This window comes from Micromonospora sp. NPDC000668, assembly GCF_042897975.1.
Classification (GTDB): domain Bacteria; phylum Actinomycetota; class Actinomycetes; order Mycobacteriales; family Micromonosporaceae; genus Micromonospora.
Window position 1 is genome coordinate 624841 of the sequence record NZ_JBIAYP010000001.1, and the last position, 57671, is coordinate 682511.

Genomic DNA, 57671 nt, shown 5'->3' on the forward strand with positions numbered 1-57671 from the left:
TCACCTCACGCTTGTAGCGACGCACCGTTCGCGGCGCCCAGGCGAACGCCCGCAGGTAGAAGGCGAGCTGTCCGCCCAGGTTGTCGAGGTACCGCAGCACCAGCACGTCAGCTTCCCTTCTGCGGTACGACCTGGAAGTACACGGCCGTGACGATGAAGTTCAGCGCGAACAGCAGCATGAAGGTGATCACCACGCTCTGGTTGACCGCGTCGCCGACCCCCTTCGGGCCGCCCTTGGCGGTCATCCCCTTGTACGAGGCGACCAGCGCGGCGGCAGCGCCGAACAGCAGCGCCTTGACCTCACCCACCAGCAGGTCGGGCAGTTGCCCCAGGGCCTGGAAGCTGGCCAGGTACGCGCCGGGTGTGCCGCCCTGCAGGACCACGTTGAACAGGTAGCCACCCGTCACCCCGACCACGCTGACCAGGCCGTTGAGCAGCACGGCGACCAGCATCGAGGCGAGCACCCGGGGCACCACGAGGCGGTGGATGGGATCGATGCCCAGCACCTGCATCGCGTCGAGCTCCTCGCGGATCTTCCGAGAGCCGAGATCGGCGCAGATCGCCGAGCCACCCGCGCCGGCGATGATCAGCGCGGTGACGATCGGCCCCGCCTCACGGACCACCGCGAGCACCGACGCCGCGCCGGTGAACGACTGCGCCCCGAGCTGACGGACCAGCGAGCCGAGCTGCAACGCGATGACCGCGCCAAAGGGGATGGAGACGAGCGCGGCGGGCAGGATCGACACCGAGCTGATGAACCAGGCCTGCTGGACGAACTCGCGGACCTGCACCGGTCGCCGGCCGAGGCCGCGCAGTGTGTCCAGGCAGAACGCGAAGAACTCCCCGGTGTGCCGTACGGCGGTGACGGGGCCGCTCATCCGGGGACCCCCGCTCCCTGCCGCCCGTCCCCGGCCGGCGGTCCGTTCAGCGCGACGGTGGGCTCTTCGGCGTCGCGTAGCCCGGCGAAGGAGCCGGGTGGCGGGGTGACGCCGTGCTCCCGGCACCACTGCCCCGGTGGCCGCTCGGCGGCGCGGGGCAGTCCGTCCGACGGCGGCAGCTGCAGCGGGATGGGCGGCAGCGGCGGCAGTTCCACGCCGGCGTCCGCCTCCGCTCGCAGCTCCTCGGCGTCCTTCTCCTCGGCCATGCCGATCGGTCCGATCCGCTGGGCGTTGAGGAACTGCCGCACCACCGGCTCGGTGCTGGACAGCAGCATCTCCCGCGACCCGAACATGGCCAGGTGCCCGTGGTAGATCAGGCCGATGTTGTCGGGCACCGTGCGCGCGGTGTTGATGTCGTGCGTGACGATCAGAAAGGTCGCCCCGGTCCGCTGGTTCAGATCGATGATCAGCTGGTTCAGGTACGCGGTGCGAACCGGGTCCAATCCGGAGTCGGGCTCGTCGAACAGGACGATGCGAGGGTCAAGCACGAGCGCGCGGGCCAGGCCGGCCCGCTTGCGCATCCCACCGGAGATCTCCCCCGGCAGTTTCTTCTCGGCGCCGACCAGGCCGACCATGTCGAGCTTCTCGGTGACCACCTCGCGGATCTGGGACTCGGACTTGCGGGTGTGCTCCCGCAGCGGGAAGGCCACGTTGTCGTAGATCGTCATCGAGCCGAACAGCGCGCCATCCTGGAACAGCACCCCGAACAGCTTGCGCACCTCGTACAACGCCCGCTCCGAGAGCCGGGGCAGGTCCTTGCCCTCGATCCAGATCGACCCGGCGTCGGGGCGTAGCAGCCCCACCAGGGTCTTGAGGAACACCGACTTGCCGGTGCCGGACGGGCCTAGCAGCACGGATATCTCGCCGGCCGGCAGGGTCAGGCTGACGTCCGACCAGACCGGCTGGCCACCGAAGGACTTGGTCAGCCCCTGCACCGCCACCTCGACGCCCATCCGCCCTCCCTTCCCGGGTCGCTACCTGAGACATCGCGGCGATCCGGCCGGACGCAACAACTTCTTTGCGCTACGCCACCAACACCGAAGGTGAACTAGGCAAAGTGGCGTACGTCTCGATAGCGTGCGGTTAACCGGCCGGTAACGAAGGTGTCTCGCGTCCCCATGACCACAACGATCGAGCCAGAGCTCGTCCACCTGGCCGCCCACGGTGACCGGGCGGCGCTCGCTGCCCTGCTCACCACCGTTCGGCCGGGGCTGGTCCGCTACTGCCGGGCCCGGCTGGGCCGCGTCGGTGGGGCGTACACCACCGCCGACGACGTCGCCCAGGAGGTCTGCCTGGCGGTGTTGAAGGCCCTTCCCCGCTATCGCGACCAGGGCAGGCCGTTCTCCGCGTTCGTCTTTGCCATCGCCGCGAACAAGGTCGCCGACGCCCTGCGCGCGGCGGTCCGCGGCGCCGCCATCGCCGTCCCCGACGCCCACCTTGAGCAGGCGGACACCACACCGGGTCCGGAGCAGCAGGCTGTCGCCACCGATCTGGCCCGCCGACTCTCGGTGCTGCTGCACCGCCTCCCCGACGTCCAACGGGAGATCATCACCCTCCGGGTGGCGGTCGGTCTCACCGCCGAGGAAGTCGGCTCGATCCTCGGCATGTCGGCGCCGGCCGTACGGGTGGCCCAGTCCCGTGCCCTGGCCCGGCTCCGTACGCTTGCCGGCGACGGACTTGACGAGGTGGCGGCATGAGCGAGCCCCGGCCGGACGGTGGCGAGGAGTTGGACCTCGCCGCGATCGACCATGACGACCTGCTCCTCGCCGCGCTCGGCCGCGGCGAGCAGGTGGCCGACACCGACGGCCTCACGGCGATGCTGGCCGCCTGGCGCGCCGACGTCACCGCCGACCTGCCGGACACCGTGGTCGACGGCGCAGTCCGCGCCGACCCGCCACCTCCCGACCGTCGGGTCCGGAAGCTCCGGGCCGGCGCCCCCACCGGCCCCGTCCCCGGCCCGCCCCGGTGGCAACCGCTCGGACGGCGAGCCCTGGGGTTGGCCGCCGCCGTGGTCACCGCCCTCATGCTGGCGACGGGGCTGGGGGTCGCCAGCCGCGACGCCGGGCCGACCAGTCCGCTGTGGTCGCTGACCAAGGTTCTCCATCCCGAACGGGCGGAGGTGCTCGGCGTCGAACACACCACCGGCCTCGCCCGCGAGGCCGTCGCGGCGGGACGGTACGACGAGGCCCGACAGCTGATCGACCAGGCCCAGCGGGACCTGGGCAGGATCACCGACCCGGCCGACGCCACCCGCCTGCGCGCCGACATCGATGCCGTCCTACGGGACCTGGCCGCGCACGGATGCCCCGACTGGCCCCGCTGCGCGACGTCCCCGCTGGCACCGACGCCGTCACCCGCGGCGTCGACGGCCGCCGCCCCCGAGCCCTCCGGCGCCGCGACACCGGGCGGGACGGCACCAGCGCCACCGCGTCCCGCGCCGACGGACTCGCCGACAGCCGGCGCCAACCCGACGCTGCCACGACTGCCGCTGCCGTCGGTGCCGCTCCCGTCGGTGTTGCCGTCGCTACCCGGACTGCCGCTGCCACTGCCGACCGGCGATCTGCTCGGCTGACCTCCCCGCCGTAGACGGCCACCGTGCTCCGGTAGACCCACGGCGCGAAGCGCTGCCCATTACAAGCAGCGATGGCGCTTTTGTGAACAACCAATACCGTCTCGCAGAAAAGACGTATAGACGACGTCATCTCGGACGGTAACGACCCAGACGGCCTGCCCGAACGCAATGCCCCGTCGCTGCGGCCGATGCCTTCGCCGGCGCCTTTGCCCAGGTCACCCCTCGCGCTTTCGCCAATCGGACCGCGCCAGCCTCGTTGACGATTACCGTTCGTTAACGTGACCGACTATCGGTTTACCGCAGTGGCGCTCAACGCCATCCTGGTCCTGCCCGCGGTGGCGGTCCTGCCACCAACACCGGCGGTGGCCGCGCCGTCCGTGCCGTGCCCGGCCGTGAAGCCGCCGGCGCCGCCGCCCGCCATACCGTCCCCACCACCGGTCGACCCCACCGACCGGGCGGTCGGCGGGCAGGCGCTGGCGACGGCAGGGCTGGCCATTCCCGCGGGTGCGCCGATGACGCCGGCACTGACCGCCACCTCATGGCTCGTGGCCGACCTCAACAGTGGTGAGGTCCTGGGTGGGTGCGGCCCCCACGAGCTCCGAACGCCGGCCAGCGTGCAGAAGCTGCTGCTGGCGGCGTCCCTGATGCCCCGCCTCGATCCGGCCCAGATGGTGGAGGTGACCAGGGCGGATCTGCGCGATCTCGACCCAGCCAGCTCGCTGATGGGGGTCGTCGAGGGTGGCCGGTACTCCGTCGAGAGCCTGTGGCTGGGGCTCCTGCTCAAATCGGGAAACGACGCGGCCAACGTGCTGGCTCGGGTCGGCGGCGGCGCCGCGGGTAGGCCGGGCGGGGTCGAGGCGATGAACGACGAAGCACGTCGACTGCGCGCGAACCAGACCCACGCCGCGACGCCTTCCGGCCTGGACGGCCCCGGCCAGTACACCAGCGCATACGACCTCGCGCTGATCGCGCGGGCCACCTTCGCCAGGGAGGACTTCCGGCGATACATCGCAACGAGGGTCGCGCAGATACCGGCACAGCCGAGAAACCCGGCATTCGCCATCACTCACGACAACACGCTGCTGGGCAACTATCCCGGGACACTCGGGGGGAAGACGGGCTTCACCGACCTGGCTCGTCAGACGTACGTCGGTGTGGCCGAACGCAACGGTCGACGGCTGGCGGTGACCCTGCTCGGAGCGGAGACCGCTCCGCTGGGGAGTCTCGGAGAGGCGGCGGCCCTGCTCAACTGGGGCTTCGCCCTGCCGCCCCACGCGTCCGTCGGACAACTGGTCACGCCCGAGGAGAAGAAGCACGACAGCCCAGTGGTCCCGGTCAAGGGCGAGCGTCATGCTCAGGCCGAGGAATCCTCGATCCCGCTGCTCACCGGGCTGAGCCTTGGCACTGCCGTCCTGCTGGCCGTCCTGATCCTGGCCGCCCCGTGGCGACGCAGAGCTGCGCGGCAGCAAGCCGCCCGACGGTAGCGAGCCGCCGCCTTGCCTTGACGCTGGCGACAAGGTTTAGCGTGCTTGCGACGGGCTGGTGGAGGAGGTCGGATGCTGATCGGCGAACTGGCTGAGCGTGCCGGCACGAGTACGCGCACCCTGCGCTACTACGAGGCACACGGGTTGGTACGGGCACAGCGCTCCGCCAACGGCTACCGGGTGTACGACGAGGCGGAGCTCCGGGTCGTCCGTGAGATCCGAGGGCTGCTCGCTGTCGGCTTCGGCCTCGACGACGTCCGTCCGTTCGTGGCCTGTCTTCGGGCCGGCAACACGTCCGGCGACGTCTGCCCGGACTCGGTGCTGGTCCTGCGACGCAAGCTCGTCGAGGTCGACGCCGTCATCGACCGGCTCGGCGCCGTACGCCAACAGCTACACACCCAGCTCGCCCATGCCATCGCGCACCGGGAGGAAACATGCCCCAAACGGAAATTGGCTCGCTAGTCACCGTCACCGACGACACGTTCACCGAACTGGTGCTGGCCAGCGACCGGCCGGTGGTGGTCGACTTCTGGGCGGAGTGGTGCCCGCCCTGCAAGGCGATTGAGAAGAGCCTCGCCGAGCTGGCCCAGGAGTTCGGCGACCGGATGGTCGTGGCCAAGCTCAACTCCGACGAGAACCCGACGGCCACGCGCAACTACGGCGTCATGTCCCTGCCGACGCTGCTGGTGTTCCGCCGGGGCGAGGTCGTCGGATCGACCGTGGGGTCGAGGCCGAAGAGCTACCTGCGACAGACCCTGACCGCACAGGCCGAGTTGTAACGCGGGCCTACCGCCGGTGCGGTTCAGCGGGGTACGAGCACCACGTGCAGGTGCCGGGGGCCGTGCACGCCCTCGACCCGGTTGAGTTCGATGTCGCTGGTGGCGGACGGCCCGCTGATCCAGGTGAGCGGGCGGTGCGGGTCGAGACGCGCGAGGGCGTCCGGGACACCCGCGACGACCTGATCGGTACGCAGGACGCAGATGTGCACGTCGGGCAGCAGTGTGATGACCCGCCGCCCCTGGTCGGGGGCCGCGTCGAGGATGACCGTCCCGGTCTCGGCGACGGCGACCGCCGCCGCGGTGACCACCCCGTCGGCCGCCGCGACCTGTTCCCTCGGGAGGTTGTCGTCGGTCAGCACGTCGACGGTGTCGGGCAACCAGTGCCGGGGCAGCCCGGGCGGGACGACGACGCGTCGGCCACCAAGGATCGTGTCGACGGCCTGCGCCACCTCGCCGTCGGCACACCGGTGCACGGTGGCCCGGTAGTCGGTGAGCCGGTGCACCAGCACGTCGAGGTCCACGGCACCGCCGGCTGGCCGGTAGCCCCGCGGCACGTCGCCGGAGGTGGTCGGCGTCGCGCCGAGAGCCGCACGGAGGCGGCCGAGGATCAACTCACGGGAGGTCATCGCTGCGCCCACCATTCGCGGAACGTCTGCGGCGGCGGCTGCGGCAGGTCGCGGCCGATGGTCCAGCCGGACAGCGGCGGGGGCAGGCCGCGGCCTCGCCGGCCGGCGAGACGGGCGGCCCGCGAGGCGCGCTGCGCGGCCTCGTACATCGCCGGGTGGTCCATGGTGTACGCGGCGGCGGCCATGGTGATCGCCTCGGCGCTCGGCAGGCGATGCTCACTCCGGTAGGCCGCCACGTGCTGGGCGCGGAGGTGCACCAGGATCGACGGGATATCGATCTTCACCGGGCAGGCGTCGAAGCACGCGCCGCAGAGCGAGGAGGCGTAGGGCAGGGAGGCGTTGTCCTCCACGCCAGTCAGCTGCGGTGACAGCACGGCACCGATCGGCCCGGGGTAGACGGAGCCGTACGCGTGCCCACCGGTGCGCTCGTAGACGGGACAGACGTTGAGGCAGGCGGAGCATCGGATGCAGTGCAGCGCCTGGCGACCGACCTCGTCGGCGAGAACCGCGCTCCGCCCGTTGTCCAGCAGCACGAGGTGAAAGTCCTGTGGCCCGTCGTCCGGCGTGACGCCGGTCCACATGGAGGTGTACGGGTTCATCCGCTCGCCGGTGGAGGCCCGGGGCAGCAGTTGCAGGAACACCTCAAGGTCGGCCCAGGTCGGGATGACCTTCTCGATGCCCATCACGGTGATCAGAGTGTCCGGCAGGGTGAGGCACATCCGGCCGTTGCCCTCGGACTCGACCACCGCGAGGGTGCCGGTCTCGGCCACCGCGAAGTTCGCCCCGGAGACCGCGACGCGGGTGCTGAGGAACGTACGACGCAGGTGACGGCGGGCCGCGGCCGCCAGGATCGCCGGGTCGTCGGTCAGCGCCGGGTCGACGCCGGGCATCTCGCGCAGGAAGATCTCACGGATCTCCGCGCGGTTGCGGTGGATCGCGGGTACCAGGATGTGGCTGGGCTTGTCCCGCCCGAGTTGGACGATCAGCTCGGCGAGGTCGGTTTCCACCGGTTCGATGCCGGCCGCCTCCAGTGCCTCGTTGAGGCCGATCTCCTGGGTGGCCATCGACTTGACCTTCATGACCCGGTCGCTGCCGGTGGCCCTGACCAGGTCGGTGACGATCCGGTTGGCCTCGACGGCGTCGGCGGCCCAGTGCACGGTGCCGCCGGCCGCGGTGACCGCCGCCTCCAACTGTTGGAGCAGCTCGGGCAGCCGGGCCATCGTGTCGGTCTTGATGGCCCGCCCGGCCTCCCGCAGCTCCTGCCAGTCGGGGACCTCGTCGATGACCGCTGCCGACTTGGCGCGGATGGTGGCGGTGGCGTGGCCGAGGTTGCGGCGCAGTTGGGCGTCGGCGAGGCTCCGCCGGGCCGCGACCGGGAAGGGCTCCTCGCCGCGCAGGTGTCCGACGCCGCGCGGCGCGGTGGCGGGCATACCGAGGAAGGTCCGGGTCACGCCCGCACCCCGCCGGTCTGCCGCTGCGCCTGCTCGACCGGGTTGCCGGTGGGCTCGGTGCTGGCCAGGATCTCCGCGAGGTGCACGGTCCGCACTCCGGCCCGGAGGCGGGACAGTCCACCGCCGATGTGCATCAAACAGGACGCGTCCCCGGCGGTGCAGACGTCAGCCCGGGTGGCCAGCACGTGGCGCATCTTGTCGGCCAGCATCGCCGTCGAGGTGTCCGCGTTCTTCACGGCGAACGTGCCGCCGAAGCCGCAGCACTCCTCGGCCTGCGGCAGCTCCACCAGGTCCAGGCCGCGGACCTGACGCAGCAGCCGCAGCGGCTTGTCTCCCACCCGGATCATCCGCAGGGAGTGGCAGGTCGGGTGGTACGTCACCCGGTGCGGATAGAAGGCGCCGACGTCGGTCACCCCGAGCACGTCGACGAGCAGCTCCGACAGCTCGTACGTGCGGCTGGCGACCTCCTCGGCTCGACTGGCCAACCGCTCGTCGCCGGCCCTGCGGGCCACCATCGCGTGCTGGTGCCGCACCGAACCGACGCACGAGCCGGAGGGGGCGACCACCACGTCGTACGGGGCGAAGGTCCGCACGTGCCGGCGTACCAGCCGCAGCGCGTCGTCCGGATACCCGGTGTTGATGTGCATCTGCCCGCAGCAGGTCTGGTCCTGCGGAAAGACGACCTCGTGACCGAGCCGTTCCAGGAGCCGCACCGTCGCCTTGGCCGCCTCGGGGAACATGGTGTCGGCCAGGCAGGTGACGAACAGCGCTATTCGCATCCTCAGTCCTCCCATCCGAGACGCTGGGCTGCCGCCCGCCACGTCGTCTCGGCGCCCCGTGGCTCGTAGCGCACGATCTGCTGGGTCTCGCGTAGCACGGCCCGCAGCGCCGACAGGTCGCCGCCGACGATGCCGAGAGCGCGGGCCTGCACGAGTACGTTGCCCAGCGCGGTGGCCTCGACCGGCCCGGCGAGCACCGGCAGGCCGCAGGCGTCGGCGGTGAGCTGGCACAGGAGTTCGTTGCGAGCCCCGCCGCCGACGACGTGCACGGCGTCGACGTGGCGACCGGCGAGCAGTTGCGCCTGACGGACGGCGCGCCGGTGCGCCAGCGCGAGGCTGTCGAGGATGCACCGGACCGTGGCCGCCCGGGTCACCGGCACCGGCTCGCCGGTACGGCGGCAGGCATCGGCGATGCGGGTGGGCATGTCGCCGGGTGGCAGGAACGCGGGGTCGTCCGGATCCACGACGGAGCGGAAGGCCGGCTCCCGGGCCGCCTGCCGGAGCAGGGCGGCCAGATCGGTGGTGCCCCAGGTGCGCAGCGACTCCTGTAGTGGCCACAGGCCCATCACGTTGCGCAGGTAGCGGATCGTGCCGTCGACGCCGGACTCGTTGGTGAAGTTCGCCCGCCGGCTCGGCTCGCTGAGCACCGGGGCGTCGAGCTCGACCCCGACCAGCGACCAGGTGCCGCAGGAGATGTAGGCGAAGTGTTCACCGGCTGCCGGCACGCCCACCACGGCGGACGCGGTGTCGTGTGATCCCACCGCCACCACGGCGGGGTCTCCGGGCAGGCCCAGTGCGGGCAGGGCCGGGCCGATCCGCGTGCCCGGCTCCCGCAGCGGCGGGAACAGCTCGCGGCGGATCCCCGCGTCGGCCATCAGGTCGGTCGCCCAGGCGCGGCGACGCAGGTCGTACAGCTGGGTGGTGGAGGCGTTGGTGACCTCGGCGCCGACCTCGCCGGTGAGCCAGTACGCGATGAGGTCCGGGACCAGCAGCAGCCGGTGCGCCATGTCCAGCTGCGGCGTGTTGGCGGCGGCGACGAGTTGGTAGAGGGTGTTGAACGGCAGGTGCTGCAGCCCGGTCGTGGTGTAGAGCCGTTCCTGCCCCAACTGTTTCGCCACCCGGTCGCCGACGCCGTCGGTACGCCCGTCGCGGTAGTGCACCGGATTGCCGAGCAGCGCACCGGTGGCGTCGAGCAGCCCGTAGTCCACCGCCCAGGTGTCGATGCCGATGCTGGCGACCGGACCGGCGGCGTGCAGGCCGTCGAGGACGCCGCGGTAGAGCGCCAGGATGTCCCAGTGCAGGGTGCCCGCCACCCGCACCGGCTCGTTGCGGAACCGGTGCGCCTCGGTCAGCTCCAGCTTTCCGGGGCTGACGCGCGCGACCATCACCCGGCCGCTGGACGCACCGACGTCCACGGCGGCGAGGTGCGCGGCCGCACTCACCACTTCGTCCTCATCTCCGCTGAACCGTACTCAGCGGAGGAAGGCCGCGGCGACCCCGGCGTCCACCGGGATGTGCATCCCCGTCGTGTGCGACAGCTCCCCGCCGGTGAGCACGAAGACCGCGTTGGCGACGTGTTCGGGCAGCACCTCCCGCTTGAGCAGCGTGCGCTGGGCGTAGAACTCACCGAGCTTCTCCTCCGGCACGCCGTAGACGGCGGCCCGCTTGGCACCCCAACCACCGGCGAAGATGCCGGAGCCGCGGACCACCCCGTCCGGGTTGACGCCGTTGACCCGGATGCCGTGGCCGCCGAGTTCGGCGGCGAGCAGCCGGACCTGGTGGGCCTGATCGGCCTTGGCCGCACCGTAGGCCACGTTGTTCGGGCCGGCGAACAGGGAGTTCTTGCTGGAGATGTAGACGAGGTCTCCGCCCATCCCCTGCGCCAGCAGCACCCGCGCGGCCTCCCGGGAGACGAGGAAGGAGCCCTTTGCCATCACGTCGTGCTGGACGTCCCAGTCGGCCTCGGTCGTCTCCAGCAGCGACTTGGACAGCGACAGCCCGGCATTGTTCACGACCAGGTCCACCCCGCCGAAGGCCAGCACCGCCTCGCGCAGGGCGGCGGCCACGGCGTCACCGTCGCTGACGTCGGCGGCGACGGCGACCGCCACGTCGGTGCTGCCGATCTCCGCGGCGACGGCGGCGGCCGCCCCCGCGTCCCGGTCGGCGACCACGACGCAGGCGCCCTCGGCGGCGAGCCGGTGGGCGATCGCCCGGCCGATGCCGGAGCCACCGCCGGTGACGAACGCGATCCGCGTGGCGAGGGCCTTCGGCTTCGGCATGCGCTGGAGCTTCGCCTCCTCCAGTGCCCAGTACTCGATCCGGAACTTCTCGGCCTCGTCGATCGGCGCGTACCTCGACACCGACTCGGCGCCACGCATGACGTTGATGGCGTTGACGTAGAACTCCCCGGCGACCCGGGCGGTCTGCTTGTTGGCACCGAAGCTGAACATGCCCACACCCGGTACCAGTACGACGGCCGGGTCGGCGCCGCGCATCGGAGGGCTGTCCGGGGTGGCGTGCCGCTCGTAGTAGGCGCGGTAGTCGTCGCGGTAGGAGGCGTGCAGCTCCTTGAGACGGGCGATCAGGTCGTCGAGCGGCGCGGCGGGTGGCAGGTCGAGCACCATCGGGCGGACCTTGGTGCGCAGGAAGTGGTCCGGGCAGGAGGTGCCGAGGGCAGCGAGCGCGGGGTGCCTCTCCCGCGCGACGAAGTCGAGCACCACGTCACTGTCGGTGAAGTGACCCACCTGCGGTCGATCGGTGGACGCGAGGCCACGCAGCACCGGGAACAGCGCCGCTGCCCGCCGCCGTCGTTCGTCGGTTGGCAGCGGTTCGTAGCCGCTGATGACCGGGCCGAGCGGTTCGGCCTTGCCCCGCTGGTCGAGGAACGCCTGCGCGGACCGGATGATCTCCAGCGAGTTGCGCTCGCACTCGTCGCTGGTCGTGCCCCACGCGGTGATGCCGTGCCCGCCGAGGATCACGCCGATCGCCTGCGGGTTGGCCCGCGCCACCGCGGCGATGTCCAGGCCGAGTTGGAAGCCGGGCCGCCGCCACGGGACCCACAACACCCGGTCGCCGAAGATCTCCTTGGTCAGCTCCGGCCCGTCGGCGGCCGCGGCGATCGCGATGCCGGCGTCGGGATGCAGGTGATCGACGTGCGCCGCGTCGACCAGTCCGTGCATCGCGGTGTCGATGGACGGCGCCGCCCCGCCCCGACCGTGCAGGCAGTAGTCGAAGGCGGCGACCATCTCGTCCTCCCGCTCGATGCCGGGATAGACGTCGACGAGGGCACGGAGCCGGTCCAGCCGCAGCGCCGCCAGACCGGCCCGGGTGAGGGTGCCGAGGTCACCGCCGGAGCCCTTGACCCAGAGCAGCTCGACGGGGCCGCCGGTAACCGGATCGGTGTCCTCGCCCTTCGCGGAGGTGTTGCCCCCGGCGTAGTTCGTCGTCGTCGGGTCGGCACCGAGCCGGTTGCTGCGCGCGATCAGCGCCTGAACCTCGGATTGCATCGTCCTCACGTCCCCAGTCTGCGTTTCTTCGGTGTGGTCAGGCGCCCCAGCCGGCCTGCTGGCCGTCGGCGCGTTCGGCGCGGATCCTGTCGAAGTATCCGGAGCGGGCGTACGCGGCCATCGGGTCCGGGTCCAGGCCCAGGTCCGTCCGAAGCTCGGCGAGCAGCGGCCGGACGTCGGTGTTGTACGCGTCCATCAGCGCGGCGTTGGCGCCGAGCACGTCGCCGGTCCGCTGCGCGGCGGCGAGCGCGTCCGGGTCGACGAGCAGCGCCTTGGCCGTCGCCTCCTGCACGTTGAGCACCGAGCGGATGATGGCCGGGATCTTCGGCTCGATGTTGTGACACTGGTCGAGCATGAAGGCGATGCCGGCCTCCGGCGCCAGCGCGTCGCCCCGGACGATCTCGTGCATGATCCGGAACAGCTGGAACGGGTCCGCGGAACCGACCATCAGGTCGTCGTCGGCGTAGAAGCGGGAGTTGAAGTCGAAGGCGCCGAGCTTCCCGGCGCGCAGCAGGATCGCCACGATGAACTCGATGTTGGTGCCCGGCGCGTGGTGCCCGGTGTCGATGACCACCTGCGCCTTCGGGCCCAGCTCCAGGCAGTGCGCGTACGCGGTGCCCCAGTCCGGCACGTCGGTGGCGTAGAAGGCCGGCTCGAACAGCTTGTACTCCAGCAGCAGCCGTTGGTTGTCGCCGAGCCGGTCGTAGGTCTCGCGCAGCGCCGTCGCGAGCCGGTCCTGCCGGGCTCGGATGTCGTCCTGGCCCGGGTAGTTGGTGCCGTCGGAGAACCAGAGCTTCAGGTCGCGGGAGCCGGTGCGGTCCATGATGTCCACGCACTCGAGCAGATGGTCGATCGCCTTGCGGCGCACACCCGGATCCGGGTTGGTGACACTGCCCAGCTTGTAGTCGTTGTCCTGGAAGACGTTGGCGTTGATCGCGCCCAGGCTGACTCCGTGGTCCCCCGCGTACGCGGCCAGGTCGGCGTAGTCGTCGACGCGGTCCCACGGGATGTGCAGGGCCACCGTCGGTGCGACGCCGGTGAGCTGGTGCACCACCGCCGCGTCGGCGATCTTCTCGTACGGATTGCGCGGCACGCCCTCCTGCGGGAACACCTTGAACCGGGTTCCGGAGTTGGCGTACGCCCAGGACGGGGTCTCGATGCGCTGGCCGCGCAGGGCTTGCTTGACCCGCTCGAAGGTCTGGGCGTCATGCTGCGTCATCTGGTTCGCGGCGTGGAACCCGGCCGTTCAGGGCCGGGAGGAAACGCCGCTCCCCCCTCTCAAGTCTCGGATTACAGAATGCATTGCTAAAGTGTGAGGCGTGGGTGAGCTGGTGAAGCGTGCGTTCAAGTACCGCTTCTATCCGAGCCCCGAACAGGCCGATCAGCTGAACCGAACGTTCGGGTGCGTGCGCAAGGTCTACAACCTTGCGCTGGAGGCGCGGACCCGGGCATGGGCGGTGGACCGTGAACGGACCACCTACGTGCAGACTTCCGCGATGCTGACCGAGTGGAAGCGCACCGAGGATCTGGCGTTCCTCAACGAGGTGTCCTCGGTCCCGCTCCAGCAGAGCTTGCGGCATCTCCAGGGCGCCTTCGCTGCATTCTGGGACAAGCGGTCCCGGTACCCGCGGTTCAAGTCCAAGCGCAGGTCCCGTGCGTCGGCCGAGTACACCCGGTCGGCGTTGCGGTGGCGCGACGGGCAGCTCATCCTGGCCAAGATGGACACGCCTCTTTCCATCGTTTGGTCCCGACCGCTGCCCGATGGTGCGGAGCCGTCCACGGTCACGGTGTCCCGCGACGCCGCCGGCCGGTGGTTCGTGTCCTTGCTCGTCGAGGACCCCTCCGTGCAGCCCCTGCCGGCGGTCGGGTCGTCCGTCGGGGTGGACGCCGGGATCGCCACCCTGGTCACACTGTCCACCGGGGAGAAGGTTGCCAACCCCAAGCACGAGCGGGCCGACCGCAAGAAGCTGGCCAAGGCCCAACGGAGCCTGGCCCGCAAGGCCAAAGGCTCCGAGAATCGGGCTAAGGCCCGGGTCAAGGTCGCCCGCGTGCACGCCCGGATCGCCGACCGACGACGGGACCACCTGCAGAAGCTGACCACCCGACTCGTCCGCGAGAACCAAACGGTCGTGATCGAAGACCTCAGCGTGCGCAACATGCTCCGCAACCACAGCCTGGCCCGCGCCATCTCCGACGCGGCCTGGTCGGACCTGCGCGGGATGCTGGAGTACAAGGCCGCCTGGTACGGACGGAAGGTGGTCGCCATCGACCGGTGGTATCCGTCGTCCAAGACCTGCTCGACGTGTGGCCGAATCAACACCACCATGCCACTTGCCGTCCGGTCGTGGACCTGCCCCGGGTGCGGAGCGGTTCATGACCGGGACGTCAACGCAGCCAAGAACATCCTCGCCGCCGGGCTGGCGGAGAGGTAAAACGCCTGTGGAGCTGACGTAAGACCTCAAAGGAGTTCTCCTCGCGGGCAGTCGGCGATGAAACAGGAACCCTCACGGGTGACCGTGGGGAATCCCGGCTCTTTAGGGCCGGGAGGATGTCAAGGTGTTTCTCCCGTCTCTCTGCGCAACGAGCTGCGCCTCAAGGTTGAAGACCTCGTCCAACGGCCGCATGGCGCGGTCGGGGGCGCCGTTGTCGAGGTCGACGAAGTACGGCGCCATCTCCGCCTGCCAGCGGGCGTTGACGTCGCTTTCCTGCATGGCGGCCTGGGCCGCCGCGAAGTCGTCGGTTACCAGGTAGCCCACGAGCAGGCCGTCCTCGCGGAGGAAGAGCGAGTAGTCGTGCCAGCCGCTCTCGGCCAGGGCGGTGAGCATCTCCGGCCAGACCCGCGAGTGGCGGGCGCGGTATTCGTCCAGTCGGTCCGGGTCGACCTGGAGGGTGAAGCAGACGCGGGGCATGGTTCTCCCGTCGGCTCCCCCGGTCGGTGCGGCGCGGCGTGCGCCGGCACCGACCGGGAGAGCGGTCAGAACTGGAACTGGTCGATGTTGCTCTTGTCGAAGACGGTGGGCGGGCCGAGGATGACCACACCGTCCTTGCCGACGGTGAACTCGCCGAGCTTGCCGGCCTTGAACTTGTCGCCCTCGGCGCCGGTGATCTGGCCGGAGGCCAGTGCCGCTCCGGCGTACGCCGCGAGGTAACCGAGGTCGGCCGGGCTCCACAGGGCGAACGCGTCGACGGTGCCGTCCTTGACGTACTGGCGCATCTGGTTCGGGGTGCCCAGCCCGGTCAGCTTGACCTTGCCCTTGTACTGCGACCCGCTGAGGTAGCGGCCGGCCGCCGCGACACCGACCGTGGTCGGGGAGATGATGCCCTTGAGGTTGGGGTACGACTGCAGCAGACCCTGGGTCTCCTGGAAGGACTTCTGGTCGTCGTCGTTGCCGTACGCCACGGTGACCAGCTTGATCTTGCTGTACTCGGGCTTCTTCAGCTCTTCCTTCATGAGCGCGATCCAGGCGTTCTGGTTGGTCGCGTTGGCGGTGGCGGAGAGGATGGCGATCTCGCCTTCGCCGCCGATCTGCTGCGAGATGAGCTTGACCTGGTTCTCGGCGATGCCCTCGGCGGTCACCTGGTTGACGAAGATCTGGCGGCACTCCGGCTTGGTGTCGGAGTCGAAGGTGACGATCTTCGCGCCGGCCGCCTTGGCCTGGTTGAGCGCCCCGCAGATCGCGTTCGGGTCGTTGGCCGAGGTGACGATCACGTCCATGCCCTGCTGGGACAGGGTGTTGATGTAGCTGACCTGGGACGAGGCGCTGGCCTCGGAGGGGCCGACCTCCTTGAACTCGCCCTTGATCTCGGTGACCGCGTCCTTGCCGCCGTTGTCCGAGACGGTGAAGTAGGGGTTGTTCAGCGCCTTCGGCAGGAAGGCGATCTTCAGCCCTTCCTTGATGGCGGCGTCGGGATTGGCGGCGCCGCTCGCCTGGTTGCCAGCGCCGGCATCGTTGTTGGAGTTGTCCCGGGTTGTGCCGCCACAGGCAGCGGCGCTGAGCAGCAGTGCGGCGAGGGTGAGGCTGGTGGCCCCGACACGGAGGCCTCTGCGGTACGCGGACATCGTCATCCTTCCGGGGGTGGTTGGTACGCGGGGGACGTCACGAAGCGACGGGGTGCCGCTGTCGTCGACGGTGCAGCCGGGCGCGGATGTCCGCGACGGCGTTGGGCAGCACGACGGATGCGATGAGCAGGCTGCCGGTGACGATCGTCAGCGCGTTGGCGTCGACGTCGGCGAGTTGCAGCGCGTTGCGCAGGACGCCGAGGAGCAGCACGCCGGCCAGCACACCGAGCAGCGCGCCCCGACCGCCGAAGATCGAGACACCGCCGAGCAGCACGGCGGTCACCACGGTCAACTCCAGGCCGGTGGCGTTGTCGCCACGGGCGCTGGCGTACCGCAGGGTCCAGAGGATGCCGACCAGCCCGCACACCGCACCGGAGACCACGAAGAGCCAGAACTTCGTCCGGGCCACCGAGACGCCGGTGAAGGTGGCGGCCTGGTCGTTGTTGCCCATGGCGTAGAGCGCGCGACCGGCCGCGGTGGCGTGCAGCACGACCCCGAAGATCACGGCGAGCACCAGCAGCGGCACCACCACGACCGGGATCGACGTGCCGGGAATGTTGCGCACCACGGCGGCGGTCCAGTCGGCCGGGAAGTCCGCGACCGCCTGGTCGCCGAGCACGACGAAGGACAGCCCCCGGTAGAGGGCGAGCGTGCCGATGGTCACCGCCAGCGACGGCAGACCGAAGCCGGTGACGAAGAGGCCGTTCACCGCGCCGAGCACGGCGCCCAGCAGCACCACGAGGACGCAGATCAGCTCCAGGGACAGTCCACCGGAGAGCCAGAGCTGCCCCATCAGGGTGCTGCACAGGCCGACCATGCTGGCCACCGAGAGGTCGATCTCGCCGGTGATCACGATCAGGGTCATCGGCAGCGCGATGAGAGCCAGCGGCATCAGGTCGAGCAACAGGAACTGGGCGTTGCGGCCGGTGGCGAAGTTCTCCACGGTCAGGCTGGCGACCAGCATGGCCACCACGACGGCGGCGACGATCACCGCGTCCCAGGAGCCGAGCAGCCCGCGCAGGCTGGCGAGGCGGCCCGCGCCGGGCTCGGCCTCGGCGGTGGGCGGTGCGGCGTACAGGCTGTCATGCGCCATGCGCGCTTCTCCCTCGGAGCCGGGCCGCCACCCGCAGGGCCAGGAGCCGGTCCAGCCCGATGGCGGCGAGGATGAGTGCGCCGACCACGGCCTGCTGCCAGAACGGGTCGATGCGCAGGACGGCGAGCGAGCTGCCGATCGTGGTCAGCAGCACGGCGCCGAGCGCCGCGCCGTAGGCGCTGCCGCTGCCGCCGAAGATCGCCACCCCGCCGACCACGGCGGCGGCGACGACCTGGAGTTCCAGGCCGGTGCCGGCGGCCGCGTCGAGGGTGCCGAACCGGGCCGCGTACAGCACGCCGGCGAGCCCGGCGAGCGCGCCGTTGGCGACGAACACGGCGAACACCCGTCGACCCACCGGGATGCCGGAGAGCCGGGCGGCGGCCGGTTCGGAGCCGATCGCGTACAGCTCCCGGCCGCTGCGGTAGGAGCGCAGGTAGAAGCCGACGGCGACGACGATGACCAGCGCGACGAGGAACAGCACGGGTACGCCGAGCACCGTCTGGTTGCCCAGCCGCAGGAACGACGGGGGCATGTCGGCGGCGTTGATCTGCCGGCCGGACGCCCAGTAGTAGTCGACGCCGCGGAAGGCGTAGAGGGTGCCGAGCGTGATCACCAGGGCGGGCACCCGGGCCACCGCGATCAGGCCGCCGTTGACCGCGCCGCACAGCGCGCCCAGCGCGACACCCACGACGAGCGCCACGGGCCACGGCGTACCGGGTGCGGAGAGGAACAGCGAGCCGGTGGCGAAGGCGACCAGACCCAGGATCGAGCCGACCGAGAGGTCGACGTTGCGGGTGACGATGACCAGGGTCTGGCCGACCGCCAGGATCACCAGGATCGCGCAGCCCAGCAGCAGGTCCTTGATGCTCTGGCCGCTCAGGAACCGATCATTGCGCAGGGTGGTCACCAGGACCAGCACGCCGAGCGCGATCAGCAGGCTCAGCTCGCGTACGGCGAGCAGCCGCTCGGTGAGGCCACGGCGCTGCCGACCGGGGTCGGTCGGGGCGTTCCCGGCGGCCCGTTCGGGAGCGCCGGCGTCGGTGAGGCTCATGCGGTCGCTCCTTGACCGGTGGCGGCGAACATGATGGAGGTCTCGTCCGCCTCGGCCCGGGGCAGCTCGCGGACCAGTCGTCCCTCGTGCATGACCAGGACCCGGTCGGCCATGCCGAGCACCTCGGGCAGTTCGCTGCTGATCATGAGGATCGCCAGGCCCTCGCCGGCCAGCTCCGAGAGCAGCCGGTGCACCTCGGACTTGGTGCCGACGTCGATGCCACGGGTGGGTTCGTCGATGATCAGGACCCGTGGTTCGGTGGCCAGCCACTTGGCGAGCACGACCTTCTGCTGGTTGCCTCCGGAGAGGGTCGCCACGGGCGCGCCGAGCCGGGAGGCCTTCACCTGTAGCCGCCGCGTCCACTGGCGGGCCTCGGCACGCTCCGCACCGCCGAGCAGCAGGCCCAGCCGGCTCAGTGCCCGGCGGCGGGCCAGGGTGGCATTGCGCTCCACCGACAGCTCCATGACCAGGCCCTGCTGCCGTCGGTCCTCGGGGACCAGCGCCATGCCGGCGGCAATCGCCCGGCCCGGGTTCCCCGCCGGGACGGCCCGGCCGGCGACCAGCACCGCGCCGGTGTCGTAGCGGTCGACGCCGAAGACGGCGCGGGCGACCTCGCTGCGCCCCGCGCCGACCAGCCCGGCGAGTGCGACGATCTCCCCGCCGCGGACGGAGAACGACACGTCGGTGAAGACACCGGCGCGGGTCAGCCCGCGGACCTCGAGCAGGGTGTCCCGCAGCTCAGCGTCCTGCTTCGGATAGAGCGAGGAGACGTCCCGGCCGACCATCCGCCGCACCACCTCGTCGACGCTCAGGTCGGCGGCGTGGTCGCTGGAGACCCAGGCGCCGTCGCGCAGCACGGTGATGCGGTGGCACAGGTCGAACACCTCGTTGAACCGGTGCGAGATGAACAGCACCGCCGCCCCACCCTCGCAGAGCGACCGGGCGACCGCGAAGAGCCGCTCGACCTCCACACCGGAGAGCGCGGCGGTGGGCTCGTCCATGACCAGGACGCGGGCGTCGAACGAGATCGCCTTGGCGATCTCGACGAGCTGCTGGTCGGCGATGGAGAGCCCACGCGCGGGGCGGGTCGGGTCGATCCGGACCCCCAGCCGCTGAAACAGTCGCTCGGCGTCGCGGTTCATCGCCGCGGTGTCGATGCGACGCAGGCCGCGCAGCGGTTGCCGGCCCATGAAGATGTTCTCCGCCACGGACAGGTCCGGGAAGAGCGTCGGCTCCTGGTAGATGACCGCGATGCCGGCGGCCCGGGCGTCGGCGGGACCGCGCAGCCGCAGCGGTTGCCCGTCCAGGGTCATCCCGCCGGAGTCCGGTGCGTGCGCGCCGGCCAGAATCTTGACCAGGGTGGACTTGCCCGCCCCGTTCTCGCCGACCAGGGCGTGGGCCTCGCCGGAGTGCAGCGCCAGGTGCACCCCGCGCAGCGCGGCGACGGCCCCGAAGGACTTCGTCACGCCGTCGAGGACCAGCAGCGGAGCGCTGTCCGTGCCTGGTGCGTCGGCGGTCATCCGATCCCCTCCTGAATCGTTTCATGAGTCGTGCATGGACCGTAGGGGCCGGCCTTCGAGAGCGTCAAGAGTTTCGCCGTGATTTCTTCCCTGTTGCTGATGCACCGTGCCTCCGCCGGCAACGGCGGCGGCCGACCGGGACTGTTCGTCAGCTCTTCGCTTTTTACGAGCGGCATGATGTCGAGAAGCGCCGGCCGGCTCCGCTCACCAGATGAAGGGCCTCGACGGGCGCGGCCCACGACACCAGGAGACCACGATGCCGAAGTACCTGCTCCTCAAGCACTACCGCGGCGGCCCGGAGCCGCACCGTCCCGTGCCCCCGATGGACCAGTGGGCGCCCGAGGACGTGGAGGCGCACATGGCCTTCCTCCGGCACGTCAGCGAGCTGCTCGAGAAGAACGGCGAGTACGTCGACGCGCAGGCGCTCACGCCGGCACGCACCTGGGTGCGCTACGGCGGTCCGGACGCGGCGCCCGTCACCACCGACGGCCCGCACCCCGAGACCAGCGACCTGGCTGCGGGCTGGTACATGATCGATGTCGAGTCCCACGAGCGCGCGGTCGAGCTCGCGGCGTACGTGTCCTCCGAGCCCGGCCCCGGCGGCACGCCGCTGTACGAGTGGATCGACGTCCGGGAGGTCATGTCCGGAACGCCGTCGGAGGACTGACCCGGCGTGACCGACGAACCGGTGCAACGACGGGACGAGGGCGCGTTGCGGGCCCTCGTCCCGCGGGTACTCGCGGGCCTGGTCCGCCGGGGCGAGGGCTTCGACGCCGCCGAGGACGCGCTCCAGGAGGCGCTGCTGGAGGCGCTCCGGGTCTGGCCCGAGCATCCGCCTCGCGACCCGCGCGCGTGGCTGACCACGGTCGCGACGCGGAGGCTTGTCGACGCCCACCGCAGCGCAGTCGCCCGACACCGCCGCGAGGAGACGACGTACGCGCAGCCGCGGCCGGCCGCCACGGAGGAGGGCGACGACACCCTCTTCCTGCTCTTCTGCTGCTGTCACCCGGACCTCGCGCCCGCGTCCCAGGTGGCGCTGACCCTCCGCGCCGTCGGCGGCCTCACCACCCGGGAGATCGCCGACGCCTTCTACGTCCCCGAGGCGACGATGGCGCAGCGGATCAGCCGCGCCAAGCGCACCCTGCGCGGGCGCCGCCTGGACCAGCCCGGCGACCTCGCCGTCGTGCTGCGCGTGCTCTACCTCGTCTACACCGCCGGCCACGCGGGCCGGGTGGACCTGGCCGGCGAGGCGATCCGGCTCGCCCGCCAACTCACCCTGGCCACGGAGGAGCCCGAGGCGCGTGGGCTGCTCGCGCTGATGCTGCTGAACCACGCCCGGCTCCCGGCGCGGCTCGACCCCGAGGGCCGGATCGTCACGCTCGACCGGCAGGACCGCGGCCGGTGGGACACGCGCGAGATCGCCGAGGGCGTGCGCGTCCTGCAGTCGGCGCTCGCCATGCAGACCGAAGAGCGGCGCCCGGGCCGCTACCAGGTCGAGGCCGCGATCGCCGCCCTGCACGACGACGCGGCGAGCGCCGAGGAGACCGACTGGCCGCAGATCCTCGCCTGGTACGACGACCTCGTCGCACTGACCGACGACCCCGTGCGCCAGGACCCCGCCGCGGTACTCGGCCGCGCGGTCGCGGTCGGCCACGTCCTCGGTGCCGCCGCCGGGCTGCGCGAGACGGACCGGCTGCGCGAGGTGATCGGCGAGCGGCACCGGTGGCACGCCGTGCGCGGGCACCTGCACGAGCTCGACGGCGACCTGCCCGCCGCCGCCTCGGCGTACGCAGAGGCGGCCCGCCGGGCCACGAACGTCGCCGAGCGCGACCACCTGGTCCGCCAGGCCGCCCACGCGCGAGCTTGTCCCGCCAGCGGATCGGCTCCCGGAACGTGATGTCGGACGAACGGCGGCCGAGATGAAGACGTGCGATCCGCTGCGCGGCGGCGCGGCTCGGCTGGATGAAACGTTTTAGCAGCTATACACTGCCGGGGCGACCCGGTCGAGCCGTCCCGCGCGACACGTTCGGGGATCGCCGCGACCGCGAAGCCCGCGCCGGGCGTGGGGCCGCGACCACCGTACGGAGCGTCGAGGGAGCCATGGCAACGGCGAACATCAAGGAGGTCGCCCGGCACGCCGGCGTCTCTCTCGGCACGGTGAGCAACGTGCTCAACCGGCCCGACATGGTCGCCCCGGCCACCCGCCAGCGGGTGCTCGACGCCATCACCACCCTCGGCTACGTCCGCAACGACTCCGCGCGTCAACTGCGCGCCGGGCACAGCCGCACCGTCGCCATCGTCGTGCTGGACGTGGCCAACCCGTTCTTCACCGATGTGGTCCGGGGCGCCGAACAGGTCATCGAGGAAGCCGGCGCCATGCTCGTCGTCTGCAACAGCGGCGAGGACGGCGCCCGCGAGCGCCGCCACCTGGAGCTGCTGGAGGAGCAGCGGGTCCGTGGTGTGCTCATCACCCCCGTCGACCACGGCCCCCAGCCCAACCTGGACAGGCTCATCGACCGGGGCATCCCGGTGGTGCTGGTGGACCGGGGCACCGGCCGGGTGAACCGGTGCTCGGTGGCGGTCGACGACGTCCTCGGCGGCCGGCTCGCCATGGACCATCTGCTGGACCAGGGCCACCACCGCATCGCCTACCTCGGCGGCCCGCTCTCCATCGCCCAGGTCGCCGATCGGCACGCCGGCGCTGCCGCAGCCCTGGAGGAACGGGGCAGCGACGCCGAGCTCCGGGTGGCGGTGACCACCAGCCTGACCGTCGCCGCCGGCCGGCGCGCCGCCGAGGAGCTGCTGACGCTGCCGGCCCGGCAGCGCCCCACCGCCGTCTTCTGCGCCAACGACCTGATCGCCCTCGGCGTACTCCAGGAGCTGACCGCGCGCGGCCTGCGGGTGCCGGCCGACGTGGCCATCGTCGGGTACGACGACATCGAGTTCGCCGACGCGGCCGCGGTGCCGCTGTCGTCGGTGCGCCAGCCCCGCGACCAGCTCGGCCGTACCGCCGCGCAGCTGCTGCTGGAGGAGGCCGAGGCCGGCGACAGGCACCAGCACCGGCACGTGGTGTTCCAGCCGGAGCTGGTCGTCCGCCGCTCCAGCGACCAACCCCGGCGCACCCGGCGCTGACGACGGCCGCTCCTCGACGACGAGGAGCCGGGCGGTTGCCCGCCCGGCTCCTTGTCAACGCGCGCCTGGGTCAGCCCGCCGGGACGGCCGTGGCCCAGACGTCGGCGATCGACGGGTCGTAGCCGACACCGGTGTCCCGGAACCGCACCCGCACGGCCCCGTCGCCGGTGGCCTCCGGCAGGTCGACGACGAACTGGTAGCTGACCGTGCCAGCCCCGCCCGCCGTGCGCTGCCACGAGCGGGTGTGCGCCACCACCCCGTCCACCACCACCTCGTAGTCCTTCAACTGCGGCCCGTCGTACGTCTCGATCGCCCGCAGCACGAACGGCTCGCCGGGCCGGACGGCGAGGTCGAACTCGAACCAGCCGCCGGGACGGGTCGTGTCGGTGTACCGGCGGGTCAGCCCGGCCTCGCTGCTGGTGGCCGAGTAGGTCGAGGCCGCGAGACGGTGCGCCTGCTCGGACGCCGCGTCACCGAGGTCGACGTGGTCGTGCGCACCCGGCGGCGGGTTGTCGAACCGGACCGGCACCGTGAGGGCACGCCGTTCGGCCGCCGTGGCGCCGGTGGCCACCGTGACCTCCACCGGCCCCTGCGTCACCGACACCGGCGCGGTGAGGACGGTCGACACGGTGGTCTCCGCGCCCGGGGCGAGGTCGTAACCGGCGCTGGCCGGTGCCACCCGCCAGCCGTCCGGCGCGGTGACGGCGAGCTGCCCCGTCACCCGCACGCCGGCCCGGTTGCGCAGCACCGTGCCGACCGTCGTCGCCGCGCCCGGCGTGACGTCGGCCGGGACCGGGGCCGCCGACACGATCTGCACCGCTGGCGCGACAACGATCGTTCCCGCGACGGGCAGGGTGGCCGTGCCGCCCCGGTGGCGGTAGCTGGCCGAGCCGTCGACGGACCAGGTCGCCGGTGCCTGACCGGCGGGGATCCGCAGGTCGTAGCGGTGGCTGACGGTGCCGCCCGGCGCGACCGTGGTGGCCCGCTTGCCGACCGGGGTCACCGTCCAGCCGTCGGGCACCCGCAGGTCGGAGGTCACCCCGGTCAGCGGGTCCCGCCCGCCGTTGGCCACCGCGACGGTGGCGCGTACGACCTCACCGGGCAGCCGCTCCCCCACCGGCAGGTCGAGCTTGACCACGCTGCCGATCAGGCTCGACGACGCTGCGGAGAGCCGCTGGTCGACCCGGGTGAGCAGCCCGGTGAACCGGTCGGCGTGAGCCTGGTCGAGGCGACCCGCCGCGACCTGGGTCCGCAGCCACCGGGCTGTGTCGGCGGCGGTCGCCAGGGCCCGGTGCACGTCCCCGGCGGCGGAACGGGAGTTGCCCGCCAGGTACGCCGTCCGGGCCGCCGTCGTCTCGGCGGACAGTCGGCCGAACCGGCCCCGCAGGTAGTCGGCCGTCGGTCGACCCAGCTCACCGGCGAGCTGGTCGGTGAGCGTCACCAGCTCCCGTGCCGTGTCGTTCGCGTCGCCCAGGTCGCCGAGCACCCGGTCGATGGCGAAGGAGTAGCTGCCGGACCCGATCTCGTAGACGGAGACCGCGCCGTCCATCCGGACGAACCGCACACCGTCGGCCCGCTCAGCCGGTCGGCCGCCCTCGGTGACCGCGTTCCGCCCGGGTGCCGGCAGGCGTACCGTCGCCGTGGTGTTCGCCGGCAGGGTGAGGCGCAGCCGCATGTCCCCGCGCTCGTCGAGGGCCCAGTCGCTGCCGATCGACCCGTACGCCGAGCGGTACGTCGCCTTGGCCGAGGTGAGGTCACCACCCGGCTGGGGGGCGAAGGTGAGGTGCGAGTACCCGGGGTTGCCGGCGTCGGGGGCGATGCCGGCCACGGTCCGGTACATCCAGTCGCCCACCGCGCCGTACGCGTAGTGGTTGAAGGAGTTCATCCCCACGTCGCCGAAGCTGCCGTCGGGTTTGATCGAGTCCCAGCGCTCCCAGATCGTGGTCGCGCCCTTGGCGATCTCGTAACCCCACGACGGATAGGTGTCGTTGAGCAGCAGCCGGTACGCGACGTCCAGGTGCCCGGTGTCACTGAGCGCCGGCAGCAGGTCCGGAGTGCCGAGGAAGCCGGTGGAGAGGTGCCAGTCGTGCCGTTGCACGTTGGCGACCAGCCGGTCGGCGGCCTTGGCCCGCACCGGGTCTGGCAGGAGGCCCATGCCGATGGCCAGCACGTACCCGGTCTGGCTGTCGCCCTGCACCGTGCCGTCGGCCGAGACGTACTCATCGACGAACGCCTGCGCGATGTCCTTGGACAACGCCGTGTACCGGGCGGCGTCGGCGTCCTTGCCGAGCGCGCCGGCCATCTGGGCCAACAGCCGGATGCTGTAGGCGTAGTAGGCGGTGCCGACGACACCGGCGGGCGTCGGGTCGTCGAGGTTGAGCCAGTCGAGGTACGGGCCGGCGTTGGTCCGCAGGTTGCCCGAGCTGGTGCTCTCCAGCCAGGACGCGTACCGCACCATCGACGCGTAGTGGTCCTCGACGACCCGGGTGTCGCCGTAGCGCTGCCAGAGCGCGTACGGCACGGTGATCCCGGCGTCGGCCCATCCGGTCGCGCCGTCCCCGCAGCAGGCGCGGGGGGCGACGTCGGGGTAGGCGCCGTTGGCCGACTGCGCGTCCCGCAGGTCCTGCAACCACTTGGTGAGGAACGTCAGGCTGTCCATGTTGAACGTCGCGGTGTTGGCGAAGACGTTGATGTCTCCGGTCCAGCCGAGCCGCTCATCCCGGGCCGGAGTGTCGGTGGGGATGGACAGGAAGTTGCCGCGCTGTCCCCAGGTGATGTTGCTGTGCAGCTTGTTCACCATGGCGTTGGAGGTCTCGAACTCGCTGGTGAGCTCCCCGTCGGTGTGCATGACCAGGCCGGTCACCGACGACAGGTCGGGGGTGCCCGGATAGCCGGTCAGCTCGACGTAGCGGAAGCCGTGGAAGGTGAACGTGGGCTCGTAGACCTCCGCCCCGCCGCCGCGCAGCGTGTAGTGGTCGGTGGCCCGGGCCGAACGCAGGTTGGCCGTGTAGGCGGTGCCGTCCGGGTTGAGCACCTCGGCGTGCCGGATGCGTACGGTGGCGCCGGCCGCGCCGTCGACCTTCAGCCGGACCTTGCCCACCATGTTCTGGCCGAGGTCGAAGATCCAGGTGCCGGGGGTGGGCTGGGTCAGCGCCCGGGCCGGCAGCTCCTGGGTGACCCGCACCGGCGGGTCGACCTGGGCGACGATCCGGTCGGTGGCGTCGACGTCGTCGACGGTGGCGGGCGACCAGGCGGAGTCGTCGAACCCGGGACGGTCCCAGCCAGCCGGCAGCAGCCGCGCGTCGTAGGTCTCACCGTGGATCAGGTCGCTCTGCACGAACGGCCCGGCCGTGGCACGCCACGAACCGTCGGTGCCGATCGTCACGCTGCGCCCGTCGGTGTAGTCGATCAGCAGTTGCGCGCTCAGGTGCGGCCGGGAGCCGTAGATGCCGCTGCCGAACCAGGCGATGCTACCGGCGTACCAGCCGTCGCCGAGCAGCGCGCCGAGAGCGTTGTCGCCCGAGCGGAGCTGCCCGGTCACGTCGTACGTCTGGTACTGCACCCGCTTGGCATAGTCGGTCCAGCCGGGCGCCAGTTCGTGGTCGCCGACCCGCTGACCGTTGAGCGACAACTGGTAGACACCGAGCGCGGTGGCGTAGATCCGGGCCCGGGCGACCTTGCCGTCGACCCGGAATCCCCGACGCAGCAGCGGATTCGCGTCCAGCGCGGTGAGCATGGCCTCGGTGTCGCCGCTGACCCGCAGGCCGCCCTCGGTGGCCGTGCCCGCGCCGAACGGGTTCGCGCCGTCGGTGAGCGGCGCCGCGAAGAGGGTCTCGCTGCCGCTGGTCACCGAGAAGTCGGAGAACACGCCGGTCTCCAACCCGTTGGTACGCAGGCCGACCGAACCCGCCCGGTGTGCGGTGCTCTGGGTGACGTCGACCTGGGTGCCGTCGACCCAGGTGGTGATGGTGTCACCGGCAGCGGTGATGCGCAGGGTGTGCGGTGCGGTGAGCTTGTCGGCCGGTACGACCCCGCCGAGCGGCACCTCCTTGAGCAGGGTCCAGGCGCCGTTGACCCGTACGTGCGGGCGCAGCTTGGCACTGCCGCCGGTGCTGGAGAACTGCCACATGTACGCGTTCGCCGGGCCGCTGGCGCGCAGGTAGATCCCGGCCGCGTCGCGTTCCAGCCGTACCGTCGTCTGCACCGTGTAGTCGGTCCACGACTCGGTGGGCGACGGCATGCCGATCCAGTCGGCCTGCCAGCCGTCGCCACCCCGTACGCCGGTCTCCCAGGACGCTGGCGCGCTCCACCCGGAGGCGCGGCCGGCGGCGTCCCAGACCCGGACCTGCCAGGCGTACCGGGTCCGTGGTCGTAGCTGCGGGCCGGCGTACGGGACGAGGGTGCTCTCCCGCGACCGAACCCGGCCACTGTCCCAGACGTCGGCGTCACCCAGCCGGCCCGGACTGGTGGCGACCCGCACCTGGTACGACTCCTGGAGCATGCCCCGGGCGGTGGCTTCGATCCGCCAGCCGAGGCGGGGCTTCGCCACGTCCAGCCCGATCGGATCGGTGGCTCGTTCCGTGGTCAGGCCGGTCGCCGTCAGCGCCGGGGCCGGAGCGGCGGTGGCCGGGCCCGGCACCACCATCGGTGTCAGGCCGAGCAGTAGCACGAGAAGCGAGGAGAGTGCGGCGCGGCGCCGCGTCGTGCGCATCATTCCAGTCCTCATCCTTTGGTGGTGGTGTGGTGGCTGGGCCGATGGACGGCCCCGAACGGGAGTCAGCGGGGCTGGGCCGCCGGACCGGCGACCGGGTGGAAGCTGGACCGGCCGGAGCCCACCTGGAAGACGGCGCGACCGTCCTCGATCCCGACGAAGGTGGCCTTGCTCGGACCAGCGGCCCGGTAGGACTTTCCGGGGGTGACGGGCAGCGCGACCCGGGCGGTGGCGTTGACCGGCACGTCGAGGTCGACGCGGAGGCCCGCGCCGGTACGTCGCCAGTCGAGACGGACCGGACCGCGCTGGGTCGGCACCGTGCCGCTCGCCCGGTCGAGCCCGACGGCGGGCGGGACGACGTCGACCACCGCGGCTCCCGGGCTGGCGGTGCGAACGCCGAGCAGGGTCTCCTGCACGTCGACCACCGCCTGCGCGCCCCAGCCGTGCGACTGGCTGAAGTTGCTGCCGGGATCGAGGGTCCAGGCCTCCCAGGTGAAGGTGCCGCCCTGAGCGAGGATGTTCGCCCAGCCCAGGTCATCCGGGTTGGTCAGCAGCCGCAGCACCGCGTCGGGCCGGTCGGCGTCGGCGAGCGCCCGCAGCAGCCAGTGGGCGCTCATCGGCCCCTGCTTCATGCCCATCGACGCGACGTGGTCGGCCAGCGCCGGCAGGTCGACCCGAGGGGCCAGCCCATGGGCGATGGCGTACGACGTGGCGTGCTGCCCGGCGTGGCCGCTGCGCTCGCCGGTGGCGGACAGCCCGTCGACATAGCTGCCGTCGGCGGCGCGCAGCGCGATGTTGACCGCGTCGGTGAGGTCGGCGGCCCGCCCGTCGTACGCGGTCACCTCCTCGGCGGGCCGACCGAGGGCCTCGGCCATCCGGGCGGTGGTCCGCAGCACGTCGACGCCCTGAGCGTTGATGGTGGTCCGGGCGGCGGTCGTCATGTCGTAGCCGAAGCGGCCGGGTTCGGGCCAGTCGATGATGCCGTAGCGGTAGGCGCCGCTCCCGCCGGACAGGTCGGTGACCAGGCCGGCGGTGGGGCCGGTGGCCGGGATGTGGCGCAGCACGTACTCGGCGGTGTCGCGGATGGCCGGGTACGCCTCGGCCAGCAACTCCCGGTCGCCGGTCTCGGTCCAGTACCGCCACACCCAGTCGACGAACATCAGCGAGTAGTCGGGGATGTCCCGCTTGCCGTCGCCGTTGGGGTAGACGGCGTTGTAGCGGCCACGGTCGGCCTCGGCGGCCCAGTAGCGGGAGGCCGAGCGGAGGAACTCGCGGATGGCCTGCTGGGTGGCGTCGCGCTCGCCGAAGGCGGCCATCGTGGCGTACGAGATGTTTGCGGCGTCGCCGAGGAACTGGCCCTTCTCCCGGGTGGGAGTGTCGACGAACGCCTCCTGCACGGAGTAGATCGCGGACCGCTTCATCATCGTCCACACCGCGTCGAGGGTCGCGTTCGAGCTGGTGAAGCTCGCCTCCCGACCGGCGGGGACGTCGGTGTGCACCACGACGGCGGAGACGTCGCGCGCCGAGATTTCCTCACCGGCGCCGGGGATCTCTAGGTAGCGGAAGCCGAGGTGGGTGAAGGCCCGGAACTCCTGCGACCCGTCCTTCTGGAGGTAGGGGAAGCTCATGTTGGTGCCCTGAGACTCCAGGGTGGACGTGGCGACCCGGCCGGTGTCGGTGAGGGTGTAGCCGGCCCGTAGGTCGACGGTGCGCCCGGCCACGCCGGCGTCGAACCGGACGACCGGACGGGCGGGGATGACCACGCCGAAGTCGGCGACCACCGTGCCGTCGGCGGCGGTGCGCAGCGCGACCGGCGCGACGCTGGTCTCGGTCAGCCGGGTCTCCTGCCCGATCAGGTGCGGAGACGACGCGGTCGGATGTGCACCGAGCACCTCGGCGGCGGTGAAGCCAGCGGCATTGTCGTCGTAGCCGGGCCGCATCCAGCCGGCGACCTCGGCGCGGGCGTCCTGCCGCTCGACCCGGTCACCCTCGCCGTTGCGGCGCTCCGCGTTCGCCACGAACTGCGTGTCCCGGGCGACCCGCCAGGAGCCGTCGGTGCCGTACACCTCCCGGGTGCCGTCGGCGTGCTCGACGACCAGCTTCACCAGCAGGCCACGGGCACCGGTCGGGCGGCCCTGGCCGCTGCCGTACCAGTGGTAGCGCGCCCCGATCACGAGCGGCTTGCCGGCTTTCACCAGCCTGGTGACGTCGGCGGCCTGGTAGTAGTCCTCCCCCGGGTAGGCAAAGGAGGTGCCCCGGTCGGCGCGGGTGCCGTTGAGGTAGAGCTCGTAGGTGTGGTCGGCGGCCGTGTAGGCGCGGGCCCGAACCACGCGGCTGGCGTTGGGGCGTACCTCGGTGCGGGCCAGCGTGTAGTCGTCGGCCTCGGTGGTGGCGCGCCGGATCCAGCTCGCGCCCTCCCACTGGGTGTCGGCGATGCCGGTCTCGAAGGCGCCGGTCGCGGGCGGGGACTGCCGGTCGGTGCGGTCCCAGGTGCGGACCGTCCACTCGTACGCCGCGCCCGGGCGCAGGGCAGGCCCCGCGTACGCCACGTAGGACTGCTGGTCGGACGCGACCTTGCCGGAGTCCCAGACCCGGTCGCCGCCGGTTGCGGTAACGGTGATCCGGTACGCGGTCTGCGTCTCACCGGGATCGGCGTCCCGGGGCAGCCAGCCGAACCTCGGGACGCCCTCGACGTTGAGCGGGCGACTTCGGTCGCCGACCGTCAGCGAGACCGGTGCGCCCGGCGCGTGGCCGCGGGATGCCAGCGCAGGTGGGGCTCCGGTGAGGACGACCGCCACGACCGTCGTCGCTGCCAGGAGCACCGCTGTTCGGCGCCGTCGAGCCGCTGGCTGAAATCCGAGAATATGACGAGTCACGCGGGCCTCCGCTCAATGAATCGTTTCAGGCAGGCTACGCGCTCGTTGTGGCCAAGTGAAGATGTTCACTGCGGTCGGTTCCGGCCGCGCCGGAAACTGTTATCCCGGTCCGGCCGGCCAGTCTCCTGAAGGGAGGCGATGGCGGGCTTGCCCTCACCGCCTCCCAGACACGACCACGTGAAGGAGACGAGACGATGCACGGACCCGGTCAGGGTGGAGCCGACACCGGAGCGGTGACCAGGGGCAACCACGCGAAACGTCGACGCGGGCTGCGCAGCCGCCTCCCGTTCGGCGCGACGCGTGTGTTGTGGCCGATCTCCGTGGCCGCCGTGGTCGCCGTACTGGTGATCGGGGTGCTCGTCGTGGTCCAACCGACCGGATCCGCACCCGCCCCGGCCGCGACGCAGGCGGTCGATGCCAGGGCATCGACGACCCCGCCGGCCAGCTCACCCACCGCCACCTCCCCCGCCGCCCCTGCGACCCCGACGGCGGCCCCGACCACCCCGACGCCGAAGCCGACGACCGCGCGCCCAGCCGCCCCGGCGGCGCCCGGGGTGACCTCGAAGAAGAAGGGCGTCGGCGTCTGGACGTTCGACGGCGTCAGCCAGGCACTGGCCAACTCGACGGCCAGTTGGTACTACACGTGGAACGTGGGCCACCAGGGCGTCACCACCCCGAAGGGCAGCGAGTTCGTCCCGATGATCTGGGGGGCGAAGAGCGTCACTGCCAGCAATCTGCAACAGGCCAAGCGGAACGGTCGACAGCTGCTCGGGTTCAACGAGCCGGACATGGGCGGCCAGGCGAACATGAGCGTCGAACAGGCGCTGGAGCTGTGGCCGCAACTAGAGGCGACCGGCCTCCCGCTGGGCAGCCCGGCGGTGGCCTGGGGCGGGGACCGGCCCGGCGAGTGGCTGGATCGATTCATGTCCGGCGCGAAGGAACGCGGCTACCGGGTCGACTTCATCGCCCTGCACTGGTACGGCGGTGACTTCACCACCGCCAACGCCGTCAACCAGCTCAAGTCGTACCTCCAGGCGGTCCACGACCGCTACCGGCTGCCGATCTGGCTCACCGAGTTCGCCCTGATCGACTTCTCCAACGGCGTCCGCTTCCCGAGCCAGGCACAGCAGGCCGCGTTCCTCACCGCGGCGACCCGGATGCTGAGCGGGCTGACCTGGCTGCACCGGTACGCCTGGTTCGGCCTGCCCGCCACCGACAAGGACCAGACCGGGCTCTTCCGTACCGGCAGCGCAGCGACCGCCGTCGGCCGGGCCTACCAGTCCGCGCGCTGACCCGGGCTACGTCGGGTTGACGTGGTTCCGCCACGAGTGGCGGGGCTCGTAACCCAGCACCCGTCGCGCCTTGTCGATGCTGAGCAGGGTCTCGTGCTCGCCCAACTCCTTACGGACCTCGACGGCCGGGTAGACCTCGGCCATCAGGCTGGCACTGGACCGGCTCATGACCGTGTCGGCGTTGGCGATGATGAAGACGTCAGCGCCGGGCTGGTCGTGGACCAGTGCCCGCTCGACCGCCTGGGCCCCGTCGCGGGCGTCGATGTAGCCCCACAGGTTCCACCGGCGCAACTGCGGGTCCGCGTCGAACGAGGGGAACGGTGCGTAGTCCTCGACGTCCATCACGTTGGAGAACCGCAGACCCACCATGATCAGCTCCGGGTCCCAGCGGCAGAAGTGCCGCGCCATCTCCTCCTCCAGCGCCTTGTTCAGCGAGTACGTCGACTCCGGTCGCGGCGCGTACTCCTCGTCGACCGGCGCGTACGGCGGCGGGGTGTCGAACGGCAGCCCCAGCACGGTCTCACTCGACGCCCAGACCACCCGCTTGATCCCGGCCGCCCTGGCCGCCGCGAAGACGTTGTACGTCGCGGCGGAGTTGTTCGCGAAGGTGGTCGCGTTGGACTGGAGCCCGGGTGCCGGGACCGCCGCCAGGTGCACGATCGCGTCGACGCCGCCGGCGTGCTCGTCGGCGCCGCCGGTGAACGCCTCCACCACCTGCCCGTAGTCGGTGAGGTCGACCAGGAGGAACTCGCCGTCGACGTCACGGGGGTCGCGTCCGCCCGCGCGGTCGACCGCCAGCACGTCGACGCCCACGGCGCGCAGGTGCGCGACGACGGCGCGCCCGAGCTTGCCGGTGGCACCGGTGACGACGACGCGCGTGGGCAGTGCGGAAACGGTCATGACCACATCTTCTCCGGCGTGGTGCGGCGCCTCGCACGCGGGTGCAGCCCGCCTGGTGACGGCAGGGACCGCTCGGCAGACACCGACTATCCGGCTGTCAGCTGCCCGACATCGAATAGCATCGATCTTTGCCCATTGGTAGCTTAGCGAAGTTCGTCGATGCGGGGATCGAGACCGAACTGCTCAGGGCACCTGTGTGCCGTGCGGCAACCGGTCTCGGTGGCGTCCAACGGCACCCTGTCCACCCCGTCGGCGACCCGTCCATCGGAGCAACGCCGGACCACGGGGAGGGCACATGCACCACCGCACGTCACCGCGTCATCGTACGAGGGCCTGGTTTTCCAGCGCCGCCGCGGCACTGGTCATCGTCGCCGTTGCCGGAACACCAGCCACCGCCGCACCGGCGTCACCGGCCTCGGGGAAGACCGGCGCGCAGTGCGCGCCGACATCCTCAGAGTGGCTGCGCTGCGTGACGGTCACCGCGGCACTCGACCGGGCACCGGCCACCGGGCAGACCGCCCGGCTCACCGTCACCGTCGACGCCCAGGTGGCGATCGACGACCTGCGGGTGCGGGTCGCGCTGCCGTCGGCCCTGCGCCCGGCCGCGACCCCGGCCGGCTTCACCGCGGCCCGGGCCGTGTCCCGGGTGCCGTCCGACGCGGGCGAGGTCACCGCGCTCAGCACCACCGTCGACGCGGCACCCGGCCGCGTCCTGCGCTACCAGACCGACCTGATCGCCACGGGCATCGGCCCCACGGTCCTGCGGGTGCAGGCGACGTCCGCCGGCGGGCCCGTTCTCGGCAGCGACGAGGTCCACGTGCCGGTCACGATCGGCGCCACGGCCCGCGAGTCCCGACTGGGCAAGGCCGACGGTGACGCGGAGGCCGCACAGACTCCGGCCGGAACGCCGGTCGTCCCGGCCAACCCGTCGGTGCCCTACCGTCCCGCGAGCACCGCCGGGCTGCCCACGCCGCACAGCGACGACATCCGGTCGCCCGGTGCGGCGCCCGCCCAGGTCACCTGCGTGACGGGCAGCTTCAACTACAGCGACAACAACGGCGCCTGGCACCCGTCGAAGAACCTGCAGTACCAGGTGTGGGACGACGACACCTTCGGCGACGACCTGCTCGCGGCCGGGCTCACCGACGGCGCCGGCGCCTACCGCGCCTGCTTCAACAACGACGACGGCATCGGCGGCGGTGGTCAGGACGTGTACGTCCGGGCGGTCACCGAGGGCACGCAGTACAAGGTGGAGGACTCGGACGACGACGCGTACGCGTTCCGCAGCACCACCCGTGACAACCTGGGCAACGGCCGCACGTACGACTACGGACAGCTGCACACCGCGGACACGACGTTGATGCCGGCGTACCACGCGTACGACACCGCCGACGACGCGCTGGCCTGGACGCCCGGCGACTGCTGGGACAGCCGCGACGAGAGCTGCCAGAACATCGACATCGAGTGGGAGCCGGGCTCGACCGAGGGCACCTACTACGACCCCAGCGACGACGAGGTCCGGCTGCTCGCCGCCGACCCGGGCAATCCGTGGGTGGTGATCCACGAACTCGGTCACGGTGTCATGGACGACGTCTACGAGGACAACTACCCGCAGATCGGCTCGGAGTGCAGCCCAACGCACTACCTCACCCGCCGGTCCGGCCCGGCCTGCGCCTGGTCGGAGGGCTTCGCCGACTGGTTCGGCGCCGCCGTGCTGAACAACCCCGACCTGCCCGGCTACGGCAACATCGACACCGCGACCTGGGGCACCCCCGACTGGGACGATGGCGACCAGGTCGAGGGCCGCGTCGCCGGCGCAATCTGGGACCTGCTGGACAACGGCACCGAGGGCACCGACGCGTACCGCGACACGCTGACGAACGTGTGGGACACCTTCCTGGATCACCGGGTGACCAGCTTCGCCGCCTACTGGTCGGCGCGCGGCCAGGACGGCCACGAGGTCGGCGACCTGGCGCTCGGATCGCTGTTCCAGAACACGATCGACTACGGGTTCCGCCGGGCGTTGACCGACGGTTCCGAGGTGACCGCCACGACGCCGCCGAACGACCAGAACTTCCGGTACGACACGCGGCACGAGGCATGGTCGCTCGTCGCGGTCCGCCCGCCAACGGGCGGGGACGACGACGTGACGCTCTTCGACGACCGGGCGCAGACCCAGCGGCTGGAGGAGAGCCTGCTCGGCGTCGACGTGACGGACTTCGTCGCGGTCGACTCCACGGCCGGGCGGCGCCCGCTCGGCGACTACTACCCGCGGGTGCACCGGGTCACCGGCACGGGGGCGTACACCATCGAGCTGGCCGACAGCGGCCAGACACTGGTCGACACCGCGAAGCGGCAGATGGGCACGGGTGACGTGGCCGCGATCTGGAACTCCTGCCTCACCGCCGGCCAGCAGGTGACATTCACCGTCACGCCGGGCGACCCGAGCCAGGACGCCGAACTGTTCGTGGTGTCCTCGACGGCCGGTGCGCCGGCCACGTACGTACGGGACCGGGCCAGCGCGGCGGCCGCGACCGGGACCGGGGCGGGCCAACCGGAATCGCTCGCATACACGGCACCGGCCGACGGCTGCGTCGGCGTGATCATCGTCAACCGAGCGGGCAACGGCACCTACACGCTGACCCGTTCCTGATCAGGTGAGGTTCCGGCGGGTACCCACTCTCGGGTGCCCGCCGGAACCCGTACCGGCAGATGGAGCGTCCAACGGTGATGACCCGGCGTCTGCTGCTCTGCGCGGTCCTTCTCCTCACTGCCTGCGGTGACCGACCGGCAGCCCGGCCACCGACCGGCGCGGACACCGTGATCGCCGAGGTCGACCGGCACGGCGGTTTCGCCCCCGCCGCCGAGCAGTGGGCGCTGCCGGCGCTCACGCTCTATGGCGACGGCACCGCCGTGACCCGAGGTGACGACCGGGGTGCGCTGCTGACGGGCCATCGCCGGACGCTCTCGGCGGCACAGATCGACGCGCTGTTCCGGCGGGCCGACGACGCGGACCTCTTCACCGAGCGCGACTATCCGCAGGACGTCACCGACGCGGCCCTGCTCGCCGTGCGCTTGACCACGACCGGCGGCACGTACGAGACGACGGTGACGCAGCCGTCGCCCGACGAGGGCGGTAACCGTGGCGAGGTGATCGCGTTCGCCAAGACCGCTGCGGCCTCCGGCGTCGACGCCGGCGAGTACCTGCCGCAGCGGGCGGCGGTGCTGGTGGTGGCCGATTCCGAGAACGACTCCGACGTACGGCCCTGGCCGCTGGACGTGCCCCTGTCCGCGATGGACGGCGCACCCCAGCGGCCCTGCCACGTGGTCGAGGGCGCGGCGCTGGCGCCGCTGCTGGCCGAGGCCGGCGCGGCGCGCGGCGAGACCCGATGGCAGGCCGAGGGACACCGGGTACGCCTGGTGGTCCGGCCGCTGCTGCCGCACGAGCGGACCTGCGCGGACCTCCGCTAGAAGGATCACGATGTTGTCGGCGTGTAGCTCGGCTCCGGTGAGGTCGGGAACGACACGGAGCGCCACCGGTTGGTAACGTGGCGACGCTCCCGGCGATGATGGCCGCCGATGTCCCTGGGGAGGGCCGACATGTGGGCGGACGAAGCTGCGTCGGACGCGGCGGGCCGTCGGCTCGACGAGTGGGAGTCGTCCCTCGCCGAGCCCCGCCGAGTGCGGACATGTGCAGACGTTCGTGCAGGGTCAGCTAGCGAAGCGACCGGAAGGCGGCGCGAAGCTCTTCGGAAAGAAGTTGCGGCTGTTCCCAGGCGGCGAAGTGCCCGCCCTTGTCGAGCTTGTTGAAGTGGATGAGATTGGGATACGCCTGCTCCGCCCAACTCCTCGGGGTCTGATACATCTCGTCGGGGAAGACGCTCACGGCAGCCGGGACGGAGACGCCCTTGGCGGAGAAGAAGGAGAGCTTGTTCTCCCAGTAGATCCGAGCCGCGGAAGCTCCCGTGTTCGTCAGCCAGAAGAGCGTGATGTTGTCGAGGACGTCGTCCCGCGTAAGGCCGACGGGTTGTCCGGCGAAGGCCTGGCAGATCAGCTCCAGGCTGGCGGCGTCATGGTCGATCATGTAGCTCGCCAGAGCGATGGGCGAGTCCGCGAATCCGGTCAGTGTCTCCGGGCGCGTCCCCATCATGGCAGCGTAGGCGGAGTGCTTCCAGAAGAAGTTCAGCTGCTCGCACGCCCGCTTTTCCTCGTCGGAGAGGTTCGACGGCAGCGAGGCCAGCGCGTTGCCCGCTCCGGTGATGTCGGACTGGAGCAGCGTATCGATGTCGGGCGGAATGATACCCGGCATGTTGGTGTGAATGCCGAGCAGTTCCGGTGGCGCCTGCAGACCCATGACATCCGTGATGAGCGCACCCCAGTCGCCGCCCTGGGCCACGAATCGCGTGTAGTCGAGGCGCTTCATCAGCTCGATCCAGGCGCCTGCGATGCGCTCGGGGCCCCAGCCGGGCGTGCTCGGCTTGCCCGAGAAACCGAAGCCGGGCAGCGATGGAATCACCAGATGGAAGGCGTCCGACGCGTCCGCGCCATGCGCCGTCGGGTCGGTGAGGGGACCGACGATCTTCAGCTGCTCGATGACCGAGCCCGGCCAGCCGTGCGTGACGATGAGCGGCAGCGCGTCCTCGTGCTTGGATCGGACGTGGATGAAGTGGATGTCGAGCCCGTCGATCTCGGTGATGAAGTTCGGCAGGGCGTTCAGCCGCGCCTCGACCTTGCGCCAGTCGTACTCCTTCTCCCAGTAGCGCGCGAGCGCCTGGCTCGTTTCGAGCGGCACGCCCTGCGATTGATCGTCGACGGTCTGCTTCTCGGGCCACCGCGTGGCCGCGATGCGCGCACGCAGCGCCTTGAGGTCCGCCTCGGGGACCTCCACCCTGAACGGCCGGACCCCTACGTCCGGTCGCGCTTCCGTCTTGACAGCCATGTAGGCCCCTTTCCGTTTCGAGCTCATTGGAGGTCGAGCAGGGCTTCTGCCCTCCTGCCGCGACAAACGGCATGCCTCGGCTCCTGCTGCGGAAGGGGCATCTTCAGTGAAGGCGCAGCCCGGACCTGTGCCAGGTCGGCAGAGGCGCGCCGGCACATCTCCGTCCAAGCGTAGAGAGCCTTTCCCCGTGTCGGGGCCATACGAGCAATCATGGATGGCGAGGCGTTTCTGGCCTTGCTCGCAGCCCAGGTGCAGCTTCGTGGTCAACCCACCGCGGGAGCGGCCGAGCGCGTGGTCGGCCGGCTCGACGCTGACACCGCCGGGTGGTTCGGCCTGCACGTCGCGCCACGGGGCATGAACCATCTTTCGGAGACCTCGCCATATGCCGATCTTCGACACGCCGAACGATCACTCCAGTTCGGGCACCACCGCCGACTCGACGGGCCCTAGCATCGTCGGCATGGCAACGCGACTTGTTCAGATCAACATGAAGGCTCGCGACGACTCCGCGCTGGGCGGTTTCTGGGCGAAGGCGCTCGGCTGGGGGGTCTCCAGCGAGGGACCCGGCGTGACCAACCTCGAACCCGAGGGCTTCGTCTACCCCGACCCCGTCGCCGTCTGCCTTGACCTCGTCGTCTCCCCAGAACCCAAGACGGTGAAGAACCGCGTGCACGTCGACCTCGCCACCACCTCGGCGGCCCATCAGGCGGAGGTGGTCACGCGCCTGAAGGATCTCGGCGCAACACCCGCCGACATAGGCCAGGGCGACGTGCCATGGACGGTCATGGCCGACCCAGAGGGCAACGAGTTCTGCGTGCTGGACCCCCGACCGCTCTACCGAGACACCGGGCCGATCGCCGCGGTAGTGGTCGACTGCGCGGATCCGCGAGCCATGGCCCGCTTCTGGGGCAAGGCCATGGACTGGACCCTGCACGAGGTGACCGACCACAACGCGGTACTGCGTTCCGCAAAGAGCGTTGGCCCATATCTGCAGTTCATCCGCACACCCGACGTGAAGACCGTGTGGAACCGCGTCCATCTCGACGTCCGCCCATACCCGGGTGACGACCTAGAGGCCGAGGCGACCAGACTGCGGACTCTCGGCGCCACCGCCATCGACCTAGGTCGAAACGATGTCCCGTGGAAGGTCCTCGCCGACCCGGAAGGCAACGAGTTCTGCCTCCTCACCCCAAGCTGACCGGAGCTGATGGTGGATGTGGACGAGCCGGCGCTTGGTGCGGCATTGCCCGGGCGAAATTGGCAGGATGGCGCCATGGCCACGGTCGCTGTGATCGGTCTGGGTGGAATGGGTAGCCGGATGGCCCACCGGTTGCTCGATGCCGGCCATGACCTCGTTGTCTGGAACCGCACGCCGCAGAGGGCCAGCGATCTGGTGGCGCGTGGCGCGGTCGCTGCCGGCAGTCCGGCAGAGGCTGCCCGCCGGGCGGATTTGGTCATCACCATGCTGTCCGACCCGGCCGCGCTGCAAGAGGTGGTCGAGGGCCCGCAGGGCATCCTCGCCGGTGCTACCGCGTCGACGACGCTCGCTGAGATGTCCACGGTCGGGCCGTCCGCGGTGCGATGGTTGGCCGCGCAACTGCCGGATGGTGTTGGCCTGCTCGATGCGCCGGTGCTGGGCAGCGTCTCGGAGGCCGAGTCGGGTTCGCTGCGGATCTTCGTCGGTGGGCCGGAGCCGCTCGCCCAACGGTGGATGCCGGTGTTGGGCGCGCTTGGCTCGCCGATGCATGTCGGACCGCTCGGTGCCGGCGCGGCGGCCAAGCTGGTAGCCAATTCGACCCTCTTCGGAGTGCTCGCTGTTCTCGGTGAGGCGCTCGCGCTCGCGGATGGGCTTGAACTGCCGCGTGACACAGCGTTTGAGGTCTTGTCCGCGACTCCCGTCGGCGCGCAAGCGGATCGGCGGCGACCAGCAGTCGAGTCCGGTCAATTCCCGCTCCGGTTCGCGCTGTCACTCGCCCGTAAGGACGCCGATCTGGTCGTGTCGGCCGCCGAGTCGGCAGGCGTCGAACTGCCGGTCGCGGTGGCCGCACGGCAGTGGGTCGCGTCAGCCCAGGAGGCCGGCCTTGGCGACCGGGACTACTCGGCCGTAATCGCGTACATCACCGACACTGCCCGATCAGCCTGAGACCTGGGCCGTGCCGCAGGCCCGTCAGGCGACCGTTGAACTCTTCCTCGCCTGCCTCGACGGGCCGATCATCGTTCACCTGGTGTGAACTGGCCGCCAGGTTCAGCGTGGTCGACTCAGCCACTCCCAGGCGCGGCGGAGGCCCACCTGCACTGGGTCGTCACCCGCGGCCTCGACCTCTCTGGCCGGCGTGTCCTCGCCCGGCTCGCGCATTTCGGCACCGGGCACCGACAGCACGACCCCCCGCTCGTACAGGTCGGCGATCTGCTCCCGGTGGGCGAAGCGGTGGGACCGGTACGGCTTCGGCGGGGCCACGATGACGCCGTGGAAGATGTCGTCCCGTTCGTCGGCGAGCACGTGCTCGACCACGCCGACGGGTGCCGATTCGACGTCGTAGACCCGGGTGCCGACTGCGAGCGCAAGGTACGAGACCTTCGCGCCGAGATCCTCCACGGCGTTCACGTTACCCGCCGCCTGATCACCACGGGCCCGATCACTCGTGGTCGGTGCGGACGCCAGGGCGGTGCGCGGCGGGCAACCGCCACGCCGACCCACGGCGGGCCACCCCGGACACCACCACCATGCCGTTCACACCGTACGCAGCCAGTCGAGGGTCTTCATGGTGGAGAGGCTGGTCGCCTTGAGGCCAGCGGCGGAGACGGTCCAGAGCACTCCGTCGACCACCAGTGACCGGCGGATCGTCGTCATACCCTCGAGACGCCCCGTGCCCAGCGTGTGGTCGACCGTGCCGACCTCGGTGAACCCGCCGTCGCCGGCTCGCAGGGCCAGCGCCACGTTGCTCGGCATGCCCGCGCCGTGGACGGTCAGTGGGACCACGACCAGGCGTTCGGCCGGCCAGTAGAGGAACGCATGCGGGTCGAACTCCGCCTCGGAGTGCCCCTGCTTGACGTGATGCTGGGCGATCCGGGTCGGCTTGGCCGGATCGGAGACGTCGAAGAGTGAAAGCTGGGTGCCCTGGACACGGCCCTGGTCGGACGCCTCCTGCCCGACGCCGAGCAGCCGTCCTTCGCCGGCCGGGTGCAGGTACGCCGAATACCCGTTGATCTTCAGTTCGCCGCTCACCTTCGGCGCCCCCGGATCACCCAGATCGACGGTGTAGAGCGGGTCGGTCTGCCGGAAGGTGACGACGTACCCGGTGCCGCCGACGAACCGTACCGCGTATATCCGTTCCCCCTTGCCCAGTCCGGTGACCTTGCCGACCTGGGTCAGTGCCGTGCCGTCGGCGCGCAGGACGTACACGCTGGACGTCGAGTTCGGCTTGTTGCCCCAGGTACGGCCACTGGTGGTGGCCACTCTCAGGTGCCCGTCCCACTCGGACATGGCGTACTGGTTGATGAGCCAGCCGGGTACGGACGCGGCGGCGACGTACCGCGGGGCACCGGCGCCCGAGATGTCGAACTGATAGATCTCGGTGGTCTCGTCCCTGGGATCGGGTGCGATGTTCCGCGCGGTCAGCATCGGCAGCACCCGCCAGCGCTGGTCGTTGGCGACGTACAGCCGGGGTCCGTTGCTGTAGACGGTGTCGCCGTCGGCGATCACGGTGGCCGGGTCGCCAGCGCCGAGCGTGGCCACACCGAGGTCGAAGCTGAGCACGGTCACCAGCGACGTGCCGGAGTAGGCGGCCGGCCGGCTCACCCGTTCGCAGCCGACCCGTCCGGAACTGGTTCGCCCGCCGGAGGTGACCTCGTACCGGGGCAGCCAGTCGTCGGCGGTGGCGTTGTCGATGATCTCGCGGTTGGCGGTGGTGCGCTGCTCATCGGTGGCCCGTTCCCGGTACGGGAAGTTCAGCCGGGGCGCGGAGCGGACCACGACCCGGATCGTCGTGCCGACCTGGCGGGCGTCCACCAGATTGCCGTCGATCCGGTATTCGCCGATGATCTTCGGCTCGCCGGACAGGTCGACCATGATCAGCCGAGGGCCGACGATGCCCTCCGGCATCGGGGCGTCTGCTACGCGCCCGCCTCCCCCGGTGACGGCCGATTTCGCCATCCCGGCCCACCCGTCGCGGCGCAGCACCAGCGCCCGGTCACCGTGCAGCAGCAGGCTGTCTTCGGCCCCGCCGAACTGATCGGCACCCGGTGCCAGTTCCAGCTCTCCGGTCAGCCGGCGGGTGGCCGGGTCGACCACGTACAGCTTGCCGTGCTGCACCGTGACGATCCGCTTGCCGTCGGTTTTGACCAGGTCCGGTTCGTCGGCGCCGGCCTCGTGCGTGTTGGTGCCCGAGTAGCCGGGGGCGGCAGCTTTGGACGCCGCATCCGCCGACCCCGCCGCGGCGGGAGCCGCAGCCTGTTCGGCGCGGCCGAAGGTACGCATGTCCCCGTTCGGCCCGAACCCCCAGGGCCCGACGTACGCCCTGGCAGCCGTCTTCAGCTGCTGCAGCGCCTCCGCGCAGGAGTCGAACGCGACGAGCCGGAACCCGCCAGCTGGCACTCCCTGGTCACGTGGTGGCGCGGGGACTGGCTCCGCCGTACAGCCGGTGACCAGCGCCAGGCCGGCGACCAGGGCCAGTCCCATGACGCGAGCTGGAGTCATGACTCGGGGGACGCCGGTGGCGGCCGTTGGATGGGGTACGTGGGCGCTGCTACCCGTCATGCCCCCTACGACGTGGCTGCCCCGGGCTGGGTTCCCAGCATGCAGACCCCGCGCCGAGTAATTGACCGGAGGTGCGGGTGTCGGTCGCTCAGGCGGAGGCGGCGCGACCCATCTCGGCAAGGATCCCGGTGCCCTGACCGAGCTCGATCAGATAGCCGTCCGGCCACACTGAACGCGGTCACGAACGGCCACGGCGTCCACCTGATTGTGAGCGCGGTGATTTTCACCCATGCAGTCTGGTCCACCGGCAAGGTGGCCGGGCCTGGATCACCCCGGCTACCGCTTCCGGTCGCACCACCGCGACGGCCCGGCGAGGCCGGCCGGGCCGACACGACACCTTGTCGCCAAGGATTGAATGGTGGTTCAATCCTTGCGTGGCGTACCGAAGCACCGAGCGGGTGAAGGCTCGGCTGAGCGCCTCCCGGGAACGGATCATCGCCGCGGCACTGGGAATCATGGCCGAGCACGGGTACGCCGGCTGCTCGGTCGCCGCCGTCGCCGAGCGGGCCGGCGTGGCGACCGGCAGCGTCTACCGCCACTTCCCGACCAAGGCCGACCTGTTCGCCGAGGTGTTCCGCACGGCCTCCCAGCGCGAGGTGGACGCGGTCGCGCGCGCCGCAGCGCTGGAGACCTCCGCCGCCGAGCAGATGGCCGCCGTCGTCGAGACGTTCTCCGGCCGCGCCCTGCAGTCCCCACGGTTGGCGTACGCCCTGCTCGCCGAGCCGGTCGACCCCGCGGTCGACGCCGAGCGGCTCGTCTTCCGCCGCGCGTACGCCGAACTGATCGCCGGGTACGTCGCGGCCGGTGTGGCGAGCGGTGAACTACCCCCGCAAGATCCGGAGCTGACCGCGACCGCGCTGGTCGGCGCCCTGGCCGAGGCCATGGTCGGTCCGCTGGCCGCCGGGGTCGCCGGCCCGGAGACCATCCCCGCCCTGATCGCCTTCATCCACCGCGCGCTGGGAGTATCGCCGTGACGACACACGAGGTCTTCAACCAGGTTCCCCCGCTCGCTGGCTACGACGCGGCGGACGACCCGGCACTGCTCGACGGGCTCGAGCGGGAGGGCGCCGGCTGGGCCGCCGCCGAGCTGCACGAGCTCGGCCGCCTGGGCGGCACCGAGCAGGCCATCGAGTACGGGCGGCTGGCCAACGAGCATCCGCCGGTCCTACGCACCCACGACCGCTCCGGCCATCGGATCGACGAGGTCGAGTTCCACCCCGCCTGGCACGAGCTGATGCGCACCGCGGTCACGCACGGCCTGCACGCCGCACCGTGGGCGGACGATCGACCGGGCGCACACGTGGCCCGGGCCGCCAAGTTCTACACGTGGCGGCCCGACGCCGGCCACGGCTGCCCGATCTCGATGACCTACGCAGCAGTGCCGGCGCTGCGGCACAACCCGGAGCTGGCCGCGCGGTACGAGCCGCTGCTCACCGCCACGACGTACGACTTCGGGCTGCGTCCGCCGCTGGCCAAGCAGGGGCTGCTGGCGGGCATGTCGATGACGGAGAAGCAGGGCGGCTCGGACGTGCGCGCCAACACCACCACCGCCCGCCCTGAGCCGGACGGAACCTACCGGCTCGTCGGGCACAAGTGGTTCACGTCGGCGCCGATGTGCGACATCTTCCTCACCCTCGCCCAGGCACCGGACGGAATCACCTGCTTCCTCGTCCCGCGTGTCCTTCCCGACGGCACCCGCAACCCGATGCGGCTGATGCGCCTGAAGGACAAGCTCGGCAACCGGTCCAACGCCTCGGCGGAGGTGGAATACGAGCAGGCGGTCGCCTGGCGCGTCGGAGACGAGGGCCGTGGCGTGCGCACGATCATCGACATGGTCAACCTGACCCGCCTCGACTGCGTCATCGGCGCGGCGGCCGGGATGCGCCAAGGCTTGATCACCGCCGCCCACCACGCCACCCACCGGCAGACCTTCGGCCGGTACCTCATCGACCAGCCACTGATGCGCAACGTGCTCGCCGACCTCGCGGTCGAGTCCGAGGCCGCCACCATTCTCATGATGCGCCTCGCCGGAGCGACCGACCGATCCGCGCGCGGCGACGCCAGCGAGACCGCGTTCAAACGGCTCGCCCTCGCCGTCGGCAAGTACTGGGTCTGCAAGCGCTGGCCGGCACACGCCGCGGAGGCCCTCGAATGCCTGGGCGGCAACGGCTACGTCGAGGAGTCGGGCATGCCGCGGCTGTTCCGCGAGTCGCCGCTGAACTCGATCTGGGAGGGCTCCGGCAACGTCGCCGCCCTGGACGTCCTGCGTGTTCTCGTCAAGGAACCCCAGGTCATGGAGGCGTTCCAGGCCGAGGTGAGCGCCGCTGCCGGCACCGACGCACGGCTCGACGCCGCGGTTCGCCAGGTGCAGGCCGACCTGTCCGACCTCGACGACCTCGAACTGCGGGCGCGGCGCGTCGTCGAGCGGCTCGCCCTGGTGCTGCAGGGCTCGCTTCTGGTGCGGCACGGCCACCCCGCCGTCGCCGACGCCTTCTGCACGTCCCGGCTCGGCGGCGATCACGGCCAGGCGTACGGCACCCTACCGACCGGCGTCGACTTCGCCGCGATCATCTCCCGCGCAACCCCGAAGGTGAGCTGACAGAAACCTCCCCGGCGGCCATCACCGTCCGGACCGGTGTCGGCCACACCAGACGCAGCGGGGTGCCGGCTGGTCAGCCGGACGTCCGCCGCCGGCTCTCGGGACCCAGCGTCAGGTCGCCGGTCGAACGATGGCAAGGAACAGGGCCAGGGCGACGGCCTGGATGCCGGCCACGGTGATGATCAATGCGGTGATCGAGTAGTCGTAGAGGGCGCCGGTGAGCAGCCCACCGACCAGGGTCGCCCCGCCCAACCCGGCGGCGAAGATGCCGTAGGCGGTGCCCCGCCGAGCGGCGGGGACGATGTCGGCGATGGTCGCACGCATGGTGGATTCCTGGATGCCGAGCACGGCGCCCCAGGCCAGGACCCCGGCGACCGCGCTCGCCGGGGTGGTGGTGAAGGCCGCCAGCGGGATCAGGGCGGTCAGCACGGGTACGGCGGCCAGTACCCGGACGCCGGCCCGGTCGTACAGCCACCCGGAGGCCAGCGCGGCGAGCGCGTCGACGCCCATCGCGGCGGCGTACACGACCGGGACCACCACCACGGGTACGACGTGCCGGGTGGCGAGGTGGAAGCTGAGCACCCCGAAGGTGGCGTAGCCGGCCGTGGTCACCGCCGTGAACGCCAGATAGGTCCAGAACACGCGGGGTAGCCGGCCGCCAGGCGGGGCGGGCGGCGCGCCGGGTCGAGGGCCCGGTTCGAAGCGACGCGGGTCGGGCACGCCGGCGCGTAGCCACAGCAGCAGGAGCATCGCCGCCACGGCGGGTACGGCCAAGGCGAGGAACGCGGGCCGGTAGTTGTGGGCGGTCGCGGCCAGTACGGCGGCGACCAGCAGCGGCCCCGCCACGCCGCCGGCCTGGTCGAGCGCCTCATGGACGGCGAAGCCCTTGCCGCGGCCGACTGCCGCAGCGGCGTGCGAGAGCATGACATCCCTCGCCGGGCCGCGGATGGCCTTGCCGGCGCGCTCCGCGACGAACAGCGCCGCAGCCAGCCACAGTGCGGTGGTCAGCCCGAGAGCGGGCACGGCGACCATGGTCACGGCATAGCCGACCAGGACGAGGGACCAGTAGGCGCGGGTCCGGTCCGCGAGGGGTCCGGTGGCCAGCCGCCCGGCCAGGGCGGTCGCCTCGCCAGCGCCGGTGACCAGCCCGACGACGGTCGCGGATGCGCCGAAGGTGGCCAGATAGGGGCCGATGACCGACCGGGCGCCCTCGTACACCACGTCCGACAGCAGGCTGACAACACCGAAGGCGGACACAAACCGCCACGGCGTCCACCTGATGGTGAGCGCGGTGACTCTCACCCGTGCAGTCTGGCCTACCGGCAAGCTGGCCGGGCGTGGATCGCCCGACTACCGTTTGCCGGGGAAAACCGAGGAGCCGAGCCATGCAGGCAACCACAGTCGTGAACCTGAAGGGCCACCGCGACGACCCGGCGTACGCCGACGTGGTCTACGTCGGGCGCGCCATGTATCGCGGCGGCTGGCAGCTCCCCCGCTCCCCGTTGTCCAGCCCGTACCGCCCCGGCCCGGACGGCACCCGGGACGAGGTCGTCGAGAAGTACCGCGCGTACCTGCTCGACAGCCCCGAACTCCTCGCCCTCCTGGCGGAAGTGCGCGGGCGCAGGCTCGGCTGCTGGTGTGCGCCGGAGCGCTGTCACGCCGAGGTGATCGCGGAACTCGCCGACTCGCCGCCGGCGTCGAGCCTCCGATAGGAGGCCCGGCGGAGCTGTCTGGTCGACGTGGTCTGCCGACGCGCTGCTCAGCTGTTCTGTGGGAAGCCGAGGTTCACGCCGCGGTGGGACGGATCGAGCCACCTGCTGGTGACCACCTTGGACCTGGTGAAGAAGTGCACGCCGTGCGGCCCGTACGCGTGCGAGTCACCGAACAGTGAGTCCTTCCAACCCCCGAACGAGTAGTACGAGACCGGAACCGGGATCGCCACGTTGACGCCGACCATGCCGACCTCGATTTCATTCTGGTACCGCCGCGCGGCGCCGCCGTCGTTGGTGAAGATGGCGGTGCCGTTGCCGTACGGGTTGGCGTTCACCATTTCGACCGCCGCGTCGTAGCTGGGGACCCGCACCACCGAGAGCACCGGACCGAAGATCTCGTCCGTGTAGAGGGACATGTCCACATCGACGTGGTCGAATAGTGTCGGCCCCAGCCAGAAGCCGGCGTCGTCACCGTCGATCGATTGACCGCGTCCGTCGACCACCAGCTTCGCGCCCGCGGACCGGCCGGCGTCCAGATATGACCGCACCCTGTCGCGGTGCGCCCCGGTGACCAAAGGTCCCATCTCGCAGCCTGGGCGGCGACCGTCGCCGACATGCACTCCGGCGATCCGCTCGCTGATCTTGCCGACCAGCTCATCGCCGACCGGATCCACCGCCACGACGACGGAGATCGCCATGCAGCGCTCACCGGCCGAGCCGAAACCGGCCGAGACGGCGGCGTCCGCGGCGAGGTCGAGGTCGGCGTCGGGCAGCACGACCATGTGGTTCTTCGCGCCGCCGAGCGCCTGCACCCGCTTGCCGTTGCGCGTTCCGGTTTCGTAGACGTACCGGGCGATCGGCGTCGACCCGACGAACGAGACCGCCTTGACCTCCGGATGCTCGAGGATCCGGTCGACCGCCTCCTTGTCGCCGTGCACGACGTTGAACACGCCATCCGGTAGCCCGGCCTCGGCGAAGAGCTCCGCCAGGAAGTTCGCCGCGGAGGGGTCCTTCTCGCTCGGCTTCAGCACCACGGTGTTGCCGCAGGCGATGGCGTTGGGCACGAACCACAGCGGCACCATCGCCGGGAAGTTGAACGGGGAGATCACCCCGACCACGCCGAGCGGCTGCTGGATCGAGTACACGTCCACCTTGGTCGAGGCGTTCTCGCTGAACCCGCCCTTGAGCAACTGCGGGATGCCGCAGGCGAACTCCACCGCCTCCAGCGCACGCTGTATCTCGCCCGCCGCGTCGGAGAGCACCTTGCCGTGCTCGGCGGTGATGATCTCGGCGAGGTCGGACTTCCGGGCGTTGAGCAGTTCGCGGAACGCGAACATCACGTTCGCGCGTTGGGCGAGGGAGGCGTTGCGCCACCGGGAGAAGGCTTCGCGGGCGGCGGTGACCGCCTCGTCGACGTCCGAGGCGCTGGCGAAATCGACCTGCCCGCCGACCTGACCCGTCGCGGGGTCGTACACGTCACCCGTGCGCTGGGCGATGCCGGTCCATGCCTTGCCGCCGATCCAGTGCGTGATCCTCATGCCGACACCGCCTCAATTGCCTCAGCGAGGATGCCCAGCGCCTCGTCGGCCTCGTCCTCGGTGAGCGTCATCGGCGGCGCCAGCCGGATCACGTTGCCGTGCAGGCCGCCCTTGCCGACCAGCAGTCCGCGACTGCGCGCTTCCTCCAGCAGGGCGGCTGCGGCCGCGGGATTGGGTTCGCCGGCCGGGCCGACGAACTCGAGGGCGAGCATCAGACCCTTGCCGCGTACGTCGCCGACCACCGGATGCGTCGCGGCGACCGAGCGAAGGCCATGGATCAGGCGGTTGCCCAGCTTTGCGGCGTTCGCCTGCAGGTCGTGGTCGAGGAGGTAGTTGAGGGTGGCAAGGGCCCCCGCGGTGGAGATCGGGTTGCCACCGAAGGTGGAGATCGAGTTGGCCTGCAGACAGTCCATGAGTTCCGCGCGCGCGACGACGCCGCCGATCGCCAGACCATTGCCGAGTCCTTTGGCGAAGGTCATCGCGTCCGGCACGACGTCGTGCGCCTGGATGCCCCAGAAGTGCTCGCCGGTACGGCCCCAACCGGTCTGGACCTCGTCGGAGACGAGCAGGATGCCGTACTCGTCGAGCACCTTCTTGAACTCGCGGAACAGGCCGTCCGGCGGGGAGGCGAAACCGCCCACGCCCTGGATCGGCTCGACGATCATGCACGCCACGTCGCCGGCGGTCGCGGTCTCGATCACTTCGCGCAGGTCGGCGACGCACGCCTTGACGTAATCGGCGTCCGACAGGTCCTTGAAGGGGCTGCGGTACCGGTATCCACCGTGCACCCAGCTCACCTTGATCGGGCTGAGCTCACTGGCCGACCAGCCGCGGATTCCGGTGATCGCGACGGTGGCGAACGCACGCCCGTGGTACGAGTTGCGCAGCGCGAGCACCTGCCCGCTGCGGCGGTACTGCGTGGCGAGCATCAACGCGGTCTCGTTGGCCTCCGTACCCGAGTTCGTGAAGAACACCTTCGCGTCCGGGATCCCGGACAGGCGCGCGATCTTCTCGGCGAGCTCGACCTGCGACTCGATCAGGTACAGCGTCGAGGAGTGCAGCACGCCGGTGTCGAGCTGCGAGCGGACCGCGTCGCTGATCTCGGCCACGTCGTAGCCGACCGAGTTAGTGAGAATGCCGCCGAAGAAGTCGAGGTACGTGCGGCCCTCGCGATCGGTCACCCGGCGACCGTGCGCGCTGGCAATCTCAATCGGCTCCTCGTAATAGAGGGCAAGCCACTTCGGCAGCACGGACCGGTGTCGATGCAGCAACTCCCGATGCGCCATCGCGTCCTCCGTATCTCGAACCTCAGCCGAGTGTCCCGAGACTTCGGTGGTCGCCGCCACCGACAATCTGTACGGGTCGGCATCGATGGCGCTACGTTGTGTGCAACCGCGCAGGGGAGGCGGCATGTACCCGACGGTCGCAGAAGCGGTGGCGCTGCCCGTGATCCGGCGCGGTCGGCCACGCGTCGTCGCGGGGTCCGCCGGCATGCAGCGGCCCGTCCGATGGGTTCATGCGGCGGAGGTCGCCGACATCGCTCATCTGCTGCGCGGCGGCGAGCTCGTGCTGACCACCGGCATCGCGCTGCCGGACGAGGAAACGGCACTGACGGCGTACGTGGACGACCTGGCCGCGGTCGGCGCGGCGGGGCTCGTGGTGGAGTTGGTCCGGCGCTGGAGCGACCACGTGCCGGACGCGCTGGTGGCGGCCGCGGAACGACACAGGCTTCCATTGATCACGCTGGCGCGGGAGACCCAGTTCGTGTCCGTCACGGAGGCGGTCGTCGCGTTGATCGTGGACGCGCAGCTCGCCGAGCTGCGGGCGGCTGAGCAGGTGCACGAGACGTTCACCGCGCTCACGGTCGCCGGCGCGGAGCCAGCCGAGGTGTTGCGCGAGGTCGCGAGGATCTCCGGGCTGCCGGTCGTCCTGGAGACGCTGGGGCACGACGTGCTCGCGTACGACGCGGCCGGCCAGGACCCGATCGAGCTGCTGACCGACTGGGGGCAGCGATCCCGGTCCGTGGCGGTGTCCCAACGGACCGCCTACGACGAGGAAGCCGGCTGGCTGATCACCGCGGTCGGCGCGCAGGGCGCCGACTGGGGACGGCTCGTTCTGCTCTCGCCAGCCCCTCCCCCGCACCGTCACGTGGTGGTCGCGGAGCGGGCCGCGTCGGCACTGGCGGTGCACCGGCTCGTGGCGCGGGATCGGGAGAGCCTGGAGCGGCAGACGCACCGGATGTTGCTCGCGCAACTGCTCGGCCAGGCCCTGCCTCCTCCTGATCTGACCACCCGGGCGGCCGCGTTGGGCGTTGCGCTGGAGCGGCGGAAACTGGTCGGGGTGGCGATCCGACCGGGGAGCATCACGCCGCGCGCCCCCGCACTGGCCACGCAGGAGGTGTTGCGGGACCTCGCGGAGGCCACCGCGTTGGCCGCGCGACGGGTGAGTGTGCCGGCGTTGGTGGGCGTCGTGGACGACACCAGCGTGCGCGCGTTGTTGTCGTTGCCAGCGCAGGCGGAGGTCGATGCGATCCTGCGGCGGTTGGCCAGAGAAGTTCACCGCTCGGCGGCCAGTGCCGTGGTGGTGGCCGTCGGCACGACGGTGTCGCAGGTGTCCGATGTGCGGCGCAGTCTTGGCGAGGCCGCACACGTCGCCGGTGCCGCGCTACGCTCCCCCAGCACCCAGGTCTACCACCGGCTGGACGACGTGCGACTGCGTGGCCTGCTGCACCTGCTGCGCGAGGACGAGCGTGTCCGGGCCTTCGCTCACCGGGAGCTCGGGCCCCTGTTGGCGCGCGATGACAGCCAGGGCAGCCGACTCGTGGAGCTGCTGCGCTGCTTCTGCGAGCAGGGCGGGAACAAGTCGGCGGCGGCCGGCGCCGCGCACCTGTCACGTACGGCCTACTACCAGCAGCTGTCGCGGATCGCGCAGGTGCTCGGGGTGTCGCTGGAGGACCCGGAGTCGAGGTTGTCGTTGTACGTGGCGCTGCTGGTGCACGAACTCGACGACGCGTGACGGTCAAGGGTCCGGCAGAAGGCCCGAATCCATCCACCGTGGCGATTGACAGCTCCGTGCGGGCATGCCCGTGGACAGAGTGTGCCCCGATCATGGCAAGCGTGGACACTTTGCCGCTGCCCGTGGCGGGTCCGGGACGCCCACCATTCCGAGATAAAGATCGTGCTGATCCGCCCCCACCCGCAGCACGCGCCGGTTGGACGGCCGCTGTTGCGGCAGCGTGACAGGGAGGTGACCGATGGCCGTTGAACCCCTGCCCCCCGCCGAGACCACCGCGGTCGAGCCGGGCACACAGATCACCCATCCGGATGGCCGAGTCGAGCTGCGTGATTTCTCCACGATCGCCGACAGCCCGTACTTCAACGAAGAGCTCGCCCCGGTGCCCATCGAGAAGCGCACCTGGACCACGTACAACTTCGCGGCGCTGTGGATCGGCATGGCGCACAACATCCCCACCTACCTGCTCGCCGCCGGGCTCATCCAGCTCGGCATGAACTGGGTGCAGGCGTTCCTCACGATCACGCTGGGCAATCTGCTGGTCCTGATCCCGATGCTGTTGAACAGCCACGCGGGCACGAAGTACGGGATCCCGTTCCCGGTCTTCGCCCGCGCGTTCTACGGAGTCCGCGGCGCGAACGTCCCGGCCCTGCTCCGCGCCTTCATCGCGTGCGGCTGGTTCGGCATCCAGACCTGGATCGGCGGCGAGGCGATCTACGCGATCGCCGGCAAGCTGCTCGGCTCCTGGTGGGTCGACGCGGCGACGGTGATGGACTACCCGTGGACGCTGTGGGCCTCGTTCTTCCTGTTCTGGGCGATCGAGATGGCGATCATCTGGCGGGGCATGGACACCCTGCGGCGCTTCGAGAACTGGGCCGCACCGTTCGTCATCGTGGTCGCCGTCGCCCTGCTGATCTGGGTGATGGTCGAGGCGGGCGGGCTCGGCCCGATCCTGTCCCAGCCGTCGAAGCTGGGCTGGGGCGCCGACTTCTGGAAGCTGTTCGCGCCGTCACTGATGGGGATGATCGCCTTCTGGGCGACGCTGTCGCTGAACATCCCCGACTTCACCCGGTTCGGCGGCAGTCAGCGGCAGCAGGCGTACGGCCAGATCCTCGGTCTACCCACCACGATGTCGTTCTTCGCCATCCTGTCGATCATGATCACCTCGGGCACGGCCGTGATCTACGGTGAGGCGATCTGGGACCCCATCCAGCTCGCGGCCAAGTTCGAGAACCCGCTGGTCGTCGCACTCGGCCTGTTCACGGTCGTGGTCGCCACGCTGTCGGTGAACGTCGCGGCGAACACGGTCAGCCCGGCGTACGACTTCTCCAACGCCCTGCCCCGACTGATCAACTTCCGGACCGGAGGCCTGATCACCGGCGTGCTCGGCATCCTGATCCAACCGTGGCGCCTGGTGCAGGACCCCAACATCTACATCTTCGTCTGGCTCGGGTTCTACGGCGGCCTGCTCGGCGCCGTCGCCGGCGTACTCATCGGCGGGTACTGGATCCGCTACCGCACCAGCCTCCAACTGCCGGCCCTCTACCGGCCCGAGGGCAGGTACTGGTTCGCCGGCGGGTGGAACTGGGCCGCCATCGTCGCCACCGTCGTCGGCGCGGTCCTCGCGGTGGGTGGCGCCTACTCCGCACCCGGCAAGGGGCCGTTCCCGGAGGACGGGCTCATCCCGTTCCTCAAGCCGCTCTACGACTACAGCTGGGTGGTCGGTCTGATCGGCGGGTTCCTCGTCTACCTGGCGCTGTCGATACCGCGCACCGCGCACGCGAAGGGGGAGAGATGAGCAACATCATCCGAGCCGGGCTGGTGCAGCAGAAGTGGACCGGCGACAAGGAGTCGATGATCGCCAACGCGGTCGACGCCATCCGCAGCGCCGCCTCGCAGGGCGCACAGGTGGTCTGCCTGCAGGAGTTGTTCTACGGCCCGTACTTCTGCCAGATCCAGGACGCGGACTACTACTCGTACACGGAGGCCATCCCGGACGGGCCGACGACCGCGCTGATGCGCGAGGTCGCCGAGCAGCACGGCGTGGTGCTGATCGTGCCGATGTACGAGCAGGAGCAGCCCGGTGTCTACTACAACACCGCCGCGGTGATCGACGCCGACGGCACCTACCTCGGCAAGCACCGGAAGAACCACATTCCGCAGGTGAAGGGGTTCTGGGAGAAGTTCTACTTCCGGCCGGGGAACCTCGGCTATCCGGTGTTCGACACCGCCGTGGGGCGCATCGGCGTCTACATCTGCTACGAGCGGCACTTTCCCGAGGGCTGGCGGGCGCTCGGCCTGGCCGGCGCGAAGATCGTTTTCAACCCGTCGGCGACCAGCCGCGGCCTGTCGGAGTACCTGTGGCGGCTGGAGCAGCCCGCGGCCGCGGTCGCCAACGAGTACTACGTCGGCGCGATCAACCGGGTCGGCGTGGAACCGTTGGGCGACAACGACTTCTACGGCCAGTCGTACTTCGTGGACCCGCGCGGGCAACTGGTCGGCGACGCGGCGTCGGACAGCGAAGCGGAGGTTGTCGTCCGCGACCTGGACATGGACAAGCTGGCCGAGGTCCGTGACCTGTGGGCCTTCTACCGCGACCGCCGTCCCGACACGTACGAATCGCTGGTGAAGCCGTGAGCATCGTCATCCGCAACGGAACAATCGTCAACGCCACCGGGGCGTACCCGGCGGACGTGCTGGTCGAGGGCGAGCGGATAGCGGCGCTCGCAGCGCCCGACTCGGGTCTGGCCGAGCAGTGGGCGTCCGGTGCCGAGCGCGTGATCGACGCCACCGGGAAGTACGTGGTGCCGGGCGGCATCGACGGCCACACCCACATGGAGATGCCGTTCGGCGGCACGTTCTCGGCGGACAATTTCGAGACCGGGACAATCGCGGCAGCCTGGGGCGGCACGACGACCATCGTCGACTTCGCCGTACAGGGCAAGGGCACGTCCGTGCTGTCCGCGCTGGACAAGTGGCACAGCAAGGCCGACGGCAACTGCGCGATCGACTACGGGTTCCACATGATCATCTCAGACGTCAACGACACGTCTCTGAAGGAGATGGACGCCTGCATCGACGCGGGCGTCAACACGTTCAAGATGTTCATGGCCTATCCGGGGGTCTTCTACGCCACCGACGGGGAGATCCTGCGGGCGATGCAGAAGGCCCGGGACACCGGGTCGATGGTCATGATGCACGCAGAGAACGGCATCGCCATCGACCAGCTCGTCCTCGAGGCGCTGGCCAACGGTCAGACGGACCCGGTGCAGCACGGCCTGACCCGGCCGCCCGAGCTGGAGGGCGAGGCGACCTCGCGGGCGATCGCGCTGGCCAAGGTCACCGGCTCGCCGCTGTACATCGTGCATCTCTCCGCCGCGCACGCCCTGGACGCGGTCACCCAGGCGCGTGACACCGGGCAGAACGTGTTCGCCGAGACCTGCCCGCAGTACCTGTTCCTGTCGCTGGAGGATCTGGCCAAGCCCGACTTCGAGGGCGCGAAGTACGTCGCCTCTCCCCCGCTGCGCCCCAAGGAGCACCAGGCGGAACTGTGGCGGGGCCTGCGCACCAACGACCTGTCGCTGGTGTCCACCGACCACTGCCCCTTCTGCTTCAAGGACCAGAAGGAGCTGGGCCGGGGAGACTTCTCCAAGATCCCGAACGGGATGCCCGGCGTCGAGCACCGGATGGACCTGCTCTATCAGGGCGTCGTGAAAGGCGAGATCACCCTGCCGCGCTGGGTGGAGATCAGCTCGACCACGCCCGCCAGGATGTTCGGGCTCTACCCGCGCAAGGGCGTCATCGCGCCGGGCGCCGACGCGGACATCACGGTGTACGACCCGACGGCCCGGCAGACCATCTCGGCCAGCAGCCACCACATGAACGTGGACTATTCCGCGTACGAGGGCATGGAGCTGACCGGGAAGGTCTCGACCGTGCTGTCCCGTGGTCGAGTCGTGGTCGACGACAACGCCTTCCACGGCGCGGCCGGGCACGGCAGGTTCCTGAAGCGCGATCTCAATCAGTACCTGGTCTAAAAGGAGAAGCGGTGGACTTCGGTGTCGTACTTCAGACCGACCCGCCAGCTCGCGACGTCGTGGCCGGCCTCACCGCCGCCGAGGACAACGGGTTTCGCTACGGGTGGACGTTCGACTCCTGCGTGCTGTGGCAGGAGCCGTTCGTCATCTACTCGCAGGTCCTCGCCGCAACCAAGCACCTGATCGTCGGGCCGATGGTGACCAACCCGAGCACGCGCGACTGGTCGGTCACCGCGTCGCTCTTCGCCACGCTCAACGACATGTTCGGCAACCGCACGGTGTGCGGGATTGGCCGCGGCGACTCGGCCCGGCGGGTCATCGGGCAGCCGCCGGCGAGCCTGGCCACGCTGAAAGAAGCGATGCACGTGATCAAGGAGCTGGCCGAAGGCAACGAGGTCGAACACCACGGCACGCCGGTGCGCATCCCGTGGGTGCGGGACGGCAGGCTGGAGATCTGGATGGCCGCCTACGGCCCGAAAGCGCTGCGGCTGGTCGGCGAGCAGGCCGACGGCTTCATCCTGCAGACGGCCGATCCCGACATCGCCCGCTGGACGATCGGCTCGGTACGCGATGCGGCCACCGCAGCAGGTCGAGATCCGGACTCGATCACGATGTGCGTGGCCGCGCCGGCTTACGTGGGCACCAATCTCGCGCACCAACGGGATCAGCTGCGCTGGTTCGGCGGCATGGTCGGCAACCACGTGGCCGACCTGGTCGCCCGCTACGGTGATTCCGGGGTCGTGCCGAAGGCGCTCACCGACTACATCAGGGGGCGCGAGGGCTACGACTATGCACACCACGGCCGTGCCGGCAATCCGTCCACCGACTTCGTGCCCGATGAGATCGTCGACCGGTTCTGCCTCGTCGGCCCCGAGTCAGCCCATGTCGACCGGCTGCAGGAGCTCAAGGAGATCGGGGTGCACAACTTCGCCCTCTACCTCATGCATGACGACAAGGAGAAGACCCTCTCGTCGTACGGCAAGAACGTCATCCCGCAGGTCTGATCCGGGCCACTCGACGTACGCCTCGCACGTTTCCTGAGCGTGATCGGTGGAGCTCAAACAAGCCGGCTGAGGCGGTCCACGTGGCCGCCGGAGCGGTCTGGGGACGTTCTTGAAGGGACGGCGGTGCGGGGACATGGAGGGGGCCGTGCCATGATCCCGACCCTGATCCTCGTTGGTGATACATCACCGGTCGCGCCACCCTCGGCGACGGCGGAGCCTTCATCGGCCCTTTCCCTCCACGCGCCCCACCAGGTGTGTCATGTCCGCCTATCCCCGGTCGGCGCCTCTTCCGCCGGCTCCGGCGGCGTCGGGCCGTCCACCCGTTCCCGCTCCCGGCGGTCCCGCCGTTTCTCGACGAGGGCTGCGAGCAGCAGCGACCCGACGGCCGCCGCCCGGCCCCAACGGCGCAGGGCGGCGCGGATCGGCCCGGGCGGTGGCGCCGGCGGCGGTCCGGGCACCACCACCCGGTCGACCCCCGGGTACGCGAGCCGGGAGGCCGAGATCGCTTCCTCCTCCGAGCGCAGGGCCCGGTTCCCGCCGATGACGAGGTGCCGGGCCTCGTCGCGGTAACGCCAACGCCACAGGTCGCCCTCCGGCCACAGCTCGATTCGCTCCCCCGGCCTGTCCAGGGCGGGTGTTTCCGGTCCACCCTCGCCCTCGGGCGGGTGAGGCGAGCGGTGGGCGGCCCGCCGCAGGTCCGCGCGGGTGAGTTCGCCGACGCCGGCTGCGCCGCCGCGGTGCAGCGCCCGCGCGGTCAGGAAGGCGAGCGCCCCGGCCAGGATCGGCAGGACGAGCACCAGCACCTGGAACACCGACAGCAGGTCGTAGATCGGCACCCGCAGCACGCGGGCGATGATGTCGTCGCCGGCCGCCACCGTGAGTACCGCGTAGAAGGTCAGCGCGGCCACACCGATGCCCATCCGGACGGGATGGTCGCGGGGCCGGTCGAGCAGGTGGTGCTGCCGGCGATCGCCGGTACGCAGCCGTTCGACGAACGGCCACGCGTAGAGGACGAGGAAGGTCAACCCGCCGAGCACCACGCCGGGGAAGAACGGCGCGGGCACCAGATGCCCGGCGACGCGGAACTCCAGCGGCGGGAACAGCCGCAGGGCCCCATCACCCCAGGCGACGTACCAGTCGGGCTGGGCCGGCGCGGTGGACTGGGCCGGTTCGAAGGGCCCGTAGAGCCAGACCGGGTTGATCTGGATCAGGCCGCCGAGGGCGAACAGTACCGCCAGCACCCAGGCGAACAGGGCGAGCGTGCGCAGGGTGTAGCTCGGCCACAGCCGGGAGCCGACGACGTT

Annotated in this window: 47 protein-coding genes (2 of these 47 only partly in view); 22 read left to right on the forward strand and 25 right to left on the reverse strand. The window is 70.9% G+C overall.

The window, feature by feature from the left end:
• The 3 genes in view from ACFY29_RS02800 to ACFY29_RS02810 are tightly spaced (at most 10 nt apart) and all read right to left on the reverse strand, a layout consistent with a single transcriptional unit that may run on beyond the window.
• Window positions 1-97, reverse strand: the 5' end (the start) of a protein-coding gene (locus tag ACFY29_RS02800) for an MlaE family ABC transporter permease (RefSeq protein ID WP_386984607.1). It extends 698 nt beyond the left edge of the window; only the first 97 of its 795 coding nucleotides appear in the window; it begins with the start codon at window positions 95-97; its stop codon lies off the left edge, out of view.
• 10 nt (window positions 98-107) lie between these two features.
• Window positions 108-878, reverse strand: coding sequence for an ABC transporter permease (locus ACFY29_RS02805; RefSeq protein ID WP_363754157.1), 771 nt, complete (start codon window positions 876-878; stop codon window positions 108-110).
• Window positions 875-1891, reverse strand: a complete 1017-nt coding sequence (locus tag ACFY29_RS02810; RefSeq protein ID WP_386982853.1) for an ABC transporter ATP-binding protein — start codon at window positions 1889-1891, stop codon at window positions 875-877. The genes ACFY29_RS02805 and ACFY29_RS02810 overlap by 4 nt, the downstream gene beginning before the upstream one ends.
• Before the next feature lie 165 nt (window positions 1892-2056).
• Here ACFY29_RS02810 and shbA point away from each other — a divergent pair, with 165 nt between their 5' ends.
• The 5 genes from shbA to trxA all read left to right on the forward strand — a co-directional run bounded on the left by shbA (window position 2057) and on the right by trxA (window position 5773).
• On the forward strand, window positions 2057-2635 hold the full coding sequence (gene shbA, locus ACFY29_RS02815) for an RNA polymerase sigma factor ShbA (RefSeq protein WP_386982855.1): 579 nt from the start codon (window positions 2057-2059) through the stop codon (window positions 2633-2635).
• Window positions 2632-3510, forward strand: coding sequence for a hypothetical protein (locus tag ACFY29_RS02820; protein WP_386982857.1), 879 nt, complete (start codon window positions 2632-2634; stop codon window positions 3508-3510). Before shbA ends, ACFY29_RS02820 begins: the two co-directional genes overlap by 4 nt.
• Before the next feature lie 278 nt (window positions 3511-3788).
• A complete protein-coding gene (locus ACFY29_RS02825) occupies window positions 3789-4994 on the forward strand; it encodes a D-alanyl-D-alanine carboxypeptidase family protein (protein WP_386982859.1) in 1206 nt (401 codons plus the stop codon).
• Window positions 4995-5066: 72 nt separating this feature from the next.
• Window positions 5067-5456: a MerR family transcriptional regulator gene (locus ACFY29_RS02830; RefSeq protein ID WP_386982860.1), complete on the forward strand. Its 390-nt coding sequence runs from the start codon at window positions 5067-5069 to the stop codon at window positions 5454-5456.
• Window positions 5429-5773 (forward strand): thioredoxin, encoded by a 345-nt coding sequence (trxA, locus tag ACFY29_RS02835; RefSeq protein ID WP_386982862.1) that lies wholly within the window; start codon window positions 5429-5431, stop codon window positions 5771-5773. The genes ACFY29_RS02830 and trxA overlap by 28 nt, the downstream gene beginning before the upstream one ends.
• Window positions 5774-5796: 23 nt before the next feature.
• Here the strand turns inward: trxA and ACFY29_RS02840 are convergent, their stop codons facing one another.
• The 6 genes from ACFY29_RS02840 to rhaI are packed head-to-tail and all read right to left on the reverse strand — an operon-like array spanning window position 5797 to window position 13354.
• Window positions 5797-6399: a lactate utilization protein C gene (locus tag ACFY29_RS02840; protein WP_386982863.1), complete on the reverse strand. Its 603-nt coding sequence runs from the start codon at window positions 6397-6399 to the stop codon at window positions 5797-5799.
• Window positions 6396-7829, reverse strand: coding sequence for a LutB/LldF family L-lactate oxidation iron-sulfur protein (locus ACFY29_RS02845; protein ID WP_386984609.1), 1434 nt, complete (start codon window positions 7827-7829; stop codon window positions 6396-6398). The genes ACFY29_RS02840 and ACFY29_RS02845 overlap by 4 nt, the downstream gene beginning before the upstream one ends.
• 17 nt (window positions 7830-7846) lie before the next feature.
• Window positions 7847-8629 carry a (Fe-S)-binding protein gene (locus ACFY29_RS02850; RefSeq protein ID WP_386982865.1) on the reverse strand — a complete coding sequence of 261 codons (783 nt, stop codon included), beginning with the start codon at window positions 8627-8629 and terminating at the stop codon, window positions 7847-7849.
• A 2-nt stretch (window positions 8630-8631) separates the two neighbouring features.
• On the reverse strand, window positions 8632-10071 hold the full coding sequence (locus ACFY29_RS02855) for a rhamnulokinase family protein (RefSeq protein ID WP_386982867.1): 1440 nt from the start codon (window positions 10069-10071) through the stop codon (window positions 8632-8634).
• Window positions 10072-10101: 30 nt separating this feature from the next.
• Entirely contained in the window at window positions 10102-12135 is a 2034-nt protein-coding gene (locus tag ACFY29_RS02860) for a bifunctional aldolase/short-chain dehydrogenase (RefSeq protein ID WP_386984611.1), read from the reverse strand.
• Between the two features lie 37 nt (window positions 12136-12172).
• Window positions 12173-13354, reverse strand: coding sequence for an L-rhamnose isomerase (gene rhaI / locus ACFY29_RS02865; RefSeq protein ID WP_386982870.1), 1182 nt, complete (start codon window positions 13352-13354; stop codon window positions 12173-12175).
• A gap of 100 nt (window positions 13355-13454) precedes the next feature.
• On the opposite strand from rhaI, the gene ACFY29_RS02870 reads away from it, so the two are divergent.
• Window positions 13455-14567 carry an RNA-guided endonuclease InsQ/TnpB family protein gene (locus ACFY29_RS02870; protein WP_386982872.1) on the forward strand — a complete coding sequence of 371 codons (1113 nt, stop codon included), beginning with the start codon at window positions 13455-13457 and terminating at the stop codon, window positions 14565-14567.
• A gap of 102 nt (window positions 14568-14669) precedes the next feature.
• Here ACFY29_RS02870 and ACFY29_RS02875 read toward each other — a convergent pair whose 3' ends face one another.
• The 5 genes from ACFY29_RS02875 to ACFY29_RS02895 all read right to left on the reverse strand — a co-directional run bounded on the left by ACFY29_RS02875 (window position 14670) and on the right by ACFY29_RS02895 (window position 19859).
• The gene (locus ACFY29_RS02875) at window positions 14670-15044 is read right to left on the reverse strand and encodes an L-rhamnose mutarotase (RefSeq protein WP_386982874.1); all 375 of its coding nucleotides are present in this window, start codon (window positions 15042-15044) and stop codon (window positions 14670-14672) included.
• Window positions 15045-15109: 65 nt separating this feature from the next.
• Window positions 15110-16195 (reverse strand): rhamnose ABC transporter substrate-binding protein, encoded by a 1086-nt coding sequence (gene rhaS, locus ACFY29_RS02880; protein WP_355610674.1) that lies wholly within the window; start codon window positions 16193-16195, stop codon window positions 15110-15112.
• A gap of 37 nt (window positions 16196-16232) precedes the next feature.
• A complete protein-coding gene (locus tag ACFY29_RS02885) occupies window positions 16233-17288 on the reverse strand; it encodes an ABC transporter permease (RefSeq protein ID WP_386982876.1) in 1056 nt (351 codons plus the stop codon).
• Entirely contained in the window at window positions 17278-18339 is a 1062-nt protein-coding gene (locus tag ACFY29_RS02890; protein WP_386982878.1) for an ABC transporter permease, read from the reverse strand. The genes ACFY29_RS02885 and ACFY29_RS02890 overlap by 11 nt, the downstream gene beginning before the upstream one ends.
• Window positions 18336-19859, reverse strand: coding sequence for a sugar ABC transporter ATP-binding protein (locus ACFY29_RS02895; protein ID WP_386982880.1), 1524 nt, complete (start codon window positions 19857-19859; stop codon window positions 18336-18338). Before ACFY29_RS02895 ends, ACFY29_RS02890 begins: the two co-directional genes overlap by 4 nt.
• A gap of 256 nt (window positions 19860-20115) precedes the next feature.
• Between ACFY29_RS02895 and ACFY29_RS02900 the strand changes: the two genes are divergently transcribed.
• The 3 genes from ACFY29_RS02900 (at window position 20116) to ACFY29_RS02910 (ending at window position 22991) form a co-directional block, all read left to right on the forward strand.
• The gene (locus tag ACFY29_RS02900) at window positions 20116-20526 is read left to right on the forward strand and encodes a hypothetical protein (protein ID WP_328426566.1); all 411 of its coding nucleotides are present in this window, start codon (window positions 20116-20118) and stop codon (window positions 20524-20526) included.
• Between the two features lie 6 nt (window positions 20527-20532).
• Window positions 20533-21756, forward strand: coding sequence for an RNA polymerase sigma factor (locus tag ACFY29_RS02905; protein WP_386982882.1), 1224 nt, complete (start codon window positions 20533-20535; stop codon window positions 21754-21756).
• 203 nt (window positions 21757-21959) lie between these two features.
• Window positions 21960-22991, forward strand: coding sequence for a LacI family DNA-binding transcriptional regulator (locus tag ACFY29_RS02910; protein ID WP_386982884.1), 1032 nt, complete (start codon window positions 21960-21962; stop codon window positions 22989-22991).
• A gap of 70 nt (window positions 22992-23061) precedes the next feature.
• On the opposite strand, the gene ACFY29_RS02915 is transcribed toward ACFY29_RS02910, so the two are convergent.
• Window positions 23062-27702 (reverse strand): family 78 glycoside hydrolase catalytic domain, encoded by a 4641-nt coding sequence (locus tag ACFY29_RS02915; RefSeq protein WP_386982886.1) that lies wholly within the window; start codon window positions 27700-27702, stop codon window positions 23062-23064.
• A gap of 65 nt (window positions 27703-27767) precedes the next feature.
• Window positions 27768-30524, reverse strand: coding sequence for a family 78 glycoside hydrolase catalytic domain (locus tag ACFY29_RS02920; RefSeq protein ID WP_386982888.1), 2757 nt, complete (start codon window positions 30522-30524; stop codon window positions 27768-27770).
• A gap of 248 nt (window positions 30525-30772) precedes the next feature.
• Here ACFY29_RS02920 and ACFY29_RS02925 point away from each other — a divergent pair, with 248 nt between their 5' ends.
• Entirely contained in the window at window positions 30773-31870 is a 1098-nt protein-coding gene (locus ACFY29_RS02925) for a glycoside hydrolase family protein (protein WP_386982890.1), read from the forward strand.
• A 6-nt stretch (window positions 31871-31876) separates the two neighbouring features.
• On the opposite strand, the gene ACFY29_RS02930 is transcribed toward ACFY29_RS02925, so the two are convergent.
• Both ACFY29_RS02930 and ACFY29_RS02935 read right to left on the reverse strand, forming a co-directional pair.
• A complete protein-coding gene (locus tag ACFY29_RS02930) occupies window positions 31877-32770 on the reverse strand; it encodes an NAD(P)-dependent oxidoreductase (RefSeq protein WP_328415589.1) in 894 nt (297 codons plus the stop codon).
• Window positions 32771-33088: 318 nt separating this feature from the next.
• Entirely contained in the window at window positions 33089-33250 is a 162-nt protein-coding gene (locus ACFY29_RS02935; protein WP_386982893.1) for a hypothetical protein, read from the reverse strand.
• On the opposite strand from ACFY29_RS02935, the gene ACFY29_RS02940 reads away from it, so the two are divergent.
• Together ACFY29_RS02940 and ACFY29_RS02945 are read left to right on the forward strand one after the other, a co-directional pair.
• Window positions 33240-35423 (forward strand): hypothetical protein, encoded by a 2184-nt coding sequence (locus ACFY29_RS02940; protein ID WP_386982895.1) that lies wholly within the window; start codon window positions 33240-33242, stop codon window positions 35421-35423. The two genes, ACFY29_RS02935 and ACFY29_RS02940, sit on opposite strands and share 11 nt — an antisense overlap.
• Before the next feature lie 74 nt (window positions 35424-35497).
• A complete protein-coding gene (locus ACFY29_RS02945; protein WP_386982897.1) occupies window positions 35498-36241 on the forward strand; it encodes a hypothetical protein in 744 nt (247 codons plus the stop codon).
• Between the two features lie 244 nt (window positions 36242-36485).
• On the opposite strand, the gene ACFY29_RS02950 is transcribed toward ACFY29_RS02945, so the two are convergent.
• Window positions 36486-37709: an epoxide hydrolase family protein gene (locus ACFY29_RS02950; RefSeq protein WP_328415584.1), complete on the reverse strand. Its 1224-nt coding sequence runs from the start codon at window positions 37707-37709 to the stop codon at window positions 36486-36488.
• 460 nt (window positions 37710-38169) lie between these two features.
• Here ACFY29_RS02950 and ACFY29_RS02955 point away from each other — a divergent pair, with 460 nt between their 5' ends.
• A complete protein-coding gene (locus ACFY29_RS02955) occupies window positions 38170-38907 on the forward strand; it encodes a VOC family protein (RefSeq protein ID WP_386984613.1) in 738 nt (245 codons plus the stop codon).
• A gap of 9 nt (window positions 38908-38916) precedes the next feature.
• The gene (locus tag ACFY29_RS02960) at window positions 38917-39852 is read left to right on the forward strand and encodes an NAD(P)-dependent oxidoreductase (RefSeq protein WP_386982899.1); all 936 of its coding nucleotides are present in this window, start codon (window positions 38917-38919) and stop codon (window positions 39850-39852) included.
• Between the two features lie 102 nt (window positions 39853-39954).
• Here the strand turns inward: ACFY29_RS02960 and ACFY29_RS02965 are convergent, their stop codons facing one another.
• Together ACFY29_RS02965 and ACFY29_RS02970 are read right to left on the reverse strand one after the other, a co-directional pair.
• Window positions 39955-40305 carry a hypothetical protein gene (locus ACFY29_RS02965; protein WP_386982901.1) on the reverse strand — a complete coding sequence of 117 codons (351 nt, stop codon included), beginning with the start codon at window positions 40303-40305 and terminating at the stop codon, window positions 39955-39957.
• Window positions 40306-40440: 135 nt separating this feature from the next.
• Window positions 40441-42387 (reverse strand): beta-propeller domain-containing protein, encoded by a 1947-nt coding sequence (locus ACFY29_RS02970; RefSeq protein WP_386982903.1) that lies wholly within the window; start codon window positions 42385-42387, stop codon window positions 40441-40443.
• Window positions 42388-42839: 452 nt separating this feature from the next.
• On the opposite strand from ACFY29_RS02970, the gene ACFY29_RS02975 reads away from it, so the two are divergent.
• Window positions 42840-43439 carry a TetR/AcrR family transcriptional regulator gene (locus ACFY29_RS02975; RefSeq protein WP_354967408.1) on the forward strand — a complete coding sequence of 200 codons (600 nt, stop codon included), beginning with the start codon at window positions 42840-42842 and terminating at the stop codon, window positions 43437-43439.
• Window positions 43436-45064: an isovaleryl-CoA dehydrogenase gene (locus ACFY29_RS02980; protein WP_386982905.1), complete on the forward strand. Its 1629-nt coding sequence runs from the start codon at window positions 43436-43438 to the stop codon at window positions 45062-45064. The genes ACFY29_RS02975 and ACFY29_RS02980 overlap by 4 nt, the downstream gene beginning before the upstream one ends.
• Before the next feature lie 111 nt (window positions 45065-45175).
• On the opposite strand, the gene ACFY29_RS02985 is transcribed toward ACFY29_RS02980, so the two are convergent.
• A complete protein-coding gene (locus tag ACFY29_RS02985; RefSeq protein WP_386982907.1) occupies window positions 45176-46366 on the reverse strand; it encodes an MFS transporter in 1191 nt (396 codons plus the stop codon).
• Window positions 46367-46449: 83 nt separating this feature from the next.
• Between ACFY29_RS02985 and ACFY29_RS02990 the strand changes: the two genes are divergently transcribed.
• On the forward strand, window positions 46450-46776 hold the full coding sequence (locus tag ACFY29_RS02990) for a DUF4326 domain-containing protein (protein WP_328415571.1): 327 nt from the start codon (window positions 46450-46452) through the stop codon (window positions 46774-46776).
• Between the two features lie 47 nt (window positions 46777-46823).
• Here ACFY29_RS02990 and ACFY29_RS02995 read toward each other — a convergent pair whose 3' ends face one another.
• Both ACFY29_RS02995 and ACFY29_RS03000 read right to left on the reverse strand, forming a co-directional pair.
• Window positions 46824-48314: a CoA-acylating methylmalonate-semialdehyde dehydrogenase gene (locus ACFY29_RS02995; protein ID WP_386982909.1), complete on the reverse strand. Its 1491-nt coding sequence runs from the start codon at window positions 48312-48314 to the stop codon at window positions 46824-46826.
• Window positions 48311-49600: an aspartate aminotransferase family protein gene (locus tag ACFY29_RS03000; RefSeq protein ID WP_386984615.1), complete on the reverse strand. Its 1290-nt coding sequence runs from the start codon at window positions 49598-49600 to the stop codon at window positions 48311-48313. Before ACFY29_RS03000 ends, ACFY29_RS02995 begins: the two co-directional genes overlap by 4 nt.
• Before the next feature lie 124 nt (window positions 49601-49724).
• On the opposite strand from ACFY29_RS03000, the gene ACFY29_RS03005 reads away from it, so the two are divergent.
• From ACFY29_RS03005 to ACFY29_RS03025, 5 genes are all read left to right on the forward strand, one after another.
• Window positions 49725-51329 carry a PucR family transcriptional regulator gene (locus tag ACFY29_RS03005; protein ID WP_386982911.1) on the forward strand — a complete coding sequence of 535 codons (1605 nt, stop codon included), beginning with the start codon at window positions 49725-49727 and terminating at the stop codon, window positions 51327-51329.
• A gap of 238 nt (window positions 51330-51567) precedes the next feature.
• Entirely contained in the window at window positions 51568-53124 is a 1557-nt protein-coding gene (locus tag ACFY29_RS03010; RefSeq protein WP_386982912.1) for an NCS1 family nucleobase:cation symporter-1, read from the forward strand.
• Window positions 53121-53963 (forward strand): nitrilase-related carbon-nitrogen hydrolase, encoded by an 843-nt coding sequence (locus tag ACFY29_RS03015; RefSeq protein WP_328415562.1) that lies wholly within the window; start codon window positions 53121-53123, stop codon window positions 53961-53963. The genes ACFY29_RS03010 and ACFY29_RS03015 overlap by 4 nt, the downstream gene beginning before the upstream one ends.
• Window positions 53960-55363, forward strand: a complete 1404-nt coding sequence (gene hydA / locus ACFY29_RS03020) for a dihydropyrimidinase (RefSeq protein ID WP_386982914.1) — start codon at window positions 53960-53962, stop codon at window positions 55361-55363. Before ACFY29_RS03015 ends, hydA begins: the two co-directional genes overlap by 4 nt.
• An 11-nt stretch (window positions 55364-55374) precedes the next feature.
• Window positions 55375-56367 (forward strand): TIGR03842 family LLM class F420-dependent oxidoreductase, encoded by a 993-nt coding sequence (locus tag ACFY29_RS03025; RefSeq protein WP_386982916.1) that lies wholly within the window; start codon window positions 55375-55377, stop codon window positions 56365-56367.
• A 257-nt stretch (window positions 56368-56624) separates the two neighbouring features.
• On the opposite strand, the gene ACFY29_RS03030 is transcribed toward ACFY29_RS03025, so the two are convergent.
• On the reverse strand, window positions 56625-57671 hold the 3' portion of the coding sequence (locus ACFY29_RS03030; protein ID WP_386982918.1) for a cytochrome bc complex cytochrome b subunit. The gene runs 717 nt beyond the window's last position; only the last 1047 of its 1764 coding nucleotides appear in the window; the start codon falls outside the window, past its right edge; the stop codon is at window positions 56625-56627.

Coding starts and splice junctions, on each gene's coding strand:
- ACFY29_RS02805 (WP_363754157.1), bottom strand. CDS start 878: ATGAGCGGCCCCGTCACCGCCGTACGGCACACCGGGGAGTTCTTCGCG.
- ACFY29_RS02810 (WP_386982853.1), bottom strand. CDS start 1,891: ATGGGCGTCGAGGTGGCGGTGCAGGGGCTGACCAAGTCCTTCGGTGGC.
- shbA (WP_386982855.1), top strand. CDS start 2,057: ATGACCACAACGATCGAGCCAGAGCTCGTCCACCTGGCCGCCCACGGT.
- ACFY29_RS02820 (WP_386982857.1), top strand. CDS start 2,632: ATGAGCGAGCCCCGGCCGGACGGTGGCGAGGAGTTGGACCTCGCCGCG.
- ACFY29_RS02830 (WP_386982860.1), top strand. CDS start 5,067: ATGCTGATCGGCGAACTGGCTGAGCGTGCCGGCACGAGTACGCGCACC.
- trxA (WP_386982862.1), top strand. CDS start 5,429: ATGCCCCAAACGGAAATTGGCTCGCTAGTCACCGTCACCGACGACACG.
- ACFY29_RS02840 (WP_386982863.1), bottom strand. CDS start 6,399: ATGACCTCCCGTGAGTTGATCCTCGGCCGCCTCCGTGCGGCTCTCGGC.
- ACFY29_RS02845 (WP_386984609.1), bottom strand. CDS start 7,829: ATGCCCGCCACCGCGCCGCGCGGCGTCGGACACCTGCGCGGCGAGGAG.
- ACFY29_RS02850 (WP_386982865.1), bottom strand. CDS start 8,629: ATGCGAATAGCGCTGTTCGTCACCTGCCTGGCCGACACCATGTTCCCC.
- ACFY29_RS02860 (WP_386984611.1), bottom strand. CDS start 12,135: ATGCAATCCGAGGTTCAGGCGCTGATCGCGCGCAGCAACCGGCTCGGT.
- rhaI (WP_386982870.1), bottom strand. CDS start 13,354: ATGACGCAGCATGACGCCCAGACCTTCGAGCGGGTCAAGCAAGCCCTG.
- ACFY29_RS02875 (WP_386982874.1), bottom strand. CDS start 15,044: ATGCCCCGCGTCTGCTTCACCCTCCAGGTCGACCCGGACCGACTGGAC.
- rhaS (WP_355610674.1), bottom strand. CDS start 16,195: ATGTCCGCGTACCGCAGAGGCCTCCGTGTCGGGGCCACCAGCCTCACC.
- ACFY29_RS02885 (WP_386982876.1), bottom strand. CDS start 17,288: ATGGCGCATGACAGCCTGTACGCCGCACCGCCCACCGCCGAGGCCGAG.
- ACFY29_RS02890 (WP_386982878.1), bottom strand. CDS start 18,339: ATGAGCCTCACCGACGCCGGCGCTCCCGAACGGGCCGCCGGGAACGCC.
- ACFY29_RS02895 (WP_386982880.1), bottom strand. CDS start 19,859: ATGACCGCCGACGCACCAGGCACGGACAGCGCTCCGCTGCTGGTCCTC.
- ACFY29_RS02900 (WP_328426566.1), top strand. CDS start 20,116: ATGCCGAAGTACCTGCTCCTCAAGCACTACCGCGGCGGCCCGGAGCCG.
- ACFY29_RS02910 (WP_386982884.1), top strand. CDS start 21,960: ATGGCAACGGCGAACATCAAGGAGGTCGCCCGGCACGCCGGCGTCTCT.
- ACFY29_RS02915 (WP_386982886.1), bottom strand. CDS start 27,702: ATGCGCACGACGCGGCGCCGCGCCGCACTCTCCTCGCTTCTCGTGCTA.
- ACFY29_RS02925 (WP_386982890.1), top strand. CDS start 30,773: ATGCACGGACCCGGTCAGGGTGGAGCCGACACCGGAGCGGTGACCAGG.
- ACFY29_RS02930 (WP_328415589.1), bottom strand. CDS start 32,770: ATGACCGTTTCCGCACTGCCCACGCGCGTCGTCGTCACCGGTGCCACC.
- ACFY29_RS02950 (WP_328415584.1), bottom strand. CDS start 37,709: ATGGCTGTCAAGACGGAAGCGCGACCGGACGTAGGGGTCCGGCCGTTC.
- ACFY29_RS02955 (WP_386984613.1), top strand. CDS start 38,170: ATGGCAACGCGACTTGTTCAGATCAACATGAAGGCTCGCGACGACTCC.
- ACFY29_RS02960 (WP_386982899.1), top strand. CDS start 38,917: ATGGTGGATGTGGACGAGCCGGCGCTTGGTGCGGCATTGCCCGGGCGA.
- ACFY29_RS02970 (WP_386982903.1), bottom strand. CDS start 42,387: ATGGGACTGGCCCTGGTCGCCGGCCTGGCGCTGGTCACCGGCTGTACG.
- ACFY29_RS02990 (WP_328415571.1), top strand. CDS start 46,450: ATGCAGGCAACCACAGTCGTGAACCTGAAGGGCCACCGCGACGACCCG.
- ACFY29_RS02995 (WP_386982909.1), bottom strand. CDS start 48,314: ATGAGGATCACGCACTGGATCGGCGGCAAGGCATGGACCGGCATCGCC.
- ACFY29_RS03000 (WP_386984615.1), bottom strand. CDS start 49,600: ATGGCGCATCGGGAGTTGCTGCATCGACACCGGTCCGTGCTGCCGAAG.
- ACFY29_RS03005 (WP_386982911.1), top strand. CDS start 49,725: ATGTACCCGACGGTCGCAGAAGCGGTGGCGCTGCCCGTGATCCGGCGC.
- ACFY29_RS03010 (WP_386982912.1), top strand. CDS start 51,568: ATGGCCGTTGAACCCCTGCCCCCCGCCGAGACCACCGCGGTCGAGCCG.
- ACFY29_RS03015 (WP_328415562.1), top strand. CDS start 53,121: ATGAGCAACATCATCCGAGCCGGGCTGGTGCAGCAGAAGTGGACCGGC.